Genomic DNA, 55229 nt, shown 5'->3' on the forward strand with positions numbered 1-55229 from the left:
CCGCTCGGCGATCGACTTCACCAGCGCCAGCCCCAGGCCCACGCCGCCGTTGCGCTCGCTGGCGCCGGGCAGGCGGTAGAAGGGCTCGAAGATGCGCTCGCGCAGGGCGGGCGGCACGCCCGGGCCCCGGTCGTTCACACGCACGGTGGCGTAGCCGTTGGCGCTGCCCAGCTCCACCGCGATCTCGCCGGCGCCGTAGCGGCGCGCGTTCTCCAGCAGGTTGCGGATGGCGCGGCGCAGCAGGCGCGACACGCCTGGCACGGTGAGAGTGGCGTTGTCGGTGCCGTCGGCCAGGTCGAGCTCGGCATTCACCTGCGAGCATTCCTCGGCTGCGAGCCCGGTCAGGTCGACCGGCTCGATGGTGCCCATGTCGGCCTCGCTGGCGTCGAGCCGGCTTGCCAGCAGGATCTCGTCGATGAGCTGGTCGAGCTCGCCGATGTTGCGCGAGATTTCCTCGCGCGCCGACTGGCTCGGGTGCTCGCCCATCAGCTCCAGGCCCATGCGGATGCGGGTGAGCGGCGAGCGCAGCTCGTGCGATGCGTTGGCCAGCAGCGACTTGTGCGAGCGCACCAGCTGCTCGATGCGTTCGGCCGACGCGTTGAATCGTTTGGATAGATCAGCCACTTCGTCCTGCCCTTCTTCTGTCACGCGCACCGAGAGATCGCCCTCGCCCCACCGCTGCACGCCGCGCTGCAGCGATTCCAGCCGCTGCGTGATGCGCCGCACGATCGGGTACACACCCAGCGCCACCGCCACGCCCACCAGCGCGATCATCCAGCCCAGCCCGAAGGGCGTGCGCCACGGCGCGAAACCGCCGGTGCCGGTGGGCCGCTCGCGCGGCGCCACGCGCAGCGTGATGGCCTTGCCGTCGCTGAGCGTCACGTCGAACTCCAGGCCCTGGCCCGGCACGCGCAGCGCGGTGCCCGCGCCTATCGGCTTGTCCTGTGCGTCCAGCACCACCACGTTGCGCGGCACCGGCGCCAGCCGTTCGCGCTCGGCCTCGGCGGCCTCGCGCACGATCCAGTTGGCCATCAGCGTGAGGATGACGACCCCGCCCACCACCGCGAGCCAGATGCGGACGTAGAGGTGGCGCGAATAGAGACTGCGCAGCATCGGCGGTCAGCCTAGTCTTGCTGCTTGGCGAAGACGTACCCGACGCCGCGCACCGTGAGGATTCGCTTCGGGTTCTTCGCATCGACCTCGATGGCGGCGCGGATGCGGCCCATGTGCACGTCGATGGAGCGGTCGAAGGCTTCGAGCTCGCGGCCGCGCACGGCCTCCATGATCTGGTCGCGCGTGAGCACGCGGCCCGCGCGCTCGGCCATCGCCGTCAGCAGGTCGAACTGGTAGGAGGTGAGGTCGGCCACCGCGCCGCCCACCGACACGGTGCGCGCGTTGCGGTCGATTTCCAGTGTGCCGAAGCGCATCACCGACGAGGCCTCGGCCTCGGTGGCGCTCTCGGCGCGGCGGCGCAGCACGGCGCGGATGCGCGCGAGCAGCTCGCGCGGCTCGAAGGGCTTGGGCAGGTAGTCGTCGGCGCCGATCTCCAGGCCGATGATGCGGTCCATCGGGTCGCCCTTGGCCGTGAGCATCAGCACCGACACCTTCGACAGCGGACCGGGCAGCGCGCGGATGCGGCGGCAGACTTCGAGGCCATCGGTGTCGGGCAGCATCAGGTCGAGGATCACCAGGTCGGGCGCGTGCTGCTGCAGCTGCTCGAGCCCGGCGGCGCCGTCGCCGGCATGGTTGAACGCGAAGCCCGACTGCGTCAGGTATTCGCCCACCATCTGCGCCAGGCGGGCGTCGTCTTCGATCATCAGGAGTTGGGGGGTGCTCATGCGCTTCATGGTCGTCCACCGGGAGCAAGAGGGCTTGAACGCTCCGTAAAGTTGGGTAAACCTCGGCAACCCCTGTCAACCGGCCATGCTGCGAAAAGCATAGCGCCGGTTGCAGTGGCCGTGGGCTCAGCCCCGTGCGAACGGCCGCAACTGCAGCCGCAGCGACAGGGTGGCGGAAAGCGGCAGGTCGACCGGCGAGCCCACGCCGCCGACATTGCCGTCATCCAGATGTGCCAGCGCTTCGAAGAGGCCCAGCGACTGGGCCATGGGGTTGATCTCGGCCAGCGACTTCGCGGCTTCGGAGCGCGGCGGCGTGGCTGCCACAGCCTTGCCGTCTTCGCTGACGAGCGACCAGTCGAGCGCCGCCACGGTGCGCTCGCCGGGTTCGCTTGCGATCACCAGCGCCACCGCAAGCAGGCCGCGGCTGTCGGTGACGGAAGTCAGCGCGCCGAGGGTGGGGGTGTCGTAGCCCACCAGCAGCACGGGCTCCTGGTCGCAGGCGGACTGCACGGCCGCCTCCAGCAGGCCCGAGCCGAAGCTGTGCTCGTAGGCCGAGACCGCGTTGCTTGCCGCCATGCAGCCGGTGCCGATGGTCCAGTAGCCCACGGCCGCGTTGTGCACCGAGTTGTGGAACTTGGTGGGCGACAGCCCTTTCGGGTCGCTCGCGAGCGTGCTGCACATGTAGTCGTTGATCGACAGGTCGCCGTGCGCCGACGTGAACACGCAGGGCACGTCAGCCGCGTTGCGGCCCGAGCCGGCAAGGGCGGCAGCGGCCACTTCGAGCGCCAGCGCCACGGTGTCGGGCGCGCGGCGGCGCTCGGCAGGGGCCAGCACCTGCGGCGAGGGCCGCTTGGCGGGCGGATCGGCCAGCGCGCCTTCGCCGCGGAAGGCGGCACGGGCGGCGTCCCAGCCGGGCAGCGTGGGAGTCCAGAAGGCGGGGCCTTCGATGTAGAGGGTGGGGGGCTTGGAAGCGGCCTGGTTCATGTCGTTCATGCCGCCTTGCCGAAAACGAGGGAGCAGTTGTTGCCGCCGAAGCCGAAGGAGTTGCTCAGCGCATAGCGCACTTCGCCGCGCGCGGGCTCCAGCCGGATCTGCGGGCCGAAGCCCTCGTCCAGCGTGTGCGTGTTGACCGTGCCCGGCATCAGGCCGCGCTCGATCGCCAGCAGGCTGATGACCGCCTCGACGATGCCCGCCGCGCCCAGCGTGTGGCCCATGAAGCCCTTGGTCGAACTGGCATGCGTGCGTGCCGGGAAGCGGCGCGCCACCAGCGCGCCCTCGACCTCGTCGTTCTTCTGGCTCGCGGTGCCGTGCATGTTGATGTAGTCGATCGCCTCGGGTGCGAGCCCGGCGCGCGCCAGCGCCTCGTCGAGCGCGCGCTCGGCGCCCAGGCCCTCGGGGTGGGGCGTCGACATGTGGTGCGCGTCACTGGCTTCGCCGTAGCCCAGCAGGTGCAGCGGCGCGGCATCGGCACCGGTCTGCACGCGCTCGACCAGCGCGAAACCCGCGGCCTCGCCCAGGCTGATGCCCTTGCGCGCGGCGTCGAAGGGCCGGCACGGCTCGCTCGATACAAGTTCGAGCGAGTTGAAGCCGAACAGCACGCTGCCGCACAGCGTGTCGGCCCCGCCGACCACGGCCGCGTCGGCCAGGCCCAGGCGAATGAGCCGCTCGGCCGAGGCGAACACCTTCGCGCTGGACGAGCAGGCGGTGGAAATCGTTTCGCTGGGTCCGCTGATGCCCAGCAGCTGCTGCGCGAACATGGCCAGCGAATGCGGTGTGTGCACCTCGGGGCGGCGCTGTCCGGGCGGGAACATGCCCTGCGCGTCGAGCTGCGTGTAGGCCAGCTCGGTCTCGCCGATGCTCGCGGTGGAGGTGCCCAGCACCAGCGCGATGCGCGATGCGCCGTATTTCTCGCGCGCCGCGGCAACGGCATCGATGAAGCCGTCGGCCTGCAGGCCCATCCAGGCCAGCCGGTTGTTGCGGCAGTCCCACTGCGCGAGCGATTCGGGGAGCCGGACCTCCTCGACGCCTTCGACGCGGCCGATCCAGGTGGGCAGCGGCGCGTCGCCGAAATCGTTGGCGCGCAGCCCGCTGCGCGACTGCGCGAGCGCGTCGGCCAGCGCTTCCTTGCCGACACCGACGGCGCTGGTGGCCGTGTAGGCACTTATCTGAAGAGGAGAAATTCGGGACGGCACGATCTTGTAGGTGTTGGGCTGTCGGTCAGGCGGACGATGGACGCCGGCAGGAAGCGAAGCGCGCGGCGGGAAAAGAAAATTGAAAGAAACGAATGTATACCGGCACAGCCTACCAGTTGCGCGGCCCGCGCACCGTCGGCCGTTTCCTATAAGGCCCAGGCCCTATTGACGGCCCTGTGGGCTTGTGGTCGCCGTCAGCCGCGAGGCCAGCGCCACCAGCAACAGCACCGGCGCGCCCAGCAGGGCGGTGCCGACGAAGAAGCTGCTGTAGCCGTAGGCGTCGACGAAGGCACCCGAGTAGCCGGCCAGGAACTTCGGCAGCAGCAGCATCAGCGAGCTGAAAAGGGCGTACTGCGTGGCCGAGTAGCTGATGTTGGTGAGGCTCGACAGGTAGGCGATGAACGCCGCCGAGGCGATGCCGCCGGCCAGGTTGTCGGCCGAGACCACCGCGATCAGCGCAGTCAGGTCGTGCCCGCGCGTGGCCAGCCAGGCGAAGAGCAGGTTGCTGGCGGCGCTGAGCACGGCGCCGAGCATCAGCACGCGCATCACGCCCAGGCGCATCGACAGCACGCCGCCGACGAAGGCGCCCGCCAGCGTCATGATCACGCCGTAGATCTTGCTGACCGAGGCCACCTGGTCCTTGGTGAAGCCCATGTCCACGTAGAACGGGTTGGCCATGATGCCCATCACCACGTCGCTGATGCGGTAGATGGCGATCAGCGAGAGGATCAGCACCGCCTGCCATTTGTAGCGGCGTATGAAATCGGCGAAGGGCTCGATCAGCACGTTGCGCAGCCATTCGGCGGCGGTCCGGGCCTTGGGCATGGCGCCCGGCACCGGCTCGGGCGAAAGCAGCACCGTGACCACGCCGATGGCCATCGATGCCGCCATGACCAGGTAGGCCGTCTTCCAGGCGCCGTTCTGATAGGCCGCCGCGCCCGTGGCCGCTGCAGCGGGCGCCACTTCGGCCCAGGCCGCGACCCACAGCACGCCGGCGCCGGCCCAGATCATCGCGAGCCGGTAGCCTGTCTGGTAGGCGGCGGCCAGCGCGGCCTGCTTGCGTGCCTCGGCCGATTCGATGCGGAAGGCGTCGAGCGCGATGTCCTGCGTGGCCGAGCCGAAGGCCACCAGCAGCGCGCACCACACCAGCGGTGTGAGCCCGTGGCGCGGATCGTTGACCGCCATGCCCGCCAGCCCGGCGATGACCATGCACTGCGCCAGCAGCAGCCAGCCGCGGCGGCGTCCCAGCAAGGTGGTGAGCGGCGGCAGCGGCAGCCGGTCGACCAGCGGCGCCCAGACCCACTTGAAGCCGTAGGCCAGCCCGACCCAGCTCAAATAGCCGATGGTGGTGCGGTCGATGCCCGCTTCGCGCAAGCGGAAGCTCAGCGTGCCCAGCACCAGCAGCAGCGGCAGCCCGGCCGAGAAGCCCAGCGCCAGCATGCGCAGGGTGGCGGGCTCCAGGTAGACCTTCAGCGCGTCGCGCCAGGGCGGTGAGGTGGGCGTGGGGGTTTCTGCGGGCGAGGCGGACATGTGCCCTGGATTGTCCATGAGCGACGGCCCGGGTTCCCGGGCTTCTTGTCTTCATTTGTTCCTATCATCCCGCTCCTATGTGCACACGATGCGATCGCCCCTTCACCGACTTTCCCGCCCCCTCCGCAGCTTCCGCGTGGCATCCGCGGCGAGCCTTCCTGCTCGCGGCGGCCGGCGCGGTTCTCGCGAAGCCGGCCCTGGCGCAGGTCGACGTGGGCAAGGCCTCGGTGGCCCGGAACATCGTGCCGGTCGAGCAGATCGAGACGGCCGGCGTGCAGCAGTACGGCCAGCTGCTCGAGCAGGCACGCGCCAAGGGGGCGCTCGCGGGCGAGAGCAATCCGCAGCTGCAGCGCCTGCGGGCCATCGCCAGGCGGCTCATTCCGTTCGCGATGCCGTGGAATTCGCGCGCCCGAGACTGGAAGTGGGAGGTCAACCTGATCGGCAGCAAGCAGATCAACGCGTTCTGCATGCCCGGCGGCAAGATCGCCTTCTTCACCGGCATCCTCGACCAGCTCAAGCTCACCGACGACGAGGTCGCGATGGTGATGGGCCACGAGATGGCCCACGCCCTGCGCGAGCATGCACGCGCCCGCCTGGCCAAGAGCGCGGGCACGGGCGCCGCGCTCTCCATCGGTGCGCAGCTGCTCGGCTGGGGGCAGGTAGGCGACCTGGCCGCGCGCGCCGGCACGCAGCTCATCACGCTCAAGTTCAGCCGCAGCGACGAGACAGAGGCCGATCTCGTCGGGCTCGAACTGGCGGCGCGGGCGGGCTATGACCCGAAGGCGTCGGTCTCGCTGTGGCAGAAGATGGCCACGGCGTCCAGGAATCAGGGCGGCCTGAGCTTCCTCTCGACGCACCCGAGCGGTCCGGACCGCATCTCGAAGCTCGAAGCGAACCTGCCGAAGGTCGAGAAGCTCTACCGCGACGCAAGGAAGAGCTGACTTGCATGACTCCCTCTCCCCCGTGGGGAGAGGGCGGGGGTGAGGGCTACGGCCTCTAGATAAGAGTCGCGCTTCATCTTCCGCACCTGCCCTCACCCCAACCCTCTCCCCCAGGGGAGAGGGAGCCAAGCCCGGGGGAGGGAGCCCAAAGCCCGAGGGGAGCGGGCCAATCCCCGCACGATTCCGATCTGCGCCACGGTGCGCTTGCGCTGGCATGCCGCTTGCATCTCAACTTGTACACATGTTTGGATGCCTGAAGATGGTGCACGAAGAAAACCCGAAAAGCGGAACGCCAGAAGCGGCCTGGATCGCCAGGTTCGCCTCGCCTGTGGCACACACGCACGCCGCCGTGGCGCTGGATTTCGCCTTGCCGCTCGCGGGCCTGCGCTTCGCTGTCAAGGACAACATCGACGTGGCCGGCGTGCCCACCACCGCCGCCTGCCCGGCCTTCGAGCGCCTGCCCGAGGTGCACGCGACCGTGGTGCAGCGCCTGCTCGAAGCCGGTGCATTGCTGGCCGGCAAGACCAATCTCGACCAGTTCGCCTGTGGCCTGAACGGCACCCGCTCTCCTTATGGCGAGGTGCCCAACGCTTTCGACGCGCGCTATGTATCGGGCGGCTCCAGTTCGGGCTCGGCCTGTGTGGTGGCCATCGGCGAGGCCGACTTCGCCCTGGGCACCGACACCGCCGGCTCCGGCCGCGTGCCGGCCGGGCTCAACAACATCGTCGGCCTGAAGCCTTCGCGCGGCCTGCTGAGCGCCTTCGGCGTGGTGCCCGCCGCGCAGAGCGCCGACTGCGTCTCCATCTTCGCGCGCACCGTCGCCACCGCGGTCGACGTGCTGCTCGCAGCCGCCGGCCACGACGCGCGCGATCCGTACTCCCGCGAGATCGACTTGCGCCGCGAGCCGCTGCCCGCGCGCTTCCGCTTCGGCGTGCCCGACCGGCTGAGCTTCTTCGGCGACGCCGCCGCCGAGCAGGCCTTCGGCGATGCGGTCGCGCGGCTGCTCGCCATGGGCGGCACGCCCGTCACCATCGCCTACGCGCCGCTCGCGGAAGCGGCCGCCATGCTCTACGAAAGCGCACTCGTCGCCGAGCGCTACGCCGCGGTGCGCGAGTTCTTCGACGCGCATGCCGACGACGTCGTCGAGCCCGTGCGCGGCATCCTCGCGAGCGGACAGGGCTACAGCGCGGCCGACGTGTTCGACGCACAGACCAGGCTGCGCGCCATCGCGCAGAAGGTCGAGCCGATGTGGCGCGACATCGACCTGCTGCTCGTGCCCACCGCGCCCACGCACTACACCCGCGAGCAGATGCGCGCCGATCCGGTCGCGCTCAACCGCAACCTCGGCGCCTACACCAACTTCGTCAACCTGCTCGACTACGCCGCGCTCTCGGTGCCCAGCAGCTTGCGCGCGGACGGCCTGCCTTTCGGCATCACGCTGATCGGCCCCTGCGGCAGCGATCTCGCACTCGCCGAACTGGGCCAGCGCTTCCACCACGCCACCGGCCTTGCGCAGGGCGCGACAGGCGAGCCTCTGCCGCCGCCGCGTGCGATTCCGGGGCTCGCGGCGGCGGGTGCCGGCACCTTGCCGATCGCCGTCGTCGGTGCGCATCTCTCGGGCATGCCGCTCAACAGCCAACTGACCGAGCGCGGCGCGACCCTGGTGAGCTCCACCACCACCTCGCCCGCCTACAGGCTGCACGCGCTGCCGGGCACCGTGCCGCCCAAGCCCGGGCTGCGTCGCGTGGCCGAAGGCGAGGAGGGCGCAGCCATCGCGCTCGAAGTGTGGGCCGTGCCGCTCGCGCAGGTCGGCAGCTTCCTCGCGCTGATCCCGCCACCGCTGGGCCTCGGCAGCGTGGAGCTGGCCGACGGCAGCTGGGTGAAGGGCTTCATCTGCGAAGGCCACGCGCTGGACGGCGCGCAGGACGTGAGCCATCACGGCGGCTGGCGCGCATACGTCGCGAGCCGCGCCACCCCGAGTTCCAACTGATCAGAGGAGTTCCGATGAGCATCCAACAACACCCTCCCGCCGCACGCCGGCGACGCCAGCTGCTGCAGGCCGGCGCCGCGGGCATGGCAGTGCTGGCCGCGCCCGCCATCGTGCGCGCGCAGGGCGCGGCTGCGAAGCTGCGCATCGGCTTCTGGCCGGTGGCTGCCGGCCTGCCGTTCTTCGCGGCGGTCGACAAGGGCTACTTCAAGGAGGCCGGCCTGGACGTGGAGCCGCTGAAGTTCGCCGGCGCGCAGCAGGTGATGGAAGGCATGCTCGCGGGCCGCTGCGACGGCAGCGCCAACGGCACGGGCTCCGCCAATCTCGCGATCGGCGAGATCGCGCAGCCCGGGCTGTTCAAGATCTTCTGCACCAACCCGAGCAACGCGAAGTACGTGCTCGACGAATTCATCGTCGCCAAGGACAGCCCCGTCAAGTCGGTGGCCGAGCTGGCCGGCAAGAAGGTCGCATCGGGCCCCGGCATCCAGAACGTCACGCTGTGCAAGACCATGCTGGAGCGCGCGGGCGCCAAGGGCGCGACCGTGAGCGAGCTGCCCATCGGCCAGCACGTGGCTGCGCTGGTCGCGGGCCAGGTCGACGCCTGCTACACGCTGGAGCCCACCGGCACCGTGGGCCGCATGAACGGCACCACGCGCGTCGTCGAGGCCGGCGTGGTGGCCAGGTACATCCTCGGCGACCCGATGGCGCCGTGGCACGGCGGCGCGGCCAGCCTCACCAGCGACTTCATCAGGAAGAACCCCGAGGTCGCGAAGAAGTACATAGCCGCCTACGCACGCGGCGTGGAGCTGGTGCGCAGCAAGCCCGACGAGGCACGCCAGTTCATGAAGGGCTACACCGCCATCGAAGGCAAGCTCACCGCCGAGGTGCCGCTCGCGTCGTACATGCTCTACAACGAGTTCAAGCCCAGCGACGTCGCGTACTTCCAGAAGTTCTACGACCTGTTCACCGAGAAAGGCATCTTCGAGAAGAAGGTCGCGGTGGACACGCTGCTCTACAAGGCCTGAAGACCATGGCCGAAGCAAGCTCGACCACGGCCGCGCCGTGGACCCCGCCGGCCAGCGCGGCCACCGCCGCGCCGAAGCTGCCGCTGCGCGACCGCCTGCTGCCCTTCATCGGACCGGTGGTGCTGTTCATCGTGTGGGACCTGGCGGTGCGGCTGGGCTTCATCAAGCCGATCCTGCTGCCCACGCCGGCCGACACCGTCGCGGCGCTCATCACAGGCCTGGCCGGCGGCCCGCTGCTCACCGACTTCGCCATGACCGTTTGGCGCACCGTGCAGGCCTTCGTCATCGCGGCGGCCATCGGCGTGCCGCTGGGGGTGCTGCTGGGCAGCAACGAGCGCGCCTACCGCAGCGTGGAGTTCCTGATCGACTTCTTCCGCTCCACGCCGTCGTCCGCGCTCATCCCGCTGTTTCTGCTGATCTTCGGCGTGAGCGACGTCAACAAGGTGGCCATCGCCGCCTTCGGCGCGCTGCTCATCGTGGTGTTCAACAGCGCCTACGGCGTGATGAACGCGCGCAAGCAGCGCGTGATGGCGGCGCGCGTCATGGGCGCATCGCGCTGGCAGATCTTCAAGGACGTGCTGGTGTGGGAAAGCCTGCAGCCCAGTTTCGTGGGCCTGCGTTCGGCGGTGTCGATGGCGCTGGTGATCGTCATCGTGGCCGAGATGTTCATCGGCTCCGACACGGGGCTCGGCCACCGGATCATCGACGCGCAGCAGGTGCTCAACGTGAAGAGCATGTACGCGGCGATTCTTTCGGCGGGTGCGCTGGGCTATGCGCTGAACGTCCTCTTCCTGGTCGCCGAACGCCGCATCGTGCACTGGAGCGGAAGATGAAAGTCACGCAGGACATCGTCGTCAACGGCCCGGTGTACGCCGACGTTCCGAAGCCGGTCTTCAAACCCGGCCCGGCAGGCACGCACATCACCATCCGAGGGCTCACCAAGTACTTCGCGGGCTGGCCGCTGTACGAGAACTTCGACCTCGACATCCCGAAGCACGCGATCGTCTCGGTGTTCGGCCCCAACGGCTGCGGCAAGTCCACGCTGATCAACATGATCGCGGGGCTGATCCCCGTCGACTCGGGCGAGATCCTGTTCGACGGCAAGCAGCGCAAGGACACCAAGATCGGCTACGTGTTCCAGAACTACCGCGAGGCGATGTTCCCGTGGATGCGGACCATCGACAACATCGCCTATCCGCTGAAGCTCGAAGGGCGCAGCAAGGCCGAGGTCGACCGGCGCATGGAAGAGCTGGTGGCCTCCTTCGACGTGAAGTTCGACCTCGCGCGCTACCCGTACGAACTCTCGGGCGGCCAGCAGCAGACGGCGTCGATCATGCGCGCGCTCGCGCCCAACCCGGAGGTGCTGTTTCTCGACGAGCCCTTCTCCGCGCTCGACTTCGAGATGACGCTCTTCATCCGCGAGAAGCTGCAGGAGGTGTTCATGCAGACCGGCACCACGATGCTGCTGGTGTCGCACGACCTCGAGGAGGCGGTGTACCTCGCCGACGAGGTGCTGCTCCTGACCAAGCGGCCCACACGGGTCGCGGAGATCCTGCGCTACGGCGATGCGCGCCCCCGCACGGTGGAGACGCTCAGCACCGGGAGTTTCGTCGCCATGAAGAAGCTCAGCCTCGACATCTTCCAGCGCGAAGTCCGCCGCTAGGCATCGACCCGAGGAACCGTCCATGACACCCACGCAGATCGAGAGCTACGTCGACGCCGCCGCGGCGGCGCTCGCGTTGCCCCTGTCGCCCGCGCACCGCCCCGGCGTGCTGCGTTACTTCGCGCTCGCGGCCGAGTTCGCCGCGCTGTTGGAGTCGGTACCGCTGGCCATGTCGGCCGAGCCGGCGGTGCATTTCGCTCCGGTGGCGCCCGAGGAGAAGGACGCATGAGCGCCGCGGACCTGCTCTTGCGCGACGCGACCGCCATGGCCGAAGCGGTGCGCGCGGGCGCCACGAGCGCCACCGCGCTGGTGCAGGCCAGCCTCGAGCGCGTGGAAGCCACCGACGGCCGGGTCAACGCGTTCACTGCAGTGCTGGGGGAACGTGCGTTGCGCCGCGCGGCGCAGGTCGATGCCTCGCTGGCTTCGGCGAACGGCGCGCGCACCCGCGAACTGCCGCTGCTCGGCGTGCCGTTCGCGGTGAAGAACCTGTTCGACATCGCCGGCCTGCCCACGCTCGCGGGCTCGAAGATCGAGCGCCAGACCGCGCCCGCGCGCGCCGACGCCGCGCTGGTGCGAAGGCTGGAGCGTGCGGGCGCCGTGCTGGTGGGCGCGCTCAACATGGACGAGTACGCCTACGGCTTCACCACCGAGAACAGCCATGAAGGCCCCACGCGCAACCCGCACGACCTCCGGCGCATCGCGGGCGGCTCGTCGGGCGGCTCGGGTGCCGCGGTGGCCGCGGGGCAGGTGCCGCTCGCGCTGGGCTCCGACACCAACGGATCGATCCGCGTGCCCGCGTCGCTGTGCGGCGTGTTCGGCCTCAAGCCCACGTTCGGGCGGCTGCCGCGCACCGGGAGCTTCCCGTTCGTATCCAGCCTGGACCACCTCGGCCCCTTCGCCCGTTCGGCGCGCGACCTGGCGCTGGTCTACGACGCGCTGCAGGGCCCAGAAGACGCTGGCCACCCGCACGACCCCGGCTGCGCGCAGCGGGCCGTCGAACCTGTGTCGGGCGTCCTGGCGCAGGGTGCGCGCGGCCTGCGCATCGGCGTGCTCGGCGGCTACTTCCACCAGCGCGCCGGCGCCCAGGCGCTGGCCGCCGTCGATCTGGTCGCCGATGCGCTGGGCTCGGGCGTCTCGCGGGCCAGTGTGGAACTGCCGCTGGTCGAGGCCGGGCGGGCCGCCGCCTTCCTCATCACCAACGCCGAAGGCGCCGCGCTGCACCTGGATGACCTGCGCCGCCGCGCGCAAGACTTCGAGCCGCTGTCGCGCGACCGCTTCCTGGCCGGAGCGCTGCTGCCGGCCGCCTGGGTGGCGCGCGCGCAGCGCGTGCGCCGTGTGTATGCCGAGGCGGTGGCGCGCCTGTTCGCGCGCTACGACATCCTGCTGGCCCCGGCCACGCCCAGCGCGGCCACGCCCGTCGGCGCGGAAAGCTTCGAGGTCAACGGCCAGGTGCTGCCGGTGCGGCCCAACATGGGCCTGCTGACCCAGCCCTTCTCGTGCATCGGCCTGCCGGTGTGCGCCGTGCCGGTTTGGGGCACGCACGCCAACCAGCCGAACCAGCCCGACCTGCCGGTCGGCGTGCAGGTGATCGCCGCGCCGTGGCGCGAAGACCTCGTGCTGCGCGTGGCCGCGGCACTCGAAGCCGCGGGCGTGGCGCATGCGCCGGTCGCCGCACTCAGTTCGGAGGAAACACCCGCATGAACGCAAGCGACATCAACCTGCCCGACGTGCTGTCCGAAGTGCAGGCCGCCTTCGCCCGCTACGAGGACGCGCTGGTGAACAACAAGGTCGAGGTGCTCGACGAGCTGTTCTGGAACAGCCCGACCACGCTGCGCTATGGCGCCACCGAAAACCTCTACGGCTACGACGAGATCCGGGCCTTTCGCGCATCGCGCCCTTCACAGGGCCTTGCGCGCGAACTGCTCGTGACCGTCATCACCACCTACGGGCGCGACTTCGCCACCGCGAACTGCGAGTTCCGCCGCGAAGGCGCCGAGCGAAGCGGCCGCCAGAGCCAGACCTGGATGCGCACGCCCGAGGGCTGGCGCGTGGTCTCGGCGCACGTCAGCCTGCTCGGCTGAGCGCCCAGGCACTTCTTTTTCCTTCAGTCCTTCAACCTGTTTTCCAGCAACGGAGTACGTCATGACCAGCCAATTCAATCGCCGCGATTCCCTCAAGACCCTGGCCGCGCTCGGCGCGGCGGGCGGCCTCGGAAGCTGGAGCGCGCTTGCCGCCGCCCAGGCCAAGCCCAAGCCGCTCACCGTCGGCGTGATCTACGTCGGCGCGCGCGACGACTACGGCTACAACCAGGCGCACGCCATGGCCGCCGCCGAGATCAAGAAGCTGCCCGGCGTGAAGGTGGTGGAGGAAGAGAACGTGCCCGAGACGGCGGCCGTGCAGAAGACCATGACCGGCATGATCTCGCAGGACGGCGCGGGCCTGCTCTTTCCCACCTCGTTCGGCTACTTCGATCCGCACATCCTCGCGGTCGCGCCCAAGAACCCCGACGTGCGCTTCTCGCACTGCGGCGGCCTCTGGACCGAGGGCAAGCACCCCAAGAACGTCGGCAGCTTCTTCGGCTACATCGACGAGTGCCAGTACCTCAACGGCGTGATCGCCGCGCACATGACGAAGAGCAACAAGATCGCCTTCGTCGCCGCCAAGCCCATTCCGCAGGTGCTGCGCAACATCAACGCCTTCACGCTCGGCGCGCGCTCGGTCAAGCCGAACATCACCTGCAGCGTGATCTTCACGGGCGACTGGTCGATGGCGGTGAAGGAGGCCGAAGCCACCAACAGCCTCGCCGACCAGGGCTGCGACGTGTTCACCATGCACGTGGACGGCCCCAAGGTGGTGGTCGAGACGGCCGCCAAGCGCGGCAAGATGGTCTGCGGCTACCACGCCAGCCAGGCCAAACTCGCGCCCAATGCGTACCTCACCGGCGCCGAGTGGAACTGGCTCACCGCCTACAAGACCGCCATCGAGGCCGCGCAGGCCGGCAAGCCGCACCCCAACTTCCTGCGCGGTGGCCTGAAGGAAGGCTACGTGAAGATGTCGGCCTACGGCCCCATGGTGCCGGACGCCGCGAAGAAGCACGCCGACGAGATCAAGGCGAAGATGATCGCGGGCAGCTTCGACATCTTCAAGGACGGCATCAAGGACAACAAGGGCGCCGTGGTGGTGCCGGCGGGCAAGGTCCTGAAGCAGACCGACCTGGAGCTCGAGAAGATGAACTACCTCGTCGAAGGCGTCGTGGGCTCGGTCTGACCCGCACTGCATGACCGACATGCGCAGCGCGCTCTTCAAGGAACTGGCCCTGCCGGTGTTCGCCATCGCGGCGGCGCTGCTGCTGTTCGGGCTGGTGGTGGCCTTCGCCGGTATCGACGCGGTGGAGGTGTGGGCCACGCTGTTCAAGGGCGCGTTCGGCGACTGGTTCTCGTGGCAGAACACGCTGCAGCGCGCGGCGCCGCTGATGCTCACCGCGCTGTGCGTGGCACTGCCCGCGCGCGCGGGTCTCATCGTGATCGGCGGCGAGGGCGCGCTGGTGCTGGGCGGGTTGGCCTGCGCGGCGCTGGCGCATGCGGTGCCGCTGCCGGGCAACGTCGTCGGCACCGTGGCCGTGTGCATTGCCGGTGCGCTCGCGGGCGCGTTGTGGATCGTGCTCGCGGGCTGGCTGCGCCAGTATCGAGGCATCAACGAGACCATCAGCAGCCTGCTGCTGGCCTACATCGCCATCGGCATCTTCAAGCACCTGGTCGAAGGGCCGCTGCGCGATCCGGCCAGCCTCAACAAGCCCTCGACCTACGCGCTGGGTGACGGGCTGCTGATCGGCGGCATCGGCGGTTCCGACGTGCACTGGGGGCTGGTGGTCGGCATCGTGGCCTGCCTCGGGCTCGGCTGGTGGCTGCGCGCCACGGCCTCGGGTTTCTCGGTGCGGGTGGTGGGCGGCAATCCGCGCACCGCGCAGCTCGTCGGCTTGCCAGCCACGCGGCTCATTCTTTCGGCCTGCGGGCTCGGTGGCGCATGCGCGGGGCTCGCGGGCGCCATCGAGGTGGCGGCGGTGCACACCAACGCGAACGCATCGCTGATCGCGGGCTACGGCTACGCGGGCATCCTGGTGTCGTTCATCGCGCGGCACAACCCGGTGGCCATCGTGCCGGTGGCGATCCTGTTCGGCGGCTTCGGCGCGGCGGGCAGCCTGCTGCAACGGCGGCTGGGCCTGCCCGATGCATCGGTGCTGGTGCTGCAGGGCATCGCCTTCGTGCTGATCCTCGCGAGCGAAGGCCTGCGCACGGTCGACTGGAAGAAGTTCGGCGACCGCATGCTTCCGGAAGCAAGGAGCTACACATGACGGCCGACCAATGGATCGCGCTGGTCGCCGGCATCGTCGGCGGCGCATTGCGCGTGGGCGCGCCCTTTCTTTTCGTGAGCCTGGGCGAGTGCCTGACCGAGAAGTCGGGCCGCATCAACCTCGGCCTCGAAGGCGTGCTGGTGCTGTCGGCCATGGCGGCCTTCGGCGGTGCCTACCTCACCGACTCGGCCTGGCTGGGCGTGCTGATCGGGGCGGCGGCCGGCGCCGCGCTCGCGCTGCTGCACGGGTTGCTGTGCTCGCTCGACCGCGTGAACGACGTGGCGACCGGCATCGCGCTGATGCTGCTGGGCACGGGGCTCGCGTTCTACCTGGGCAAGCCGCTGATCCAGCCGCAGGCGCCGCAGATCCCGGCGATCCCGCTGGGCTTCTGGAGCGACAACCCTGTCGTGCGCTCGGCCCTGCAGCTCAACGCGCTGGTGCCCGTCGGCGTGGCGCTCGCGGTGCTGCTGTGGTGGGGCTTCGCGCGCACGCGCGCCGGGCTGCTGGTGCGCATGGCGGGCGACTCGGCGCAGGCCACGCGCGCGCTCGGCTATTCGGTCTCGGGGCTGCGCATCGCGGCCACCACGGCGGGCGGCTTCATCGCCGGGCTGGGCGGCGCGTCGCTCACGCTCTTCTATCCGGGCAGCTGGAACGAAGGCATCTCCAGCGGCCAGGGCCTGATCGCGGTGGCGCTGGTGATCTTCGCGCGCTGGAGCCCGCTGCGCTGCGTGGGCGCGGCGCTGCTCTTCGGCGGCGCTGGCGCCATCGGCCCGGCGCTGCAGTCCATCGGCATCGGCTGGGGCTACCACCTCTTCAACACCGTGCCTTACGTGCTCACGCTGGTGATCCTGGTGTTCACCTGCAGGCCGGGAAGCGCCGCCGCAGGCAGCCCCGGCGAACTCTCATCGACAAGGAACTGAACGCCATGACGACAACGACAACAAAGACCGTCGCCGCCGAGCCCTACGTCTGGCCCTACAACGCGAACATGCGCCCCGACAACACGGCGCTCGTCGTCATCGACATGCAGACCGACTTCTGCGGCAAGGGCGGCTACGTGGACGTGATGGGCTACGACCTCTCCCTGGTGCAGGCGCCCATCCAGCCGATCGCGCGCACGCTGGCGGCGCTGCGGCCGCTGGGCTATCACATCATCCACACGCGCGAGGGCCACCGGCCCGATCTCGGCGACCTGCCGGCCAACAAGCGCTGGCGCTCGCGGCAGATCGGCGCGAACGGCGTGGGCATCGGCGACGACGGGCCGTGCGGGCGCATCCTGGTGCGCGGCGAGCCGGGCTGGGAAATCATTCCCGAGCTGGCGCCGCTGCCGGGCGAGGTGATCATCGACAAGCCCGGCAAGGGCTCGTTCTACGCGACCGACCTCGAACTGATTTTGCGTACGCGCGGCATCGAGAACATCATCCTCGCGGGCATCACCACCGACGTGTGCGTGCACACCACGATGCGCGACGCCAACGACCGCGGCTTCGAATGCCTGCTGCTGTCTGACTGCACGGCGGCCACCGACTACGGCAACCACCTCGCCGCGCTGAAGATGATCACCATGCAGGGCGGCGTGTTCGGCGCGCACGCCACCTCGCAGGCGCTGCTGGCGGCGCTCGGCTGACCGCCATGGGCGCCGCGTCTTCTTCCTCTCACGCCATCGGCGGCCTGCCGGCGGGCAGCGGCGCGCTCGCGCTCGACACCTACGAGCTCACCAAGCGCTTCGGCGACTTCACCGCGATGGACCGCGTGACGATGCGCGTCGAGCCCGGCACGGTGCATGCGCTGCTCGGCGAGAACGGCGCGGGCAAGAGCACGCTGGTGAAATGCGTGGCGGGTTTCCAGCGCGCGGAGGAGGGCAGCATCCTCATCGACGGGCGCGAGCAGGACATCGCTAACCCCATCGTGGCGCGCGCGCTGGGCATCGGCATGGTCTACCAGCACTTCACGCTTGCGCCGGGCATGACGGTGGCCGAGAACCTGCTGCTGGCCGGTGGAAAGACGCCCGCCATCATCGACTGGAAGCGCAAGCGCGCGGAGCTGGAGGCCTTCCTGGCGACCACGCCGTTCAGCCTCGACCTCGACGCGCGGCCTGCCGAACTTGCGGCGGGCGAGAAGCAGAAGCTCGAACTGCTCAAGCAGCTCTACCTGAAGCCGCGCCTGCTGATCCTCGACGAGCCGACCTCGGTGCTCACGCCGCAGGAGGCCGACGAGGTGCTGGGCCACGTGCGCGAGTTCGCGCGCAGCGGGCTGTGCACGGTGCTGATCATCACGCACAAGTTCCGCGAGGTGATGGCGTACGCCGACAGCGTGACGGTGCTCAGGCGCGGCAAGGCGGTGCACCATTGCCGCGTGGCCGACACCAGCCCGGCGCAACTGGCGCAGGCCATGATGGGGGGCGAACAGGTGGCTGCCTCGCCTGCGGCGCAGGCTTGCGTTGCAAGAACGCCCGTGCCCGCCGGCGCGCCGGTCGCGCTGGAGGTCCAAGGACTGAAGGCGCAGGGCGATCGCGGCACGCTGGCGCTGCACGAGCTGAGCCTGTCGGTGCGTGGGGGGGAGATCCTCGGCGTGGCCGGCGTCTCGGGCAACGGGCAGTGCGAGCTGGTCGAAGCGCTGGTGGGGCAGCGCCCGCGCCTTGCGGGCAAGGTCACGGTGATGGGGCAACCTTACGCGGCACGCCGCGCCGAGAACCACGAGCTCAAGGTGCGCAGCCTGCCGGAGGAGCCGTTGCGCAATGCATGCGTCGGCGACCTGAGCGTCGCGGAGAACATGGCGCTGCGCGACTTCGACCAGCCGCCGCTGTCGCGAGCCGGCGTGCTGAGCTTTCCGTACTGGCGCAGCAGGGCGCGCGAGTGGATCGCCGAATACGGCGTGAAGACCCGGGGCGAGGGCGCGCCGATCCGCAGCCTCTCGGGTGGCAATGTGCAGCGTGCGGTGCTGGCGCGCGAACTGGCGGGCGACATCAATGTGCTGATCGCGGCGAATCCGGTGTTCGGGCTGGACTTTGCCGCGGTCGCGGAGATCCATTCGCGCATCGTGCAGGTGCGGGAGAAGGGCGGGGCTGTGCTGCTCATCAGCGAGGACCTCGACGAGTTGCTCGAGCTGGCGGACCGCATCGTCGTGATGAGCGAGGGGCGGATCGTGTTCGAGACATCGGCTGCTGGAGCGCAGCGGCATGTGATCGGGGCGCATATGGGCGGTGGGCATCACGAAGGTGCGGCCTAGCCGCTGGCCCGATCCGGAACATTCTTGAGAACCAGCATGCACATCGACAAAGCCAACCCCTTTCCCTATGAGTTCCACGTTTCACGCACGGCGCTCGTGCTGATCGACATGCAGCGCGACTTCATCGAGCCCGGTGGTTTCGGCGAAACGCTTGGCAACGACGTGTCCCTGCTCGAAGCCATCGTTCCCGCGACGAAGGCCGTGCTGCACGCATGGCGGCAGGCGGGCGGGCTTGTCGTGCACACGCGCGAGGCCCACAAGGCCGATCTTTCCGATTGCCCGCCGGCCAAGCGCAATCGCGGCAACCCCACGCTGCGCATCGGCGACGAAGGGCCGATGGGCCGCATCCTCGTGGCGGGGGAGCCGGGCAACCAGATCGTCGAGGCGCTCGCACCCGTCGACGGCGAGATCGTGATCGACAAGCCGGGCAAGGGCGCGTTCTACGCCACCGGCCTGCACGAGCTGCTGCAGGCGCGCGGCATCACGCATCTGCTGTTCGGCGGCGTCACCACCGAGGTCTGCGTGCAGACCAGTATGCGCGAAGCCAACGACCGGGGCTACGACTGCCTGCTGCTGGAGGACTGCACCGAGAGCTACTTTCCCGCGTTCAAGGCGGCCACGCTCGACATGGTGCGCGCGCAGGGCGGCATCGTCGGCTGGACGGCGCCGGGCACGGCGTTGCTTTCCGCGCTGAAGAGCCTTCGATGAAGCCGGCGCCTGCGACTAACATTCCAGCCGTGTCCACAGCCCGATCCAGCCCAGAAACTCCCGTTGCCGCTCCCGACGCGGCGGTCTTCCGCACACGGGCCGACGAGGTCTACGCGCAGCTCAAGCGCGACGTGGCCGATTTCATCCTGGTGCCGGGCGACCGCTTCACCGAGAGCGAGATCAGCGACCGGCTCGGCGTGTCGCGCACGCCGGTGCGGCAGGCGCTGTTCAGGCTGCAGCAGGAGGGGTTCGTCGAGGTTCTGTTTCGCAGCGGATGGCGCGTGCTGCCCTTCGACTTCGACCAGTTCGAGCAGCTCTACGACCTGCGCATGGTGCTGGAGACCACCGCCGTGCACCGCCTGTGCGAGACCGACCGCCACATCGACCGCCGCCTGCTGGAGATGCTGGCCGACATCTGGCTGGTGCCCGCGGCGCAGCGCAGCACCGACATGGCGCAGGTCGCGCAGTGGGACGAAGCCTTCCACTGCTCGCTGGTGGCCGCCGCCGGCAATGCCGAGATGGCGCGCGTGCACGGCGACGTGACCGATCGCATCCGCATCATCCGTCGCCTCGACTTCACCAAGCAGCCGCGCATCGACGCCACCTACGACGAGCACGCCAAGATATTGAAGGCGGTGCGCGCGAACCGCGGCGACCAGGCCGCGATGCTGCTGCGCGCGCACATCGAGACCAGCCAGGCAGAGGTGCGCAAGATCACGCTGCACCAGGTGCATCTGGCGCGGCATGCGGGGAAGGTGGCGCCGCGCTGAGCCGGGTCTGGCTCAATCCGCGGTGATATTGCCGCGCTTCACCACCGTGGCCCAGCGGTCCGCATCCTTCTTCAGCAGCGTGCCGAACTCCGCCGGCGTCGAGCTCGCCGGCACCATGCCCTGCGACTCGAACGACTTCGCCACGTCGGGCTGCTTCAGCACCGCCGCGATCTCCTTGTTCAGCCGCGCCACCACGTCCGCGGGCGTGCCCTTGGGCGCGAGCACGCCGTACCACATGTCGACGTTGTCGGCGGTCACGCCGGCCTCGGCGAGGGTGGGCACGTCGGGCAACTGCGGCAGGCGCTTGCCGCTGCCGGTGGCGATGGCCTTGAGCTTGCCGGCCTGGATGTGCTGCAGCGCCACGTGCACCGGCAGGAACATGTAGTCGATGCGCCCGCCCAGCAGGTCGGTCACCGCCCCGGCCGTGCCCTTGTACGGCACGTGCAGCAGATCGGTGCCGGTGCCTTGCATGAGCAGCGCCATCGACAGGTGGTGCGGCGTGCCCACGCCCGGGGTGGCGTAGGTCAGCTTGCCGGGCTCGGCCTTGGCCGCGCTCACCATCTGCTGTACCGACGACACCTTCTGCACGTTCGGGTTGGTCACCAGCAGCAGCGTGCCCCACGAGGTGAGCGACACGGGCGTGAAGTCGGCCACCGGGTCGTAGCTCAGCGAGCGATACAGGCTGCGGTTCATCACCAGCGTGTTGACCTGCACCAGCAGCGTGTAGCCGTCGGGCTTGGCGCGCGCCACGCGCTCGCTGCCGATGTTGCCGCTGGCGCCGGCCACGTTCTCCACGATCACCGGCTGGCCCAGCTTCGCGGGCAGGCGTGCCGAGAGCTGGCGGGCGATCAGATCGATGCCGGTGCCGGGGGTGTAGGGCACCACCAGAGTGATGGCCTGGTCGGGCCAGGCGAATGCGGTGGTAGCGGTGCCTGCCATGACGAGCAGGGCGGCGAGGGTCTTCTTGATCAGCGATCGCATGGTCTTTTCAGTCTCCGTGTTCTTCCGGGGTTGCCTGTCGGGTTCAAAGGTAGGAAGCGCGCGCCTTCAGGGCGGCAGGGTCGTAGCCCGCCACGCGCTTGTAGTTGTCCGAGATGGCCTGCAGCTCGGCAACGGGCACGACCTGCTCGATGCTCTCGAAGCGCTTTCCGCCCGAGCGCTCGAACACTTCGCGCAGGATGGCGTCGGGCGGATTGCTGCGGTTGGTCAGCACCACGTCGGTGGTGGCCCTGACGCGCACGCGGTCGTAGTCTTCGAGCGCGGCCGCTCCGACGCCCATCTTCTTCAGAGCACCCGCGAGGTAGCGCGCATCGATGATGGCCTGCCCCGCGCCGTTGGAGCCGCGCGGAACCATCGGGTGCGCGGCGTCGCCCAGCAGCGTGAGGCGGCCGTGCGTCCAGCGCGGCAGCGGGTCCTGGTCGACCATCGGATATTCGAGGATGGTGTCGGAGGCGAGGATCAGCGCGGGCACGTCGAGCCAGTCGAAATGCCAGTCGGCGAAGGCCGGCAGGAAGTCTTCGAGCCGGCCCGCGCGGCTCCAGTCGCGCATGGCGGGCTGCGGCGCGTGGATCTCGGCGACCCAGTTCACCAGCTGGCGGCCCTCGGCGTCGATGTTGTCGCGGATCGGGTAGATCACCATCTTGCCGACCGACAGCCAGCCCGCGCGCACCATGCTGCCGCCGGAGAGGAAAGGCTTCCAGCGCGCGGTGCCCCGCCACATGTTGATGCCCGAGTAGCGCGGCGCGCCTTCGTCCGGATAGAGCTGCTTGCGCAGCGCCGAGTGGATGCCGTCGCAGCCCACGGCGACTGCGCCGCGCACAGGCGGCGCATCGGCGAAATGCACGGTGACGCCGTCCGCGTCCTGCTCCACGTGCGTGCAGCGGCGGCCGCACACCACGCTGTCGGGGCCGAGGCGCTTGAGCGTCTCTTCGTACAGCACCGTCTGCAGGTCGCCGCGGTGGATGGAGAACTGGGGCCAGTCGTAGCCCGCATGCCGGCCCGCCGCCTCGCGGAACACCAGCTGGCCGTGCTCGGTGAAGAACACGGCCTCCTTCGTGCGCACGCCCACCTTGTCGAGGGCCTCCAGCAGCCCGAGTTCGGTGAGTTCGCGCACCGCGTGCGGAAGCAGGTTGATGCCCACGCCCAGCGGCTTGAGTTCGGGCACGGCTTCGTACACGCGACAGGGAATGCCAGCCTGGTGCAGGCTCAGCGCGAGGGTGAGGCCGCCGATGCCGGCGCCCAGGATGATGACTTCGTTGCTCATGATGATCGGTCGTTGCGACGCGTTGCTTTGTCTCGGCCCGCATTAGGAACGCAGACGGATCATTTGGGAAATTTAGATGTGATATGGATTTATCATGAATTCATATGAATCTATCGACCCGCCAGCTGCGCGCTTTCCTCCAGGTGGCGCGCGTGGGCAACTTCACCCGCGCAGCAGAGCAGGCGCACATCACGCAGGCCGGGCTCAGCATCCTGATCCGCGAGATGGAAAAGCAGCTGGGCTGCCGGCTCTTCGACCGCACCACGCGCGTGGTGAGCCTCACGCCCGCGGGCCGGCGCCTGCTGCCGGTGGTCGAGCGCATGGTGACCGACCTCGACGACGTGGCCGCCGAGCTGGGCGCCGAGGGCGACGCGGCACGCCAGACGCTGCGCATCGCGGCCACGCCGCTGGTGTCGTCGAACCTTCTGCCGCAGGTGTTCGCCAGCTTCCGCGCCGCGCATCCGCAGGTGAGCCTGCGCCTCTTCGACGCCGACCTGCGCGACGTGGAGGCGATGGTGGCCGCCGGCGAGGCCGATGTGGGCCTGGGCTTCTTCTTCAAGGCCGCGCCGGGGCTGTCGCGCGAGCCGGTGGGGCGCTTTCACCTGATGCGCGTGGAGGCCGGAGAGCCGCAGGCCACAGGCACCGCGCCCTGGTCGGCATTGCGCGGCGCCGAGCTCGTCGGCCTGCCGCCGGGCAACCCGATCCAGAAGGTGATCGACCAGCATCTCGCCGCCATCGGCCGCGCCGATGCGCAGCGCACCGCATTCAACTTCTTCGGCACGCTGATCTCGATGGTGGAGGCCGGCTTCGGCACCGCCGTGATGCCGACCTTCGCGCTCGCCGCCTGCCGCCGCCACCGCGTGCGCACCGACGTGCTGACCAAGCCGAAGGTGGGGCTCGACTTCTACCGCATCACCAAGCGCGGGGCGTACGAGACGGAGGCCATGCAGGCCTTCGTCGCCACGCTGGAGAAGGCGCTGCCGGAGCTGTCGCGCTGAAGCTCAGACCATCGCGTTGTCGGCGCCGGGAATCTCGTGTGCCTTGATCTGGCGCCGCGTGAGCTTGTAGAGCGTGGACGACAGGAAGCCGTCCTGGTGACAGGTCTTCGTCACGTTCCGGACGTATTCGCTTTCGGGGGCGACGGCCTGCGCGCCCATGATCCATCGCACGCTTTCGCGGTAGTCGTAGAGCTTCTTGTCGTCGCTGTCAGCCAGCAGCACCGACATCGTGGCCATGGCGGTGGCATCGCCTTGCTGTGCGTGTTCGCGTACCAGCTCGAGGTATTCATGGCGCGCGGGAACGTCCTCCAGCGCGCCGATGAACATCAGCATGCTTTCGAGGCCCTCGGAGTGCCCCAGTTCGTGTGCCTGGCGAGCGGCTTCCACGGCCTGCCGCAGGAGACGTGAACGCTCGGCCGGTTCCTGGGTGGCCTGGCCGAGGTTGTAGCTGGCGTAACCCAGCTTGTATGCACCCATGTTGCCGCCGCCTTCGGCCGTCTGGCCGTAATAGCGAATGGCCTTGCCCAGGTCGGGCGCGACGTGCACGCCTTCCTCGTGGAACAGGCCGAGCAGGTAGTCGCAGGAATCGCCGCCCGCGGCCAGGCCCATGGTCGCCAGTTCGAATGCATCCGCTTCGCGATTGCCCCTGCGGAACGCGTAGGACACCTTGTTCCATGCGAGCGAGCCGGGGGCGTGCCGGCGCGCGGCCTCGAGCCAGGCTTCTGCGGCCGCCGCGTTCGGAACAAAGCCCAGCAGGCCCTTCAGGCTGCAGTACCCGTGGAGGATCATCGCGGCAGTGCATTCCCCGGCATTGGCGCTGCGCACGATGGCCTGGCCCAGCCACGACGGATCCTGCGGCTCGAGCTGGAACGACAAGAACACAGCCCGGACCATCGCGTCGTCGTCTTCGATGGGCCAGTGCGCCTCCGCTTCCTTGAGGAAGGCGAGAGCCTGCGGCTGATCACCGCGTCCGTAGTGGGCGCTGGAAATCCAGTACAGGGTCTCCCAGCGGTGATAGGGGTACAGGGCCTCTTCGGCGCGCTTGCGGGTGGCTTCGATCCACTGGCGAACGTCTTCGGGATCGTCGTCCTCGTCCACCTCGTTCCCCAGATGGTCGTCGCGCCAGATCTCATGGCGCAGCCGGTCTTTCTCGACCTCGTCCAGGTGCGCGCAAGTAGGCGAAGCGATGAAGGCCCGCACCCGGTCGTGGCTGCCGCCCCAGCGCGGCTGCATGAACCAGATGCATTGGCGCAGGAAGAAGAACAGGCGCGGATGCAGATGGATCGTGGCGTGCATCCAGTACTGCCTGCCGCTCAGCAGCTTCTTGCCTTGCATCGGTGGTGGCAGGGACTCGGGTACGGTCTGAGGACAGGCAATGCGTTCGTCGGCGCGGATGCCGGAGCGCGCGAGCATGGCCAGCAATTCGTCGCGCGCGTCGGCAGGCATGCCTTCGAGCGCCAGGTCGTGCGCCAGCTCGCCGGCCGGGCCGCGGCCGCTGCGCACCAGTTCCGACAGCCATGCGGGCTCCTCGAAGGCGGCCACGCTCTGCATCAGCAGGGCGGGCGCGCTCCACAGCGTGGGGCTTCGCTCCAGCGCCCGAATGGCGCAGACCGCCGCGTGCGTGCAGCAGGCGTGGGCGCAGGTCCATCCCAGCTCGGTCACCGTGTTCGACCAGCCGGAGCCCCGGTACTCGTAGGCCCAGTGGAACCAGTAGTGCGCCTCGCACAGCCATGCGTGCGCCGACTCCGGTCGGGCCGCCTGCCAGGCGCGCAGAAGCGCCAGTCCTTCGGAGCCCGAATCGATGCAGTCCTTCAGGTCGGCGGGCAGTGCGGCGTGGTACCGCTCTTCGCTGGTGCGATCGTGAAAGCTCGCGGCGAGCGCCTCATCGAAGAGCTGGTCGAGCGTGTCGTAGTCGCCTGCGCGCAGCAGCGCACTGGCGTCGCAGACTTTCCACGGCGAAGGAATCGGAGCGATCGTGGTCATGGCGTGAGTTGCAAAAAAGGAAACGGAGACGCCAGCACTCGTCAGGCGGGCCGAGGCTGGGGGTCGAAGATGCGATAGCGCTTCCAGGGCAGTGCGAGCCAGCTGCCTTCGGCGTTGCGAAGGTGTTCGTGCACTTCCATCATGGCGCGTGTCGAGGCGGGGCCGTCCTGGTTGCTCATGCGCAGCCAGTGCTCGCGCGCCCGGGCGTAGGCCAGGCCGAAGTCTTCCCAGCTCTCGAAGCTGTCCTGCGCGCGCTGCGCGTTGAGAAAGAGCACCAGCCAGGCGCGTGCCTCCGGCACCCAGCCGAGGTGGGCGATGCAACGCACCAGGAAGGCCGTGCGCGCGCAGTCGAACGCCAGCGCGTCGCGTACGCGGCCTTGTGCCGCGAGCTGTTCGTAGAAGCCGTCGTGCGAGCGCCCCAGGCCCCCGACCCAGCCGTCGAGCGCTTCCTGCATGCGTGCGCCGATGGCCGGAGCGGGGAGGTCGGCGGCGATGTTCATTTCGCGCAGCACCTGGCGCCCGAGCTGCTCGCGCCTGTCCGCGGGAAGGTCGAGCGCCAGCGTGTCGCCGTTGCATGGAAGGCCGTTGCGAATCGACAGAATGTCACAGAGCGCAAGAGCCCAGCGGCGGCGATTGGGCGGCGCGGCTTCGGCCCTGGCGCGGAGGGCTCGCAGCGCGGGATCGTCCCTGGCGGGCAAGGCCGTGTTGCTGCCGTCCTGACCGTCGCCTTCGCGCACCACGCCCCACAAGACGGCAGCCGTGCGCAGCGCGATGAAGAGCACCACCAGGCCGGCGAGCCACGCGAGCGCCGTCAGCATGCGGCGCCTTTGCGGACGAGATCGAGCGGAATGCCCTCGATCTCGCAGGCCCCCGCGGGCATCTCCCGCAGTGCGGCCGGCAGCGCGTCGTGCGGCAGCGTGAGGCGCGCGGCTGCAGCCACTCCCGGGTCGATCTGCCGAAGCCGCGCCAGTTCGCCTGGCGCAATGCGCAGCAACAGCCATTGCAGCACGGCCGGCGGTTGCTCGAAGTGCTCGGCCAGGTGGAAGTTGGCGCTCATCACGCTGAGCAGATAGTTGGCGTCGCCCACCTCGGTGACGAACTTCCATCGGCCGGCGGATGTGTCTTGCGCGGTCGCCTCGGGTTCGAACACCAGGCCCATGCCTTCGCAGTCGGGATGCCGTTCGCCCCGTGGCGCGACGGTGCGCAGGAACTGCAGCACGTCGTCCGCGTACTTGCGGATCGGGTGGCGGTTCTGCTTGCCCTTGATCTGGTCCACGCGCAGGCCGTCCGGATGCACGGCGAGGCTGATGGTCACGTGCGGCATGTTGCCCGCGCTGCGCAGCGTGAACAGGCGCAGCCGGCCGTCCTGCGCCGCCTGCGCGTACTGCTCTCCGTAGCCGCCGCTGAGCTTCTTGAGGCTCGCGAACTGGCCCAGGCAGTGCTGCATGTGGTAGGACTCGTACGCCATTTCCTCGCGCAGCGCGGCGTGCCGGCCGTCGAATTCGAAGATCACGCCGTTGGGCGTGCGCAGTACTTCGCGCAGGGCCAGGCCGCTGCTGGGGACCCAGCCCTTGCTGCGGCGCGACTGCATGCGCTGGTGCTCCTGCTCCCACATCGTCAGCGCCATGAAGCAGTTGATGCGTTGCAGCTTCTGTTCGAGCCGCGTGCCACGCCGCGAACGCAGGAACTCGACCAGCACGCGCTCGCGTTCGATCAGCAGGAGATGCTCGGGGTCGAGATACCAGCAGTCCTTGCCGGCCCCGGCAGCGGAAGGCCGCAGGAGCCTGGCCAGCCACTCCGGCACCGGATCGCCGGTGCCGGTCACGGCCTGATAGTCGGCAATCGATCGCAGCGGCACCACATGCTCGAAGCTGCCGATCGCCCAGCGGAAGAAATGGTTGCGCAGCCACGCCTGCATGTCGGGCTCGTCGCCCCGTTCGGTGCTGCGCCGGGTGATCGCTGCCTTGACCTCGGGCGCGTTGACCACGTCGCGTGGCAGATAGGCGTTGGCTGGCGAAGGATTGGTGGCGGGTGCTGGCAGCGGCATCGGACCCGGATGATGACCTACAGCTTGAAGTCGTAGTCCACCGTGATCGGCGCATGGTCCGAAAACTTCACGGTTTTGTAGATTTGCTCGGTGCGCGCCAGCGCCGCGATCTTCGGCGTGGCCAAGTGGTAGTCCAGCCGCCATCCCACGTTGTTCGCATAGGCCTGCCCGCGGTTGCTCCACCATGTGTAGGCCTCGGCCGTGGTGTCGGGCTTGAGCATGCGGTAGACGTCCACCAGGCCCGCGCCCTCGGCGCCGGCATCGAGCAGCTTCGTCATCCAGGCGCGCTCCTCGGGCAGGAAGCCGCTGTTCTTCTGGTTGCCGCGCCAGTTCTTCAGGTCGATCTCCTTATGGGCGATGTTGATGTCGCCGCACAGCACGAACTCGCGCTCCTTCTTCAGGGCCACCAGGTGCGGGAAGAAGCCCTTGAGGAAACGGAACTTGGCTTCCTGGCGCTCCTCGCCCGAGCTGCCGCTCGGGAAGTAGCAGCTGATCACGGAGAACTTGCGTTTGGGCGTGTCGAAGCGCAGTTCGAGGTAGCGGCCCTCGGCGTCGAATTCGGCGTCGCCCCAGCCCACCACGACCTGGCTCGGAGCGTGCTTGGTGTAGACCGCGGTGCCGGCGTATCCCTTCTTCTCGGCGAAGTGGAAATGGCCCTTGAGGCCGGCCATTTCCTCGAACCGGCCCTCGATGTCGCTGGCCTGGACGCGGATCTCCTGCATGCAAATACAATCCGGCGCAAGTTCGGCCACCCAGTCGGCCACGCCTTTGGTTGCGGCCGAACGCAGGCCATTGAGATTGAGACTGGTCAGTTTGAACACAAGGAATTTCCGATGGCTGTAGATGGTGAGAAAAGCAAAAGCAGCGCGATCGCCCAGGATTTCGTCCAGTTCGCCCTGGACGCCGGCGTACTGCGCTTCGGGGAGTTCAAGACCAAGGCCGGTCGGATGAGCCCCTACTTCTTCAACTCGGGGCTCTTCGACGACGGCGGCAAGATCGCCCGGCTCGCCGGATTCTATGCAGACCGCCTGATCGAGAGCGGCCTCGAGTTCGACATGATCTTCGGCCCCGCCTACAAGGGCATTCCGCTGGGCGCCACGGTGGCGGCCGAGCTTGCCCGCCGGGGCCGCAACTATCCCTTTGCCTACAACCGCAAGGAAGCCAAGGCGCATGGCGAAGGCGGCAACCTCGTGGGCGCGCCGCTCAAAGGACGCGTGCTGATCGTCGACGACGTGATGTCCGCCGGCACCGCGGTGCGCGAATCCATCGCCGCCATCGAGGCTGCGGGCGCCACGCCGCATGCCGTGGCCATCGCGCTCGACCGGCAGGAGAAGGCCACCGAGAACGGCGTCGACGTGGACCACAGCGCCGTGCAGTACGTGCGCAGCCAGCTCGGCCTGTCGGTGATCGCCATCGCCACGCTGGACGACCTGCTGAGTTATCTCTCCGGCGACGCCGCGGCCGACCTGGGTGCTCACCGCGAGCGCGTGCTGGCCTACCGCGCGCGCTACGGCGCCAGCTGAAGACGCAGGGCCGCCGAATGCACCATCCTCATCCCGCACGCGACGCTCACGGTTCACCGGCCCGCCTGCTGGCGGCGGCATCATTTCTTCTAATGGCTTCCTCGTTTTGCGGCGCGCTGCAGGCGCAACCGCAGAAAGTGGAAGGCGCCTCTCCCGGCATCTACACCTGCACCGACGCCCGTGGCCGCACCTTGACGGCCGACCGGCCCATCGCCGAGTGCAGCGACCGCGAGCAGCGGGAGCTCAATCCGAGCGGCTCGACCCGCCGCAAGCTGGAACCCACCTACACCGCGCGCGAACTGCAGGAGCGCGAAGACCGCGCCCGCGAGGCCGCCATCGTGGCGGCGCGCCAGACCGACGAGCGGCGCCGCGAGCGGGCGCTGCTGGTGCGCTACCCCAACAGCGCCACGCACGACCGTGAACGCGCCGAGGCGCTGTCGCAGATCGATGCCGTGTCGGAGGCGGCGAAGAAACGCATCTCCGAGCTCAGTGAAGACCGCAAGAAGATCGACGAGGAGATGGAGTTCTACAAGCAGGACCCCACAAAGGCCCCGGCCGCGCTGCGCCGCAGGATCGACGAGAACACGAAGAGCGTGGCGGTGCAGAACCGCTTCATCGCGGAGCAGGAAGACGAGAAGAAGCGGGTGAATGCGCGCTTCGACGAGGAGCGCATTCGCTTGAAGGCGCTGTGGACTCCGCAGAACGGCGGAAATCCCAGGTAACCCGCCAGGCTGCGCGCACTTCGTGTCGCTTCGCCAACCCCCTGCGGGGGACAACACCTGCGGCCCGGCAAAGCCGGTTCCGCGGTGTTCCCCGAAAAGACTTAGCTGAGCTTGGCCTTCAGCAACTCGGTGACCTGCGCCGGGTTGGCCTTGCCGCCGCTGGCCTTCATGACCTGACCCACGAGGGCGTTGAGGGCCTTTTCCTTGCCGCCGCGGTATTCCTCGACGTTCTTCGCGTTCTTCGCGATCACCTCGTCGAGGATCTTGTCGAGGGCGCCGGCGTCGTTCATCGGCTTGAGGTCTTTCGCCTCGATGATCGCGTCGACGTCGCTGCCTTCGCCGGTCCACAGGGCCTCGAACACCTGGCGCGCAGCGTTGTTGGGCAAGGTGCCGTCGGCGATGCGCTTGACCAGCTGCGCGAGTTGCTGCGCCTTCACCGGCGCGGCCTCGATGCCGATCTCGGCGGCGTTCAGGCGGCGTGCCATCTCGCCGGTGATCCAGTTGCTCGCGAGCTTGGGCGTGGCGCCCGCCTTCACGGCTTCGTCGAAATAGCCGGCGAGCGCGGCGCTCTGCGTGAGCTGCGCTGCGTCGTATTCCGAAAGGCCATGGTCGCGCACATAGCGCTCGGCCATTGCGCGCGGCAGCTCGGGCATCTCGGCCTTCACGCGCTCGATCCAGTCGGCGGCGATGACCAGCGGGGGCAGGTCGGGGTCGGGGAAGTAGCGGTAGTCGGCCGAGTCTTCCTTGGCGCGCATGGCGCGCGTCTCGCCGGTGTCGGGGTCGAAGAGCACCGTGGCCTGCTCGATGGCGCGGCCGTCCTCGATTTCGTCGATCTGCCAGCGGATCTCGTAGTCGATCGCCTGCTGCATGAACTTGAAGCTGTTCAGGTTCTTGATCTCGCGGCGCGTGCCGAGCTTCTCGCCGGGGCGGCGCACCGACACGTTGGCGTCGCAGCGGAAGCTGCCTTCCTGCATGTTGCCGTCGCAGATGCCGATCCAGGTGACGATCTTGTGCAGTTCCTTCGCATAGGCCACGGCCTCGGCGGTCGAGCGCATGTCGGGCTCGGTCACGATCTCCAGCAGCGGCGTGCCGGCGCGGTTCAGGTCGATGCCGCTCTGGCCGATGAAGTCCTCGTGAAGCGACTTGCCGGCGTCTTCCTCGAGGTGGGCGCGCACCAGGCGCACCGTCTTCTGCTCTTCGCCGACGAAGAACGTCACAGCGCCGCCCTGCACCACGGGAATCTCGAACTGGCTGATCTGGTAGCCCTTGGGCAGGTCGGGATAGAAGTAGTTCTTGCGCGCGAACACGCTGCGCGGCGCGATGTGCGAGCCCAGCGCCAGGCCGAGCTTGATGGCGCGTTCGACGGCGCCTTTGTTCATCACGGGCAGCGTGCCGGGCAGCGCCAGGTCGACCGCGCAAGCCTGCGTGTTGGGCTCGGCGCCGAAGGCTGTGGAGGCGCGGCTGAAGATCTTGCTCGCGGTGGAGAGCTGCGCGTGCGTCTCGAAGCCGATGATGACTTCATAGCCGCGCACCAGCGGGCCGGTCGGGCGGCCCTGTTGTTGTGCTTCGAAGGTGTTCACTGTCTCGTTCATTTCAGAAGCCCTCCGGCGTGCGGGCGTGCCAGTCGGTGGCCTGCTGGAAGCGGTGGGCCGCGTTCAGCAGCTTCGCTTCGCCGAAGTAGTTGCCGATCAGCTGCAGGCCCACGGGCATGCCGCCGTCGAAGCCCGCGGGCACGCTCATGCCGGGCAGGCCGGCCAGCGATGCGGGCAGCGTGAAGATGTCGGCGAGGTAGTCGGCCACGGGGTCGTCGCCGTGCTCGCCGATCTTCCAGGCGGTGGTGGGCGCGGCGGGGCCGGCGATCACGTCGCACTGCTTGAAGGCCTGCTGGAAGTCGTCGGCGATCATGCGGCGCACTTTTTGCGCCTGCAGGTAGTAGGCGTCGTAGTAGCCGTGCGAGAGCACGTAGGTGCCGATCATGATGCGGCGCTTCACTTCGTCGCCGAAGCCTTCGGCGCGGGTGCGTTCGTACATCTGCGTGAGCGCGCTCTTCCTGCTCGCGGGGTCGATGAAGTCCTTGGCGCGGTGGCCGAACTTCACGCCGTCGAAGCGGCTCAGGTTGCTCGAGGCCTCGGCCGCGGCAAGGATGTAGTACACGGGAATCGACAGCTCGGTGCGCGGCAGCGTGACCTCGACGCGCTTCGCGCCGAGCTTCTCGTACTGCGCGAGCGCCGCGTCGATGGCCGCGCGCACGCCGGGCGCCACACCCTCGCCGAAGAACTCCTTCGGCACGCCGATGCGCAGGCCTTCGAGCGAGTCGTTCAGCGAGCGGCCGAAGTTCTCGGCGGGCTTGTCGAGCGAGGTGGAGTCGCGGTCGAGGTCGGGGCCGCAGAAGGCCGACAGCAGCAGGGCGCAGTCTTCGGCCGAGCGGGCCATCGGGCCGGCCTGGTCGAGGCTCGATGCGAAGGCCACCATGCCGTAGCGCGAGGAGCGGCCGTAGGTGGGCTTGATGCCGGTGATGCCGCAGAAGGAGGCGGGCTGGCGGATCGAGCCGCCGGTGTCGGTGCCGGTGGCCGCGGGGGCCAGCCGTGCAGCCACCGCAGCCGCGCTGGCGCCGGAGGAGCCGCCCGGAATGCGCTCGGTGTTCCAGGGGTTGCGCACCGGCACGGCCTTGTCGTGGCCCACGGCGGGCACGGCGACGTTCTCGTTGGCCGAGCCCATGGCGAACTCGTCGCAGCTCAGCTTGCCCAGCGTGACCGCGCCGGCCTCGGCCAGGCGGCGAACCACGGTGGCGTCGAAGGGCGAGCGGTAGCCCGCGAGCATCTTCGAGCCGGCGGTGGTGGCGAAGTCGGTGGTGACGAAGATGTCCTTGTGCGCAATGGGCACGCCGGCCAGCGCCGGGGCGTCGCCCTTGGCGATGAGCGCGTCGGCGGCGCGCGCCTGGGCCAGCGTGACTTCCTCGTTCACGTCGACGAAGGTGCCCAGCGACTGGTGCGCCTTCATGCGGCCTAGGAAGGCCTGCGAGGCCTCGACGGCCGAAACCTTGCGTTCGGCCAGCGCCTTCGCCAGTTCGACAACGCTCAATTGGTGCAATTCACCGCTGCTGCTCATCATTCGATTACCTTGGGCACGAGGAAAAGGCCGGCTTCGACGGCCGGGGCGCTCTTCTGGTTGGCTTCGCGGTTATTGGGTTCGCTCACCACGTCGTCGCGCAGGCGCAGCGTGATGTCTTCGAGGGCGGCCACCGGATGGGCCAGCGGTTCGACGCCGGTGGTGTCGACGGAACGCATACGTTCGACTAAGTCGAAAAAGCCGTTGATCTGGCTGAGCATGCGCTCGCTTTCATCGGGAGCCAGCTGCAGCCTCGCCAGCGAGGCGATGCGCGCAATATCGGAAGCGGAGAGAGACATAGGTCGGAACGGCCCAAAAAAGCGGAGGTATTCGCACGCGGGAGCCGGTGCTAATACGGGAATCAGAGGGGATTCGGGTATTATCCCGCCTTTGCCGCAACCCCCGCGAACGCGCCGGCTTTTGCGCCAAAAACGATCAATTCACCCCGTCAAACGACCCAAAAAATAGAGCGACGACCTGCCGATGCGCAGGCCGTGCTCAGAGGATTCCGCACATGTTTGGAGCTTTCCGTCGGTACTTCTCCACCGACCTTGCGATCGACCTCGGCACCGCCAACACCCTGATATTCGCCCGCAACAAGGGCATCGTGCTCGATGAGCCCTCGGTCGTCGCCATCCGCCACGAAGGCGGTCCGCATGGCAAGAAGGTGATCCAGGCCGTCGGCCGCGAAGCCAAGGCGATGCTGGGCAAGGTGCCCGGCAACATCGAGGCGATCCGCCCGATGAAGGACGGCGTGATCGCCGACTTCGTGATCACCGAGCAGATGATCAAGCAGTTCATCAAGATGGTGCACCCGCGCACGCTGCTCACGCCGAGCCCGCGCATCATCATCTGCGTGCCCTGCGGCTCCACCCAGGTCGAGCGCCGCGCCATCAAGGACGCGGCCGAGGCGGCAGGCGCCACCTCCGTCTACCTGATCGAAGAGCCCATGGCCGCGGCCATCGGCGCCGGCCTGCCCGTCAGCGAAGCCTCGGGCTCGATGGTGGTGGACATCGGCGGCGGCACCACCGAGGTGGGCGTGATCTCGCTGGGCGGCATGGTCTACAAGGGCTCGGTCCGCGTGGGCGGCGACCGCTTCGACGAAGCCATCATCAACTACATCCGCCGCAACTACGGCATGCTGATCGGCGAGCCGACGGCCGAAGTCATCAAGAAGAACATCGGCTCGGCCTTCCCGGGCTCCGAAGTCAAGGAAATGGAAGTCAAGGGCCGCAACCTTTCCGAAGGCGTGCCGCGCAGCTTCACCATCAGCAGCAACGAAGTGCTGGAAGCCCTGACCGATCCGCTGAACAACATCGTCTCGGCCGTGAAGAACGCGCTGGAGCAGACGCCGCCCGAGCTGGGCGCCGACATCGCCGAGCGCGGCATGATGCTGACCGGCGGCGGCGCGCTGCTGCGCGACCTCGACCGCCTGCTGGCCGAGGAAACCGGCCTGCCGGTGCTGGTGGCCGAAGATCCGCTGACCTGCGTGGTGCGAGGCTGCGGCATCGCTCTCGAGCGCATGGACCGCCTGGGCAGCATCTTCACGAGCGAGTAAGGGGCGAAAGCCATCATCGGCCGGCCTCTGCTTGCGCAGGCCGGCTTTTTGTTATTTGATTCCGCACCACCGCCGAGTCTGAATTCATGCCCCTGGGCACGCTCGATCGCACAGCGCCACCCCTGTTCAACCAGGGCCAGTCGGCACTCAGCAAGCTGATCTTCTTCGGCGCGCTCTCCCTGTTCCTCATGGTGGCCGATGCGCGCTTCCACATCGTGCAGCCGATCCGGGCCGCCGTCGGGGCCGTGCTCTATCCGGTGCAGTGGGTGGCGCTGAAGCCGGTGCAGGCGGTGCTCGGCGGCGGGCGCTATTTCGAAGACCTGCAGACCGCACAGCGCAACGAGGAAGACGCCCGCAAGGCGCTGATGGCGCAGGCCGAGCGCGCGGCCCAGGCCGACACGCTGGCGCAGGACAACGCCCGCCTGCGCGAACTGCTCGAACTGCGCCAGACCACCACCACGCCGGGCCGCGCCGCCGAGGTGCTCTACGACGCTGCAGACCCCTACACCCGCAAGATCGTCATCGACCAGGGCATGGCCCAGGGCGTGCAGCCTGGCTCGCCGGTGATCGACGCGCGCGGCGTGCTCGGGCAGGTCACGCAGGTGCTGCCCTTCACGAGCGAGGTCACGCTGGTGATCGACCGCGACCTTTCCATTCCCGTGCAGAACACCCGCACCGGCGTGCGCAGCGTGGCCTTCGGCGACGCTTCGGCGCACGGCGGCGGGCTGGAGCTGCGCTTCATGGCCGCCAACGCCGACCTGCAGGAGGGCGACCTGCTTTCCACCAGCGGCGTCGACGGCATCTACCCCGCCGGCCTGCCGGTGGCGAAGATCGAGCGCATCGAGCGGCGTGCCGACTCCGCCTTCGCCCGCATCTACTGCCTGCCGCTGGCCCACGTCACGGCCGCGCGCTACGTGCTGGTGCTCGAACCCACCGGCACGCCCGCGGCGCCGCCGCCCCCGGCACCCGCAGCCACCCAGCGCAAGCGCCCCGAGGGCAAGCCCGGCGCCGGCAAGAACGAGAAGAAACCGGGAGCGCGCCCATGATCAAGCGTCCAGGCCAGCAGCAGCTCCTGCTGCCCGTCAGCCCGGTCTTCATGTGGAGCAGCCTCGTGGTGGCGCTGCTCATCAACATGATCCCGATCGGCCGCGCCGTCTGGATGCCCGACCTGCTGGCGCTCGTCATCGTTTTCTGGGGCGTACACCAGCCCGCGCGCGTGGGTATCGGCGCGGCCTTCGTGTTCGGCCTGTGCATGGACGTGCACCAGTCGTCGATGCTGGGGCAGCACGCGCTCTCCTACACCACGCTGGGCTTCTTCGCGATCACCATCCACCGGCGGCTGTTGTGGTATCCGGTGGCCTCGCAGGCGCTGCAGGTGCTGCCGCTCTTTGCGCTCTCGCAGCTGATCGAGGTGGTCACGCGGATGATCGGCGGCGGCGTGTTCCCGGGCTGGACGGTGCTGGCTTCGCCGGCCATCGAGGCGGCGCTGTGGCCGCTGGCGACCGCGCTGTTGCTGGCCCCCCAGCGCAGAACGCCGGAACCGGACGAGAACCGCCCCCTCTAAGCCCAGCCCCTCCCGCATTTGCCTTCGCACCTGCGCGCGCCTAAGCTCCCATCGCCATGACCGAAATCCGCAACGTCGCCGCCGATCTTGCGCGCTTCAAGCGCCGCGTGATCGTCATCGGCCTGGCGGTGCTCTTCGCGTTCGGGCTGCTGTGCGCGCGGCTGGTCTACCTGCAGGTCACGCGCCACGAAGACCTGGCCGAGCAGGCCGAGAGCAACCGCACGGCGGTGGTGCCGGTGGTGCCGAACCGGGGGCTCATCCTCGACCGCAACGGCATCGTGCTGGCCTCCAACTACTCGGCCTACACGCTGGAGATCACGCCCTCGAAGGTGGGCGACGTGGAGGAGACCATCGACAGCCTCACGCAGGTGCTGGAAGTCTCGCCGCGCGACCGCCGCCGCTTCAAGCGCCTGCGCGAAGACTCGCGCAGCTTCGACTCCATTCCCATCCGCACCCGCCTGAGCGACGAGGAAGTCGCCCGCTTCGCCGCCCAGCGCTACCGCTTCCCGGGCGTGGAGATCAAGGCGCGCCTCTTCCGCAACTATCCGCAGGGCGAGTTGGCCTCGCACGTGCTCGGCTACATCGGCCGCATCAACCAGCGCGAGAAGACCGCGATGGAGGACTGGGACGAGGAAGACCAGGCCAACTACAAGGGCACCGACTACATCGGCAAGCTGGGCATCGAGCAGAGCTACGAGAAGACGCTGCACGGCCAGACCGGCGTGGAGCAGATGGAGACCTCCGCCGGCGGCCGCGCTGTGCGCCGGCTGGCCAGCCACCCGGCCACGCCGGGCAACACGGTGATGCTGTCGCTCGACATCAAGCTGCAGAAGCTGGTGGAGGACATGTACGGCGAGCGCCGCGGTGCGCTGGTGGCTATCGACCCGAAGACCGGCGAGATCCTCGCCTTCGTGAGCAAGCCCACCTTCGACCCCAACCTCTTCGTCGAGGGCATCGACAACGAGAGCTGGGCGGCGCTCACCGAATCCATCGACAAGCCGCTCTTGAACCGCGCCCTGCGCGGCACCTACCCGCCGGGCTCCACCTACAAGCCCTTCATGGCGCTGGCGGCGCTGCAGACCGGCAAGCGCGGCCCCAGCGTGGTGGTGAACGACCCCGGCTACTTCAACTTCGGCGGCCACCGCTTCGGCAGCCCCGAGGGCAACCTCGGCGGCGTCGACATGCGCCGATCGATCCAGCTGTCGAGCAATATCTACTACTACTCGCTGGCCAACGAGATGGGCGTGGACATGATCCACGACTTCATGAAGCCGCTGGGCTTCGGCCAGATCACCGGCATCGACCTCGGCGGCGAGGTGCGCGGCGTGCTGCCCAGCACCGAGTGGAAGCGCAACACCTACAAGCGCCCCGAGCAGAAGAAGTGGTATGCGGGCGAGACCATCTCGCTGGGCATCGGCCAGGGCTACAACAACTTCACCATGCTGCAGCTGGCGCAGGCCACCGCCACCATCGCCAACGGCGGCCTCAAGCACAAGCCTCACCTCGCGCTGGCCACGCGCGACACCGTCAGCGGCAACGTGGTGCCACTGCCGCAGCCCGCGGCGGAGAACCTTGGCTTCGCAGCCGCCAACATCGCGGTGATCCGCGAGGGCCTGACCAGCGTGGTCACCAGCGGCACCGCGCGCGGCGTGTTCGCGGGCGCCAGCTACCAGGCGGCCGGCAAGACGGGTACGGCGCAGGCGGTGTCGATGGGCCAGAACACCAAGTACAACGCGCGCGCGCTCGAGGAGCACCAGCGCGACCACGCCCTCTTCATGGCCTACGCGCCGGTGAACGACCCGAAGATCGCCGTGGCGGTGATCGTCGAGAACGCCGGTTGGGGCGCAGGCGCTGCCGCCCCCATCGCTCGCCGGGTCTTCGACTACTGGCTCGCGGACCAGTACCCGAGCGAAGCCGACATGGCCGCCATCAAGATCGGCAAGGCGACCGCGCCGATCGGCAAGCCGCGCGTGGCGAGCGAAGTGGCCTGGCCGGCCGCTTCGGCCACGCCCGCCACCGCGCCCTGATTCCGGCATTGCTCCCTCTCCCCTTGGGGAGAGGGTTGGGGTGAGGGCATCGGCGGCGGATTCGATGCGGCGCTTCATTGGAGGCACCTTGCCCTCACCCTGGCCCTCTCCCCGAGGGGAGAGGGAAGAAGACTCTCAGACCACCGTTCCGCTGACCTCGCCCAGCCCGATCCGCACCGCGCCGGCGCGCTCGCAATACCCGCGGATCACCAGCGTGTCGCCGTCTTCCAGGAACGTCCGCTTCTCGCCGTTGGGCAGCGTGATCGGCTGCTTGCCGCCCTGCGTCAGCTCGATCAGCGAGCCGGCTTCGTCGGGCTTCGGGCCCGAGAGGGTGCCCGAGCCCAGCATGTCGCCCGGCTGCAGGTTGCAGCCGTTGACCGTGTGGTGCGCGACGAGCTGCGCTGCCGTCCAGTAGGCCGCCTCGGTGGTGTTGCCGCGCGTCAGGCGCACGGGCGCCACGCCCTCGGCGCGCATCTTCGCGGTCTGCAGCAGCACTTCGAGCGTGATGTCGAGCGCGCCGCTCTCACAGTTGGAGGCCGAGTCGAGGTACGGCAGCGGCTGCGGGTCGCCGGCGGGGCGCTCGAACTTCGATCGGAAGGGCGCCAGCGCTTCCATCGTCACGAGCCAGGGCGACAGCGTGCTGGCGAAGTTCTTCGACAGGAAGGGGCCCAGCGGCTGGTATTCCCAGGCCTGCAGGTCGCGCGCCGACCAGTCGTTGAGCAGCGTCACGCCGAACAGGTGCTCCTCGGCGTCGGCGATGGCGATGGGTTCGCCCTGCGCGTTGCCGCGGCCGATGAAGAAGCCCAGCTCCAGCTCGTAGTCCAGCCGCTTCGACGGCCCGAATGTCGGCTCGGCCGCGTCGGGCGCCTTGGTCTGGCCCTGCGGGCGCTTGAAGACCTGGCCGCTCACGCCGATGGACGAGGCGCGGCCGTGGTAGCCGATGGGCACCCACTTGTAGTTGGGCATCAGCGGCTGGTCGGGGCGGAACAGCTTGCCGATGGTGGTGGCGTGGTGAATGCCCGTGTAGAAGTCGGTGTAGTCGCCGATGCGGCAGGGCACGGTCATCTCGGCCTGGGCCTGCGGCAGCAGCGCCTTCGACCAGGCGGCCTGCTTGTCGCTGCCTTCGGCCAGGCCGGCCGAGATGGCGGCGCGCAGCGCCTGGCGTTCCTTCGTGCCGGCGTTCATCAGCCCGTTCATGTCGTCGGTGTCGACCAGGCCCGTGGCGCGCAGGTCCAGCACCTGGTCGCCGATGGCGACGCCGATGCGGAAGGCCTCGCTGCTGCCGGCGGTGCGGAAGCGGCCGAAGGGCAGGTTCTGGATCGGGAAGTCGGTGCCGGCCTCGTTGGCCGATGCGACCCAGCTGCGCAGCTTCGGGTCATGGGTGGCGTTCAGTGCGGTCATGGATGTCTTTCTGTACTTGATCTGTCTGTGTTCAGTCTGCGGTCATTCCGGCCTTCTTCGCCACATCGCCCAGGCGCTGGTATTCGGTCTCGGTCAGCGTGGTGAGCTCCTGCGGCGTGGAGCCGCGCGGCGAGAAGCCGGCTTGCGCCAGCTTGGCCTTCACATCGGGCATCGCGAGCGCTTCCACGAAGGCCTCGTTCAGCGCCTTCACCACCGGCGCCGGCAGCTTCGCCGGTCCGTACACGCCGAACCACGGCTCCAGCGCGTAGCCCTTCAGGCCCGCCTCGGCCATGGTCGGCACATCGGGCAGCGAGGGCGAGCGCGCCGGGCCGGCCACCGCCAGCGCGCGCAGCTTGCCGGCCTGGATGTGCGGCAGCGAGGCCGGCAGGTTGTCGAACATCACGCCGATGTTGTTGCCCAGCATGTCGGTGATGGCCGGGCCGCTGCCCTTGTAGGCGACGTGGACGAGCTCGGTGCCGGTCATCTGCGCGAACATCACGCCCGCCAGGTTCATCGAGGTGCCGGCGCCCGCGGTGGCGTAGGGCAGGCCGGGGTTCTTCTTCGCGGCGGCGATCAGCTCGGGCACCGACTTCACGGCCGAGGCCGCCGGCACTTCGAGCACGATGGTCGAGGTGCCAAGCAGGCTGATGGCGGTGAAGTCCTTGCGCGGATCGAAGGCCATCGACTTGTAGATGTGCGGGTTCAACGCATTGGTGGAGATCGCGCCGAAGCCGATGGTGTAGCCGTCGGGCGCGGCCTTGGCCACCGCGTCCATGCCGATGTTGCCGCCAGCGCCGCCGCGGTTGTCGATCAGCACCGGCTGGCCCAGCTTCTCCGACACCTTCTGGCCCACTGTGCGCGCCACCAGGTCGGTGGTGCCGCCCGGCGTGTAGGGCACGATGAAGCGGATGGGCTTGGAGGGGTAGTCGGCCGCTTGGGCGAGGAAAGGCACGGCGAGCAGAGCCACGGCCATCGCGCGGCGTGTGAGAGTGAACACGGTCTTCATGCCTTGAACTGGTCTTTCAAGCCTGCCCAGCAGTCGGCGTAGTCGGTATCGAGCGCCGGACTCTTCAGCGCGAAGTTCGTCGGAATGAAGCGATAGCGGCTCTCGAACATGAAGGCCAGCGTGTTGTCCAGCTTGTGCGGCTTGAGGTCGGCGTGGGTGGCCTTGTCGAAGGCTTCCTCGTCGGGGCCGTGCGGCACCATGCAGTTGTGCAGGCTCGCGCCGCCGGGCTTGAAGCCGCCGGGCTTGGCGTCGTACTCGCCCAGCACCAGGCCCATGAACTCGCTCATCAGGTTGCGGTGGAACCACGGCGGACGGAAGGTGTTCTCCATCACCATCCAGCGCGGCGGGAAGATCACGAAGTCGCAGTTGGCCGTGCCGGGCGTGTCGCTGGGCGAGGTCAGCACGGTGAAGATCGACGGATCGGGATGGTCGAAGCTGATCGAGCCGATCACCATGAAGTGCGCCGTGTCGTACTTCACCGGCGACAGGTTGCCGTGCCAGGCCACCACGTTGAAGGGCGACTGCTTCATCGGCGCCTGCCAGAAGCGGCCGCCGAACTTCTTGACGATCTCGTAGCCGCCTTCTTCCGTCTCGAAGGCCGCCACCGGTGCCTGGAAGTCGCGCGCGTTGGCCAGGCCGTTCGAGCCGATCGGGCCCAGCTCCGGCAGGCGGAAGTGCGCGCCGTAGTTCTCGCAGACGTAGCCGCGCGAGAGGCCGTCGGGCAAGGCGACCTTGAAGGCCATGCCGCGCGGCAGCACCGCGATCTCGCCGGGCTTCACGTCGAGCACGCCCAGCTCGGTCGTGATGACGAGGCGGCCCTGCTGCGGCACCACCAGCATCTCGCCGTCGGCGTTGACGAAGGCGCGGCGCTCCATCGAGCGGCCCGCGAGGTACATCAGCGAGCCGATGCCGACCTGCGACTCGGCATCGCCGTTGGCCGCGATGGTGCGCATGCCGTCGATGAAGTCGGCCTTGGCCGCCGCTTCGTCCAGCGGCTGCGGATGCCAGCGCAGCGGCTCGGGCGGCAGCGCGACCTCGCGGTCGGCGCCGGTGGTCCACAGCGGCTGCGCATAGGGCTGGTAGCGGCCCGACACCACCGAGGGCTGGCGGCGATACAGCCAGGTGCGGCGGTTCTCGTGGCGCGGTGCGGTGAAGGCGGTGCCGGAGAGCAGCTCGGTGTAGAGGTCGAGAGGTCCGCGCTGCGGATTGTTGCGGCCCTGCGGCAGCGCGCCGGGCACGGCCTCGGAGGCGTATTCGTTGCCGAAGCCGCTCTGGTAGCGGCGCTCGGTGGAAGAGGTTGCGGCGGTCATGTGGTCCTCATGGATTGACTTGAATGGGGGTGGAAGGCGGGGTCGGGACGCGGGGGACGCGAAAGTTTCGCGAAGAGCGCGAAAGAGACAAGGAAAGAAATTTTGAAATTCTTTTCTGCGTCCTTCGCGAAACCTTCGCGTCCTCTGCGTTCGGCTGTCCGCATCCGAGTGCCTACTTCGCAGCCGCGAGCGCTTCGCGCAGCACGGCGAGCGAGCCGATGTGGTTGGCCAGCACCAGCACGAGGCGCGCGTTGTACGCGTTGCTCTCGTCGGTGCTCAGGCCCTGGTGCGCGTCGATCAGCGCTTCATAGAAATCGTCGGGCGCCTCGAGGTGCGCTTCGGTGATCAGCTTGGGGGTGGATGCGGTCATGGGTTCGTTCCCTCAGTGTTTGCCGAGCGCACGATCGACGGCGTTGCGCACCTGCGCCGCCGACGGGGCGCGCCAGCGCGCGCACACGTGCTGGTCGGGGCGCAGCAGGTACACGGTGCCGGGGCGGGCGTCGTAGCGCTGCGCGGCGAGCTCGCTGCCGCGGGCGCCGTCGTCCATGCGCACCACGTGCAGCGGCCGGTCGCAGGCCCTCAGCGCGGCCAGGCTGCGCTCGGCCGCCTCGCCCTGGCCGAATACCAGCGCGGTGAACTGCGCGACATGGCATTCGCGCAGCAGCCAGCCGGTGCTGCCGTCGGCATGCACCACGGGCGCGTCGGCCGCGGCGGCGCCGGGCACCATCGCGCCCGTAAAGGCGTCGGCGTCGGGCGTGTTCAGCGGCGAGTCGCGCAGCACCGAGGGCACCGACAGCCGGCCGCTGTTGACCAGCGTGCGCGCGAAGGCGTGGCGCTTCGTCAGCTCCAGCACCGCGTCGCGGAAGAGGCGGCTCACCTCGCTCTTGGGCGTGATGAAGTCGGTGGCGCGGGTGGAGTTGCGGATGTTCTCGTCGGCGGCGTACTCGCGCTCGCTGGCGTAGCTGTCGAGCAGCGCATCGGGCGCGTTGCCCTGCACCACGGCGGCGAGCTTCCAGGCGAGGTTGTCGGCGTCCTGCACGCCCGAGTTGGCACCGCGCGCGCCGAAGGGCGACACGCCGTGGGCCGAGTCGCCCGCGAACAGCACGCGGCCGTGGCGGAAGCGCTCCATGCGCTGGCAGGCGAAGGTGTAGACGCTGGCCCAGCCGATGCGGAACTGCACGCCCTCGAAGCCGATGCTGTCGAGCAGCGCGCGCACGCGCGGCGTGATGCTCTCGGGCTTGCGCTCTTCCACCGGGTCGGCGTCCCAGCCGAGCTGGAAGTCCACGCGCCACATGCCGTCGGCCTGCTTGTGCAGCAGCACGCTCTGGCCGGGGTGGAACGAGGGGTCGAACCAGAAGCGGCGCTCGGTCGGCAGGTCGGCGTCCATCGTGATGTCGGCGATCAGGAAGCGGTCGCGGAACACGCGGCCCTTGGCCTCCAGGCCCAGCATCTGGCGCGTGCTGGAGCGCGAGCCGTCGCAGGCGGCCACGTAGTCGGCCTGCAGCCGGTAGCTGCCCTCGGGCGTTTCCACCGTCAGCACCGCGCCGTCGTCGCTTTGCTCGATGCCGGTGACCTTGTTGTTCCAGCGCAGGTCGACCAGCGGCAGCGCCGCCGCGCGCTCGACGAGGTAGCCCTCGACGTAGTACTGCTGCAGGTTGATGAAGGCCGGGCGCTCGTGGCCGGGTTCGGGCAGCAGGTCGAAGCGGTAGACCTGCTCGTCGTGGAAGAACACCTTGCCCACGTTCCACGACACGCCCTTGTCGACCATGCGGTCGCCGCAGCCCAGGCGGTCGAATACTTCCAGCGTGCGCTTGGCGAAGCAGATCGCGCGGGAGCCGCTCGAGAGGGTGTTGTCGTTGTCGAGCAGCACCACGGGCACCTGCCGCAGCGCGAGGTCGATGGCCAGCGTCAGCCCGACCGGGCCGGCGCCGATCACCACCACCGGGTGGCGCGCCGGGGCGGCCGCGTCCTGGTCGGCGTGGCGTTTGTAGTCGAAGCGCAGGCTCTGGTAGTCGATCACGTCTTGTCTCCGTGTCTTTGTCTTGGTCTTTCTCCTTCCCCTTCCGGGGGAGGGTTGGGGTGGGGGTAAGCGGCCATCGATGCAGCGCGGCGTTCAAGGCCGTCAGCCCCCACCCCAACCCGCCCCCGGAAGGGGAGGGAGCAATGCGGGATCAGCCTTCGAGGGCCTTCCACATCTCGACATCGCGCTCGGCCGTCCAGATGCGCGGGTCGGCATGGCCCGAGGCCTCGTCGTAGGCGCGGCTCACGTCGAAGGGCATGCAGTGGTCGAAGATCACCCACTGGCTGTACTTGGGCTTGAGCTTCTCGTAGGTCTCCTTGTAGACCGCGTTCAGGTCGCGCCCGGCCTTCACGCCTGCCTGCACGCTGGCGTACACGTCGGAGATGAAGTCGCGCGTGCCGGTGAGGCCCTCGGCCACCGCCTCGGGGGTGGTCAGCGCGGCGCCGCGGCCGGGCACCAGGGCCACGGGCTTGAGGGCGGCGATGTTGTCCAGCGTCTGCGGCCAGTCCTTGAAGTAGGCGTCGCCCGCGTACGGCGTGGCGCCGAACTCGACCAGGTCGCCCGACAGCAGCGTGCGCTCCTGCGGCAGCCAGACGACGGTGTCGCCCTTGGTGTGGCCGCGCCCGAGCTGGATCAGCTGCACCTCGAGCTTGCCCAGCCACAGGGTCATCTTGCCGGTGAAGGTCATGGTGGGCCAGGTCAGGCCCGGCGGCACGGTCTCGACGTTCTGGAACAGGCGCGGGAAGCGGCCGATCTCGCTGGCCTTGTCCTGCTCGCCGCGCTCGACGATCAGGTCGCGCGTGTCCTGGCTGGCCAGGATGTGCTCGGCACCGTAGCCGGCCGCGCCCAGCACGCGCACTGCGTGGTAGTGGGTGAGCACCACGTACTTGATGGGCTTGTCGGTCACCTCGCGGATGCGGCGCACCACGTCGGCCGCCATGGCGGGGGTGGCCTGGGTGTCGGCCACCAGCACGCAGTCGTCGCCGATCACGATGCCGGTGTTGGGATCGCCCTCGGCGGTGTAGGCCCAGGCATGTTCCGAGATCTGGCTGAAGGTGACCTTCTTCTCTTCCATGTCGGCCTGGCTGGCGAATTTCTTGGCTTGGCTCATCGGGGTGTCTCCGTCGGTGGGGTGGAATTTGAAATTCGTCTAAGTCGAACGAATTTGCAGTTAACGAATGACTGCAGTGTAAGCCGGCGATCAGTTAATGTCTAATCCCTTCTTCATGAACGAACGACCAGAAGGCGAGGCCGGCCATGGCAGCCAGTGACAGCGACCGCGCCCAGCGCGGCATCCAGAGCATCGAAGTCGGCGGCCAGCTGCTGCGCGCGCTGGTGCATCACGGCCGCCCCATGGCGCTGAAGGACCTGGCGCGCGAGGCCGACATGACGGCGGCCAAGGCGCACCCGTACATGGTCAGCTTCGGGCGGCTGGGCCTCATCGAGCAGGACCGCGCCAGCGGCCACTATCTGCTCGGCCCGCTCGCCTTGCAACTGGGCCTCATCAGCCTGCAGCAGGCCGACCCGGTGCACATCGCCACGCCGCTGATCGGCCAGCTCGCGCAGCAGATCGGCCACACCGTGGCGCTGGCCGTGTGGGGCGCGCGCGGCGCGACCATCGTGCGCACGGCCGAGTCGCCCTCGCCGGTGCACGTGAACATGCGGCACGGCACGGTGTTCTCGCTGACCAACACGGCCTCGGGGCGGGTGTTCGCGGCTTATCTCGACGAGGACGCGGTGCGCAGCCTGCTCGAGGAAGAACGCCAGCGCCAGAAGCAGCGCAAGGGCGGCGAGCCCACGCCCCCGGCCGGCATGCCGCCGGTGCAGCCGCTGCCCTCCTGGGGCGACTTCGAGCGCCAGCTGAAAGAAGTGCGCGACCACGGCCTCAGCCGTTCCGATGGCGAGGTCATCGAGGGCGTGAGCGCCATGGCCGCGCCCGTCTTCGACCACACTGGCGCCATCGTGCTGGCCGTCACCGCCATCGGCCCGGCCGGCATTTTCGACACCGCGTGGGACGGCGAGATTTCCCGTGCGCTCAAGGCCTGCGCCGATACCGTGTCGCAGCGCCTGGGCGCCGCAGCCGCCGCGCCAGCTCCCCCCAGAACAGAGAGATGACGACGCCAGTCACACCGGATATTTCTTCTTCCTTTTCCTCCCCTGTTCACGCGGCCACCGAACTGCTGGCCAACGCCCGCCGCATCGTCGTTTTCTCGGGCGCGGGCCTGTCGCGCGCCTCCGGCATTCCCACCTACCGCGATGCCGACGGCCTCTGGAAGAGCCAGAACGCCCTGCAGTTCTCCCACGCCGAAGACCTGGCGCGCGACCCGTCGGGCTTCACGAAGTTCTGGGGGCAGCGCCAATCGGTGATCGAGTCGGCCCAGCCCAACCCGGGCCACACCGCGCTCGCGCTGCTGCAGCGGCTGCGCCCCGCCACGCGGCTGGTGACGCAGAACGTCGACGGCCTGCTCACGCTGGCCGGCGGGCAGGACGTGCTGGAGCTGCACGGCTCGCTGCGCCGCTGGCGCTGCGACCGCTGCGGCAACCGAAGCGGCCCCTGGCCTTTCCACCGCTGCCTGCGCTGCGGCTCGCACGCGCGGCCCGACGTGGTGATGTTCGGCGAGATGCTGAATGCCGGCGTGCTGCTCGACGCGCAAGTGGCGGCTCAGGAGTGCGACCTGTTCATGGTCGTGGGCAGCACCACCATCGTTTATCCGGCGGCCGAGCTGCCGCAGACCGCCCTCGCGAACGGCGCGCGGCTCATCACGCTGAACCTGGAGCCGCTGCCGCACCTGGACGACGCGGCGGCCGTGGTGCTGCGCGGTCTTTCCGAAGACCTGCTGCCGCAGTTGCTGGCGGGTGTGCCGGGCTCCAGAAGCTGAGGGCGCTCAGCCCTTCCGGCCCCCCAGCAGCACCAGCGCCCCGCCCACCACGATCACGGCCACGCCGGCCCACACGGGCAGGTTGACCGTTTCCTTCTCCTTCACCGAGAACTCCAGCGGCCCGAGCTTGGCCTGGTGGGTTTCCTTGGTGAAGCTGAAGCTGCCCAGGGCCAGCACGGCGATGCCGGCCACGATCAGCAGGATGCCGACGATGCGTGTTGCGTTCATGAGGCGAGGCTCCTTCCTTTCCGTGTGGTGCCGCAGATTACTGCCGCGGCTGTTGCTGCTGCAACTGGTCCACCCACTGCACGACCTCGGCCACGGCCGCGTCGCTGGCCGCGATCAGCGCCTTCACGCCGCCGGGCGCGTCCGCGCTGGGCGCGGGGCGGCGCACGGTGAACAGGCGCTGGCCCAGCACCCGGTCGCCGCCGGTCGTGGTGCGGACCAGCGTGGCGCGCAGGCGCACCAGGCCCACGCTGGCGCTCGCCGACTCGAAGTAGTGGCTGAACTCGTCCAGCGAGATGCGCAGCGTGTCCGGCGCCTCGCCACGGCCGCGCGAGATGGTGGCCGCCTCTTCGGGGCCGAGCACCATGCGGCGCTCCGAGAGCGTGTCGCGCAGCCGCTGGCGCAGCAGCTGCGAGGGCGGCAGGCTCCAGCGCGACTGGCCGTAGGGCCGCAGCTCGTTGGCGTCGGCGTAGCCCAGGCGGTAGAGGATCTGCGTGCCTTCAAGGCGGGTGTTGCTCTCGAACTCGGCCAGCGAGAGCGTCGGGAGGCTGGCCGGCGCGGCGGCCGGGGCCGGCATCGCCGGGCCGGGGCCGAAGTCGTAGAGCGTGGCGCGCGCGGGCTTGTCGGGCAGCGCGCCGCAGCCCGCGGCCAGCAGCAGGGCGCAGCCGAGCGCGAGGGCGGCGGGGGTCTTGCGAATGGCGTTCATGGTCGGTGATCCTCCCTCGGTCGGGAATCAGGGCCGTGTCGCGGCCGGCGCCTGGAAGCCCGGCTCGCCCGGGCCCGCGGCCGCGCCGCCGTTGCCGAACAGCAGCGATTGCGGGTTGTCGTTGATGCTGTCCGCCGCGCGGCCCAGCCGGCGCACCGCGTGCGAGGTGTCGTCGGCCACGCGGTTCACGCGCGGCAGCGTGGCGGCGTTGAACGAATCGACCGCCTGCGCCAGCGCCTTGGTGCCGTCGCTCAGCCGCTCGACCGGACCGTCGGGCGCGTTCAGGCGGCCCACGGTGGTGTTGAAGTTGTTGGCCACGCGCGAGACGTCGCCGGCGGCCTTCTTCACGGAGGCCATGGTGTCGGGCAGCTTCGTCAGCGCCGGATTCAGGCCGGTCTTCACGGTGTTGTCGAGCGTCTTGAGCAGCGTGTTGGCGCTGGCCGAAGCGGCCGCGATGTTCTCCAGCGCGTCGGCCGCGCGCTTCTGGTTGGGGTCGCTCAGCAGCTGGTTGGCGCGTTTGGTCACTTCCTCGACCTGGTTGATGATGGCCTCGCCGCGGTCCTGCAGCTGCGCCAGCATCGAGGGCTTGAGCGGGATGCGCGGCGGGTCGTCGTTGTTGGGCTTGAGCGCGACGGTCGATTCGCCCTTGTCGTCCAGCGCGATGAAGGCCAGGCCGGTCACGCCCTGGTAGCTCAGCGTGGCGAAGCTGGAGGTGGTGAGCGGCACGCGCTCGTCGACCGTGATGCGCACCCGCACGTTGCCCTTGACCTTGGGGTCGAAGTCGATCGACGCCACCTTGCCCACCGCGATGCCGCGGTAGCGCACCATGGCCTGCGGCTGCAGGCCGCTGACCGCGTCGCGCGTGGAGAGCTCGTAGATGTTGCGCACGGTGTTGTCGCGCGTGAACCAGACCACCAGCGCGACGAGCGCGGCGATCAGTCCGAGCACGAAGGCGCCGGCGGCGAGTGCGTGGGCCTTGTTTTCCATGGTGGCTACCTACCTTTCAGCGGCCCGCTCGGGGGCCGGCTTGTCATGCAGCGCTTCGAGGGCGCGCTGGCCGCGCCCGCCGAGAAAGTATTCGTGGATGAAGGGATGCGGATACGCGATGACCTCGCGCGCCGCGCCGGTGACGATCACCTTCTGGTCGGCCAGCACCGCGATGCGGGTGCTCAGGTCGAACAGCGTGTCCAGGTCGTGCGTGACCATCACCACCGTGAGGCCCAGTTCGCGGTGCAGCCCGCGCAGCAGGTCGCAGAAGCTGTCGGACGCCTCGGGGTCGAGGCCCGCCGTGGGTTCGTCCAGCAAGAGCAGCGGCGGGTCCATGATGAGCGCGCGCGCCAGCGCCACGCGCTTGATCATGCCGCCCGACAGATCGGCCGGGCTCTTGTTGGCATGCTGCGGGCCCAGGCCCACCATCTGCAGCTTCACCAGCGCCGCGTGGCGGATGAGCTCGTCGGGCAGCAGCTTCAGCTCGCGCAGCGGAAAGGCGATGTTCTCCAACACGCTGAAGGCCGAGAACAGCGCGCCGTGCTGGAACAGCATGCCCACGTTGGCCGCGCCCGAGGCGCTGAGCTCGCCGGGCTCCTGGCCCAGCACCTCCACGTGGCCGCGCGTGGGCTTCTCCAGCCCGAGAATCTGGCGCAGCAGCACCGTCTTGCCCGTGCCCGAGCCGCCGACCAGCGAGAGCACCTCGCCGCGGTCGATGTGCAGCTGCAGGTCGCGGTGCACCACCTGCTCGCCGTCGGCGCTCTGGAACACGGTCCACAGCCCGCGGATGTCCACCACGGTGGCGTCGGTGTCGGGGCGCACGGGCATGCTCATGGTTTCACGCCCTCATGCCCGGAAGCCGATACCTTTGAAGAGCACGGCGAAGAGGGCGTCGACCAGGATCACCGCAGTGATCGACGTGACCACCGACGAGGTCGTGCCGCGCCCGAGGCTCTCGGTGTTCGGCTTCACCTTCATGCCGAAGTGGCAGCCGATCAGCGCGATCAGGATGCCGAATACCGCCGACTTGGCCATGGCCAGCCACAGGTTCGAGATCGGCACCGCGCGCGGCAGGGCCGAGAGGAAATAGGCCGGCGAAATGTCGAGGGCAGCGTCGGCCGCGAGCATGCCGCCCGCGAGCGCGGCCATCGAAGTCCAAAGGCTGATCAGCGGCATTGCGATGGCCAGCGCCAGCACGCGAGGCATCACCAGGCGAAAGCCGTGCGGGATGCCCATCACGCGCATCGCGTCGAGCTCCTCGGTCACGCGCATCACGCCGATCTGCGCCGTGATGGCCGAGCCCGAGCGGCCGGCGATCAGCACGGCGGCCAGCACCGGCCCCAGTTCGCGGATCAGCGAGAGCCCGAGGATGTTCACCACGAAGGTCTCGGCGCCGTACTGGCGCAGCTGCTGCGAGATCAGGTAGGCCAGCACCACGCCGATCAGCAGGCCGACCAGCGCCGTGATGTGCAGCGCCGTCGCGCCGAACTGATACAGGTGCCCGGAGAAATCGCGCCACGGTCCGCGGTGCGGCGCGCGTGCCAGCCGGCACAGGTCGAGCGCGAGCTGGCCGATCAGCGCGGTGAAGTCGCGCACCACGTACATCACGCGCGGCCCGTTGTGCGAGAACGCGCGGATGCGGTCGTTCAGCGTGGGCGAGGGCTCGTCGGGCGTCGCGACGGTGTACTGCGCCACCTGGTCGAGCACGGCCTTGTGCTGCGGCGACAACTCGATGGTGGCGGGCCACTCATGGCGCCAGTGCTCCCACAGCAGCTGCGCGCCGATGTGGTCGAGTTGCTCGATGGGCCGCAGGTCCCAGGCACGGTCGTCGGCCGGCGGGGCCGCCTTCAGGCTCTGGTCCAGCGCCTGCCATGCCGGCTTGGACGACATCGCCAGCGTGGTCCAGCGGCCGCTGGCCACCGTCCATTGGCGGCCCTCCTGCTCACGTTGCCCGACGCGGGGCCACGCGCTGTCGGCGGCGGAGGCGTCGGCAGGCGATGGAGCGGGAGACATGGCTGGATGAGAAATAAGTGAGGCGGGTGAGGGGGAAAGTTAACAAAACCCGTGCCGGGTGCGCGCATCGTAACCGCGTGCATCCGCGGTCAAGGTGCGCCAGACCCTTCGTTCGCGTAGGGCACCACGCCGTTTCTTCATGATTTCCTCAGGGCGCGAAGCCATCGGAGAGCGCCTCGCGCAGCCAGCCCACGAAGGCCGTCACCGCCTGCGGCACGTGCGTGGCGTAGGGGCGTATTGCATACAGGCGCTCGCCAAAGGCGCCCACCGAGCGCCATTGCGGCAGCACCTGCTGCAGCTTGCCCGACTGCAGCGCCGCCTGCGCGCTGAAGTCGGGCACCAGCGCGATGCCCAGGCCGCTCAGGGCCGCGTCGCGCAGCGCCTCGCTGTTGTTGGCGACCAGCGGCCCCGACACCGGCACCGTGATGCGAGGCGCCGAAGACTTGGTCTCGAAGTGCCAGGTCGGCGTTTCCTGGGCGCGGGGGTAGTGCAGGCAGTCGTGGCCGGCCAGCGCCTGGGGCTCGCGCGGCGTGCCGCGGCGGCGCAGGTAGGCGCGGCTGGCCACCAGCACCGAACGGGTTTCGCACAGCGTCCAGGCCACGTGCGTGTCGGGCGGCGCGGCCGTATGGCGGATCGCGAGGTCGAAGCCCTCCATCGCGAGCGAGCTGAGCCGGTCCGACAGGTCGAGTTCGATGCGCACCTCGGGTTGCGCGCGCAGGAACTCGGCCAGCCTGGGCACCAGCTGCTGGCGCGCGAAAGCCACCGGCGCCGTCACCCGCACCAGCCCGCGCGGCACGCCCGCGAGGTCGCGCACGCCGGCGAAGCTGTGGGCGATCTGCTCGAAGGGGCCGCGCATGTCTTCCACCAGCCGCTGGCCGGCCTCGGTGAGCCGCACGCTGCGCGTGGTGCGCTGCACCAACGGCGCGCCGGCCGCGCGTTCGAGCTCGGCGATGCGCTGGCTCATGGCCGCCTTGCTCACGCCCAGGCGCAGCGCGGCGGCGGTGAAGCTGCCCTGCTGCGCCAGCACCGTGAGCCAGTGCAGGTGCGTCCAGAGCGACTCGATATTTTGGGGTTTCATGCCTGCATTGTTCGCCAATGCGAACAATAAGTTCAAGCATCGTGACTAGGCGGGGAACAACGCGCTGCCTAAACTGGCCGCACTCCTCCTCCCGACACCGCCTCCATCAGGGTTCTCCCCATGCCTACTTCCATCGACCACTTCATCGCCGGCAAGCCCGCCGCCAACACCTCCGGCCGCACGCAGGACGTGACCAACCCCGCCACCGGCGCCGTCACCGGCAAGGTCGGCCTGGCCAATGCGGACCAGGTCTCGGCCGCCGTCGCAGCCGCGCAGGCCGCCTTCCCGGCCTGGGCCGACACGCCGCCGATCCGCCGCGCGCGCGTGATGTTCAAGTTCCTGCAGCTGCTCAACGAGCACAAGGACGAGCTGGCCCACATGATCACCGCCGAGCACGGCAAGGTCTTCACCGACGCGCAGGGCGAAGTCAGCCGCGGCATCGACATCGTCGAGTTCGCCTGCGGCATCCCGCAGCTGCTCAAGGGCGACTACACCGACCAGGTCAGCACCGGCATCGACAACTGGACGCTGCGCCAGCCCCTGGGCGTGGTCGCCGGCATCACGCCCTTCAACTTCCCGGTGATGGTGCCGATGTGGATGTTCCCGGTGGCCATCGCCGCGGGCAACACCTTCATCCTCAAGCCCAGCCCGACCGACCCGACGCCCTCGCTGCGCATCGCCGAGCTGCTGAAGGAAGCCGGCCTGCCCGACGGCGTGTTCAACGTGGTGCAGGGCGACAAGGCCGCGGTCGACGCGCTGCTGGAGCACCCCGACGTCAAGGCCATCAGCTTCGTCGGCTCCACGCCCATCGCCAACTACATCTACGAGACCGGCGCCCGCCACGGCAAGCGCGTGCAGGCCCTGGGTGGCGCGAAGAACCACATGGTGGTGATGCCCGATGCCGACATCGACCAGACCGTGGACGCGCTGATCGGCGCCGGCTACGGCTCGGCCGGCGAGCGCTGCATGGCCATCAGCGTGGCGGTGCTGGTGGGCGACGTGGCCGACAAGATCATTCCCAAGCTCATCGAGCGCACGAAGACGCTGCAGGTGTTGAACGGCGAAAACCTCGCGGCCGAGATGGGCCCGATCGTGACCCGTGCCGCGCACGAGCGCATCACCGGCTACATCGACCTGGGGGAGAAGGAAGGCGCGAAGCTGCTGGTGGACGGCCGCAAGTTCGACGGCAATACCGCCGGCGAAGGCTGCGGCGACGGTTTCTGGATGGGCGGCACGCTCTTCGACAACGTCACGCCCGAGATGCGCATCTACAAGGAAGAGATCTTCGGCCCCGTGCTGAGCTGCGTGCGCGTGGCCAACTTCAAGGACGCGATCGACCTGGTCAACGCGCACGAGTTCGGCAACGGCGTGAGCTGCTTCACCCGCGACGGCAACGTGGCGCGCGAATTCAGCCGCCGCATCCAGGTGGGCATGGTCGGCATCAACGTGCCGATCCCGGTGCCGATGGCCTGGCACGGCTTCGGTGGCTGGAAGCGATCGCTGTTCGGCGACATGCACGCCTACGGCGAAGAGGGCGTGCGCTTCTACACGAAGCAGAAGTCGGTGATGCAGCGCTGGCCGGAGAGCATCGGCAAGGGTGCCGAGTTCGTCATGCCCACGGCAAAGTAGGCCCACCCCCGACTCTCGCGCACTTCGTGTCGCTCGCATCCCCCCTCGAGGGGGCGCTCCCGGCGGCCCGGCGGAGCCGGTTCCGCGGGAGCACTGGTACTGACAGATACTGGCATCGGCGTGGTGCGGCGCCCTGACCAAACAAGAACGAAGCAGAAGGAGACAACCAATTGAGCGAGACCACCTTCGACTATGTCGTCATCGGCGCCGGCACCGCCGGCTCGCTCATGGCGAACCGCCTGAGCGCCGACAGGAACCGGCGCGTGCTGCTCATCGAGGCGGGCCGCAAGGACGACTACCACTGGATCCACATTCCGGTCGGCTACCTGTACTGCATCGGCAACCCCCGCACCGACTGGCTCTACAGCACCGAGCCCGACGCGGGCCTCAACGGCCGGGTGCTGCGCTATCCGCGCGGCAAGACGCTGGGCGGCTGCTCCAGCATCAACGGCATGATCTACATGCGCGGCCAGTCGCGCGACTACGAGCACTGGGCCGACCTCACCGGCGACGAGGGCTGGCGCTGGCAGAACGTGCTGCCGGCCTTCAAAAAGCACGAAGACCACTACCTGGGCGCCGACGAGATGCACGGCGCGGGCGGCGAGTGGCGCGTCGAGAAGCAGCGGCTGCGCTGGGACATCCTCGACGCATTCGCCGAAGCGGCGGTGCAGGCCGGCGTGCCGCACTCCACCGACTTCAACCGGGGCAACAACGAGGGCGTGGGCTACTTCCAGGTCAACCAGAAGAACGGCTGGCGCTGGAACACCGCCAAGGCCTTCCTGCGTCCGACTTGCTACGGCAGGCCCAACTTCGAGCTCTGGACCGGCGGGCAGGTCTCGCGCCTGCTCTTCGAGACGCAGCCCGACGGCACGCGCCGCTGCACCGGCGCCGAGGTGTGGAACGGCACCGAGAAGGTCACGGTGCGCGCCACGCGCGAAGTGGTGCTGAGCGCCGGCGCCATCGGCTCGCCGCAGATCCTGCAGCTCTCGGGCGTGGGGCCCTCCGAACTGCTGAGGCAGCACGGCATCGACGTGGTGGTCGACGCGCCCGGCGTCGGCGCCAACCTGCAGGACCACCTGCAGATCCGCGCGGTCTACAAGATTTCCGGCGCGCCCACGCTCAACGTGATGGCCTCGTCGATGATCGGCAAGGCGAAGATCGGCCTCGAATACGTGCTCAAGCGCAGCGGCCCGATGAGCATGGCGCCCTCGCAGCTTGGCGCCTTCACGCGCAGCTCGCCAGACCGCGAATGGCCCAACCTGCAGTACCACGTGCAGCCGCTGTCGCTCGATGCCTTCGGCGATCCGCTGCACAGCTTCCCGGCCTTCACCGCGAGCGTGTGCAACCTCAACCCGACGAGCCGGGGCTCGGTGCGCATCCGCAGCAACTGCTTCGAGGACGCGCCGGCCATCGCGCCCAACTACCTGAGCACCGACGAGGACCGCAAGGTGGCGGCCGAGTCGCTGCGCGTCACGCGCCGCATCGCGCAGCAGCCCGCGCTCGCCAAGTACAAGCCCGAGGAATGGAAGCCCGGCGTGCAATACCAGACCGACGAGGACCTGGCGCGCCTGGCAGGCGACATCGCCACCACCATCTTCCATCCGGTGGGCACCACCAGGATGGGGGCGGACAACGACCCCGCGGCGGTACTCGATTCGCGCCTGCGCGTGCGCGGCGTGCAGGGCCTGCGCGTGGTGGATGCGGGCGCGATGCCCACCATCACCAGCGGCAACACCAATAGCCCGACGCTCATGATGGCCGAGAAGGCCGCGGGCTGGATCGTCGAGGACAACCGCTGATCGGCTTCAGCGGCGCGGGGCGGCAGTGCGGCGCTTGGGCGGCTCATTGCCCGCCATGCGCGCCTTCGCGCCTTCCAGCATGAGGTCGACGCCGATCTCGAACAGCGCGTCGGGCCCGGCCCGGCGGTAGTTGGCGAAAGCCTCGGCCAG

The 55229-nt window shown here is 69.0% G+C and carries 53 protein-coding genes (2 of these 53 only partly in view); 26 read left to right on the top strand and 27 right to left on the bottom strand.

Annotation, left to right across the window (positions count from 1 at the left end; all coding sequences use genetic code 11):
- The 5 genes from ABL838_RS01730 to ABL838_RS01750 form a co-directional block, all read right to left on the bottom strand.
- A protein-coding gene (locus ABL838_RS01730) for an ATP-binding protein (protein ID WP_126022423.1) crosses the window boundary here: on the bottom strand, positions 1-1113 show its 5' portion. The gene continues 87 nt to the left of window position 1, outside the view; 1113 of the gene's 1200 nt are visible here — the first part of the coding sequence; its start codon is at positions 1111-1113; the stop codon falls past the left edge of the window.
- 11 nt (positions 1114-1124) lie between these two features.
- Positions 1125-1847, bottom strand: coding sequence for a response regulator (locus ABL838_RS01735; RefSeq protein WP_126022422.1), 723 nt, complete (start codon positions 1845-1847; stop codon positions 1125-1127).
- A gap of 117 nt (positions 1848-1964) precedes the next feature.
- Positions 1965-2831: a beta-ketoacyl synthase chain length factor gene (locus tag ABL838_RS01740; RefSeq protein WP_418123834.1), complete on the bottom strand. Its 867-nt coding sequence runs from the start codon at positions 2829-2831 to the stop codon at positions 1965-1967.
- On the bottom strand, positions 2828-4030 hold the full coding sequence (locus ABL838_RS01745; RefSeq protein WP_418118771.1) for a beta-ketoacyl-[acyl-carrier-protein] synthase family protein: 1203 nt from the start codon (positions 4028-4030) through the stop codon (positions 2828-2830). The genes ABL838_RS01740 and ABL838_RS01745 overlap by 4 nt, the downstream gene beginning before the upstream one ends.
- Positions 4031-4192: 162 nt before the next feature.
- Complete coding sequence (locus tag ABL838_RS01750) at positions 4193-5578, bottom strand: AmpG family muropeptide MFS transporter (protein ID WP_126022420.1); 1386 nt, start codon at positions 5576-5578, stop codon at positions 4193-4195.
- Between the two features lie 59 nt (positions 5579-5637).
- Here ABL838_RS01750 and ABL838_RS01755 point away from each other — a divergent pair, with 59 nt between their 5' ends.
- From ABL838_RS01755 to ABL838_RS01825, 15 genes are all read left to right on the top strand, one after another.
- Positions 5638-6501, top strand: a complete 864-nt coding sequence (locus ABL838_RS01755; RefSeq protein WP_418123836.1) for a M48 family metallopeptidase — start codon at positions 5638-5640, stop codon at positions 6499-6501.
- A gap of 259 nt (positions 6502-6760) precedes the next feature.
- Complete coding sequence (gene atzF / locus ABL838_RS01760; protein WP_418123837.1) at positions 6761-8491, top strand: allophanate hydrolase; 1731 nt, start codon at positions 6761-6763, stop codon at positions 8489-8491.
- A 14-nt stretch (positions 8492-8505) separates the two neighbouring features.
- Positions 8506-9513 (top strand): ABC transporter substrate-binding protein, encoded by a 1008-nt coding sequence (locus ABL838_RS01765; protein ID WP_418123838.1) that lies wholly within the window; start codon positions 8506-8508, stop codon positions 9511-9513.
- Positions 9514-9518: 5 nt separating this feature from the next.
- Complete coding sequence (locus ABL838_RS01770) at positions 9519-10346, top strand: ABC transporter permease (RefSeq protein ID WP_418123839.1); 828 nt, start codon at positions 9519-9521, stop codon at positions 10344-10346.
- A complete protein-coding gene (locus ABL838_RS01775; RefSeq protein ID WP_418123841.1) occupies positions 10343-11176 on the top strand; it encodes an ABC transporter ATP-binding protein in 834 nt (277 codons plus the stop codon). The genes ABL838_RS01770 and ABL838_RS01775 overlap by 4 nt, the downstream gene beginning before the upstream one ends.
- Before the next feature lie 22 nt (positions 11177-11198).
- Positions 11199-11405, top strand: a complete 207-nt coding sequence (locus ABL838_RS01780; RefSeq protein ID WP_418123843.1) for an AtzG-like protein — start codon at positions 11199-11201, stop codon at positions 11403-11405.
- Positions 11402-12877, top strand: coding sequence for an AtzE family amidohydrolase (locus tag ABL838_RS01785; RefSeq protein WP_418123845.1), 1476 nt, complete (start codon positions 11402-11404; stop codon positions 12875-12877). Before ABL838_RS01780 ends, ABL838_RS01785 begins: the two co-directional genes overlap by 4 nt.
- On the top strand, positions 12874-13257 hold the full coding sequence (gene hpxZ, locus ABL838_RS01790; RefSeq protein WP_369659997.1) for an oxalurate catabolism protein HpxZ: 384 nt from the start codon (positions 12874-12876) through the stop codon (positions 13255-13257). The genes ABL838_RS01785 and hpxZ overlap by 4 nt, the downstream gene beginning before the upstream one ends.
- 61 nt (positions 13258-13318) lie before the next feature.
- Positions 13319-14443: a BMP family ABC transporter substrate-binding protein gene (locus ABL838_RS01795; protein ID WP_418123847.1), complete on the top strand. Its 1125-nt coding sequence runs from the start codon at positions 13319-13321 to the stop codon at positions 14441-14443.
- 19 nt (positions 14444-14462) lie between these two features.
- Complete coding sequence (locus ABL838_RS01800; protein WP_184640591.1) at positions 14463-15527, top strand: ABC transporter permease; 1065 nt, start codon at positions 14463-14465, stop codon at positions 15525-15527.
- Positions 15524-16447, top strand: a complete 924-nt coding sequence (locus tag ABL838_RS01805) for an ABC transporter permease (protein ID WP_418123849.1) — start codon at positions 15524-15526, stop codon at positions 16445-16447. The genes ABL838_RS01800 and ABL838_RS01805 overlap by 4 nt, the downstream gene beginning before the upstream one ends.
- A 5-nt stretch (positions 16448-16452) precedes the next feature.
- Complete coding sequence (locus tag ABL838_RS01810) at positions 16453-17154, top strand: cysteine hydrolase family protein (protein ID WP_418123851.1); 702 nt, start codon at positions 16453-16455, stop codon at positions 17152-17154.
- A gap of 5 nt (positions 17155-17159) precedes the next feature.
- Complete coding sequence (locus ABL838_RS01815) at positions 17160-18755, top strand: ABC transporter ATP-binding protein (RefSeq protein ID WP_418123853.1); 1596 nt, start codon at positions 17160-17162, stop codon at positions 18753-18755.
- Between the two features lie 36 nt (positions 18756-18791).
- Positions 18792-19463 (top strand): cysteine hydrolase family protein, encoded by a 672-nt coding sequence (locus ABL838_RS01820; protein WP_418123855.1) that lies wholly within the window; start codon positions 18792-18794, stop codon positions 19461-19463.
- A complete protein-coding gene (locus ABL838_RS01825; RefSeq protein ID WP_418123857.1) occupies positions 19460-20233 on the top strand; it encodes a GntR family transcriptional regulator in 774 nt (257 codons plus the stop codon). The genes ABL838_RS01820 and ABL838_RS01825 overlap by 4 nt, the downstream gene beginning before the upstream one ends.
- 12 nt (positions 20234-20245) lie before the next feature.
- Here the strand turns inward: ABL838_RS01825 and ABL838_RS01830 are convergent, their stop codons facing one another.
- Complete coding sequence (locus ABL838_RS01830) at positions 20246-21214, bottom strand: Bug family tripartite tricarboxylate transporter substrate binding protein (protein WP_418123858.1); 969 nt, start codon at positions 21212-21214, stop codon at positions 20246-20248.
- A 43-nt stretch (positions 21215-21257) separates the two neighbouring features.
- Complete coding sequence (locus tag ABL838_RS01835) at positions 21258-22496, bottom strand: flavin-dependent oxidoreductase (protein WP_418123859.1); 1239 nt, start codon at positions 22494-22496, stop codon at positions 21258-21260.
- A 104-nt stretch (positions 22497-22600) separates the two neighbouring features.
- On the opposite strand from ABL838_RS01835, the gene ABL838_RS01840 reads away from it, so the two are divergent.
- Positions 22601-23494, top strand: coding sequence for a LysR family transcriptional regulator (locus ABL838_RS01840; RefSeq protein ID WP_184640342.1), 894 nt, complete (start codon positions 22601-22603; stop codon positions 23492-23494).
- 3 nt (positions 23495-23497) lie between these two features.
- Here ABL838_RS01840 and ABL838_RS01845 read toward each other — a convergent pair whose 3' ends face one another.
- The 4 genes from ABL838_RS01845 to ABL838_RS01860 are packed head-to-tail and all read right to left on the bottom strand — an operon-like array spanning position 23498 to position 28345.
- Positions 23498-25477, bottom strand: coding sequence for a DUF4034 domain-containing protein (locus tag ABL838_RS01845; protein ID WP_418123860.1), 1980 nt, complete (start codon positions 25475-25477; stop codon positions 23498-23500).
- Positions 25478-25518: 41 nt separating this feature from the next.
- Positions 25519-26295 (bottom strand): DUF1266 domain-containing protein, encoded by a 777-nt coding sequence (locus ABL838_RS01850; protein ID WP_184640338.1) that lies wholly within the window; start codon positions 26293-26295, stop codon positions 25519-25521.
- Complete coding sequence (locus tag ABL838_RS01855; RefSeq protein ID WP_418123862.1) at positions 26289-27524, bottom strand: hypothetical protein; 1236 nt, start codon at positions 27522-27524, stop codon at positions 26289-26291. The genes ABL838_RS01850 and ABL838_RS01855 overlap by 7 nt, the downstream gene beginning before the upstream one ends.
- Before the next feature lie 17 nt (positions 27525-27541).
- Positions 27542-28345 carry an exodeoxyribonuclease III gene (locus ABL838_RS01860; protein WP_126022399.1) on the bottom strand — a complete coding sequence of 268 codons (804 nt, stop codon included), beginning with the start codon at positions 28343-28345 and terminating at the stop codon, positions 27542-27544.
- Positions 28346-28357: 12 nt separating this feature from the next.
- On the opposite strand from ABL838_RS01860, the gene pyrE reads away from it, so the two are divergent.
- Both pyrE and ABL838_RS01870 read left to right on the top strand, forming a co-directional pair.
- Positions 28358-29047 carry an orotate phosphoribosyltransferase gene (pyrE, locus tag ABL838_RS01865; RefSeq protein WP_418123864.1) on the top strand — a complete coding sequence of 230 codons (690 nt, stop codon included), beginning with the start codon at positions 28358-28360 and terminating at the stop codon, positions 29045-29047.
- Positions 29048-29139: 92 nt separating this feature from the next.
- The gene (locus tag ABL838_RS01870) at positions 29140-29769 is read left to right on the top strand and encodes a DUF4124 domain-containing protein (RefSeq protein WP_260319358.1); all 630 of its coding nucleotides are present in this window, start codon (positions 29140-29142) and stop codon (positions 29767-29769) included.
- 101 nt (positions 29770-29870) lie between these two features.
- Here the strand turns inward: ABL838_RS01870 and gatB are convergent, their stop codons facing one another.
- Genes gatB through gatC form a run of 3 tightly spaced genes read right to left on the bottom strand, consistent with a single transcriptional unit; the run spans position 29871 to position 33176 of the window.
- The gene (gene gatB, locus ABL838_RS01875; protein WP_418123866.1) at positions 29871-31361 is read right to left on the bottom strand and encodes an Asp-tRNA(Asn)/Glu-tRNA(Gln) amidotransferase subunit GatB; all 1491 of its coding nucleotides are present in this window, start codon (positions 31359-31361) and stop codon (positions 29871-29873) included.
- A gap of 1 nt (position 31362) precedes the next feature.
- Positions 31363-32877, bottom strand: a complete 1515-nt coding sequence (gatA, locus tag ABL838_RS01880) for an Asp-tRNA(Asn)/Glu-tRNA(Gln) amidotransferase subunit GatA (RefSeq protein ID WP_418125824.1) — start codon at positions 32875-32877, stop codon at positions 31363-31365.
- Positions 32877-33176, bottom strand: a complete 300-nt coding sequence (gatC, locus tag ABL838_RS01885) for an Asp-tRNA(Asn)/Glu-tRNA(Gln) amidotransferase subunit GatC (RefSeq protein ID WP_126022394.1) — start codon at positions 33174-33176, stop codon at positions 32877-32879. The genes gatA and gatC overlap by 1 nt, the downstream gene beginning before the upstream one ends.
- Positions 33177-33391: 215 nt before the next feature.
- Between gatC and ABL838_RS01890 the strand changes: the two genes are divergently transcribed.
- The 4 genes from ABL838_RS01890 (at position 33392) to mrdA (ending at position 38026) form a co-directional block, all read left to right on the top strand.
- A complete protein-coding gene (locus ABL838_RS01890; RefSeq protein WP_007833435.1) occupies positions 33392-34435 on the top strand; it encodes a rod shape-determining protein in 1044 nt (347 codons plus the stop codon).
- A gap of 86 nt (positions 34436-34521) precedes the next feature.
- Positions 34522-35481 carry a rod shape-determining protein MreC gene (gene mreC / locus ABL838_RS01895; protein ID WP_418123868.1) on the top strand — a complete coding sequence of 320 codons (960 nt, stop codon included), beginning with the start codon at positions 34522-34524 and terminating at the stop codon, positions 35479-35481.
- A complete protein-coding gene (gene mreD / locus ABL838_RS01900; protein WP_019655414.1) occupies positions 35478-35999 on the top strand; it encodes a rod shape-determining protein MreD in 522 nt (173 codons plus the stop codon). Before mreC ends, mreD begins: the two co-directional genes overlap by 4 nt.
- Before the next feature lie 56 nt (positions 36000-36055).
- A complete protein-coding gene (mrdA, locus tag ABL838_RS01905) occupies positions 36056-38026 on the top strand; it encodes a penicillin-binding protein 2 (RefSeq protein WP_126022392.1) in 1971 nt (656 codons plus the stop codon).
- A 135-nt stretch (positions 38027-38161) separates the two neighbouring features.
- Here mrdA and fahA read toward each other — a convergent pair whose 3' ends face one another.
- The 6 genes from fahA to ABL838_RS01935 form a co-directional block, all read right to left on the bottom strand.
- Positions 38162-39427: a fumarylacetoacetase gene (gene fahA, locus ABL838_RS01910; RefSeq protein ID WP_418123870.1), complete on the bottom strand. Its 1266-nt coding sequence runs from the start codon at positions 39425-39427 to the stop codon at positions 38162-38164.
- A 31-nt stretch (positions 39428-39458) separates the two neighbouring features.
- Positions 39459-40433 carry a Bug family tripartite tricarboxylate transporter substrate binding protein gene (locus ABL838_RS01915; RefSeq protein WP_418123872.1) on the bottom strand — a complete coding sequence of 325 codons (975 nt, stop codon included), beginning with the start codon at positions 40431-40433 and terminating at the stop codon, positions 39459-39461.
- On the bottom strand, positions 40430-41743 hold the full coding sequence (gene hmgA, locus ABL838_RS01920; protein WP_184640315.1) for a homogentisate 1,2-dioxygenase: 1314 nt from the start codon (positions 41741-41743) through the stop codon (positions 40430-40432). Before hmgA ends, ABL838_RS01915 begins: the two co-directional genes overlap by 4 nt.
- Positions 41744-41915: 172 nt before the next feature.
- A complete protein-coding gene (locus ABL838_RS01925; protein WP_126022388.1) occupies positions 41916-42113 on the bottom strand; it encodes a DUF2783 domain-containing protein in 198 nt (65 codons plus the stop codon).
- A 12-nt stretch (positions 42114-42125) separates the two neighbouring features.
- Positions 42126-43763 carry an FAD-dependent oxidoreductase gene (locus tag ABL838_RS01930; RefSeq protein ID WP_418123874.1) on the bottom strand — a complete coding sequence of 546 codons (1638 nt, stop codon included), beginning with the start codon at positions 43761-43763 and terminating at the stop codon, positions 42126-42128.
- Positions 43764-43914: 151 nt separating this feature from the next.
- Positions 43915-44874 carry an MBL fold metallo-hydrolase gene (locus ABL838_RS01935; RefSeq protein ID WP_184640311.1) on the bottom strand — a complete coding sequence of 320 codons (960 nt, stop codon included), beginning with the start codon at positions 44872-44874 and terminating at the stop codon, positions 43915-43917.
- A 146-nt stretch (positions 44875-45020) separates the two neighbouring features.
- Here ABL838_RS01935 and ABL838_RS01940 point away from each other — a divergent pair, with 146 nt between their 5' ends.
- Both ABL838_RS01940 and ABL838_RS01945 read left to right on the top strand, forming a co-directional pair.
- A complete protein-coding gene (locus tag ABL838_RS01940) occupies positions 45021-45878 on the top strand; it encodes an IclR family transcriptional regulator (protein WP_418123877.1) in 858 nt (285 codons plus the stop codon).
- The gene (locus ABL838_RS01945; protein ID WP_418123879.1) at positions 45875-46642 is read left to right on the top strand and encodes an SIR2 family NAD-dependent protein deacylase; all 768 of its coding nucleotides are present in this window, start codon (positions 45875-45877) and stop codon (positions 46640-46642) included. The genes ABL838_RS01940 and ABL838_RS01945 overlap by 4 nt, the downstream gene beginning before the upstream one ends.
- Before the next feature lie 6 nt (positions 46643-46648).
- Here ABL838_RS01945 and ABL838_RS01950 read toward each other — a convergent pair whose 3' ends face one another.
- The 6 genes from ABL838_RS01950 to ABL838_RS01975 form a co-directional block, all read right to left on the bottom strand.
- Positions 46649-46870, bottom strand: coding sequence for a hypothetical protein (locus ABL838_RS01950; RefSeq protein ID WP_295977544.1), 222 nt, complete (start codon positions 46868-46870; stop codon positions 46649-46651).
- Between the two features lie 37 nt (positions 46871-46907).
- A complete protein-coding gene (locus ABL838_RS01955) occupies positions 46908-47573 on the bottom strand; it encodes an ABC-type transport auxiliary lipoprotein family protein (RefSeq protein ID WP_418123881.1) in 666 nt (221 codons plus the stop codon).
- A 27-nt stretch (positions 47574-47600) separates the two neighbouring features.
- On the bottom strand, positions 47601-48560 hold the full coding sequence (locus tag ABL838_RS01960; RefSeq protein ID WP_126022381.1) for an MlaD family protein: 960 nt from the start codon (positions 48558-48560) through the stop codon (positions 47601-47603).
- A gap of 9 nt (positions 48561-48569) precedes the next feature.
- Positions 48570-49394 carry an ABC transporter ATP-binding protein gene (locus ABL838_RS01965; RefSeq protein ID WP_369659975.1) on the bottom strand — a complete coding sequence of 275 codons (825 nt, stop codon included), beginning with the start codon at positions 49392-49394 and terminating at the stop codon, positions 48570-48572.
- A 12-nt stretch (positions 49395-49406) separates the two neighbouring features.
- Complete coding sequence (locus ABL838_RS01970) at positions 49407-50573, bottom strand: MlaE family ABC transporter permease (RefSeq protein WP_184640303.1); 1167 nt, start codon at positions 50571-50573, stop codon at positions 49407-49409.
- A gap of 148 nt (positions 50574-50721) precedes the next feature.
- Positions 50722-51651 carry a LysR family transcriptional regulator gene (locus ABL838_RS01975; protein ID WP_126022378.1) on the bottom strand — a complete coding sequence of 310 codons (930 nt, stop codon included), beginning with the start codon at positions 51649-51651 and terminating at the stop codon, positions 50722-50724.
- Between the two features lie 120 nt (positions 51652-51771).
- Here ABL838_RS01975 and ABL838_RS01980 point away from each other — a divergent pair, with 120 nt between their 5' ends.
- Together ABL838_RS01980 and ABL838_RS01985 are read left to right on the top strand one after the other, a co-directional pair.
- Positions 51772-53280 (top strand): CoA-acylating methylmalonate-semialdehyde dehydrogenase, encoded by a 1509-nt coding sequence (locus tag ABL838_RS01980; protein WP_418123882.1) that lies wholly within the window; start codon positions 51772-51774, stop codon positions 53278-53280.
- Between the two features lie 170 nt (positions 53281-53450).
- A complete protein-coding gene (locus tag ABL838_RS01985; RefSeq protein WP_418123883.1) occupies positions 53451-55079 on the top strand; it encodes a GMC family oxidoreductase in 1629 nt (542 codons plus the stop codon).
- 6 nt (positions 55080-55085) lie between these two features.
- On the opposite strand, the gene tetR is transcribed toward ABL838_RS01985, so the two are convergent.
- Positions 55086-55229, bottom strand: partial view of a tetracycline resistance transcriptional repressor TetR gene (gene tetR / locus ABL838_RS01990; RefSeq protein WP_418123884.1) — the 3' end only. It continues 510 nt past the right edge of the window; only the last 144 of its 654 coding nucleotides appear in the window; its start codon lies beyond the right edge, outside the window — the gene reads right to left on this strand; it ends in the stop codon at positions 55086-55088.

It is taken from the genome of Variovorax sp. 160MFSha2.1 (assembly GCF_048305075.1).
GTDB lineage: Bacteria > Pseudomonadota > Gammaproteobacteria > Burkholderiales > Burkholderiaceae_C > Variovorax > Variovorax guangxiensis.

What these genes read in the sequence shown, in the direction of transcription:
- atzF (WP_418123837.1), top strand. Translation starts at nt 6,761, where the DNA reads ATGGTGCACGAAGAAAACCCGAAAAGCGGAACGCCAGAAGCGGCCTGG.
- ABL838_RS01935 (WP_184640311.1), bottom strand. Translation starts at nt 44,874, where the DNA reads ATGAGCCAAGCCAAGAAATTCGCCAGCCAGGCCGACATGGAAGAGAAG.
- ABL838_RS01740 (WP_418123834.1), bottom strand. Translation starts at nt 2,831, where the DNA reads ATGAACGACATGAACCAGGCCGCTTCCAAGCCCCCCACCCTCTACATC.
- gatA (WP_418125824.1), bottom strand. Translation starts at nt 32,877, where the DNA reads ATGAGCAGCAGCGGTGAATTGCACCAATTGAGCGTTGTCGAACTGGCG.
- mreC (WP_418123868.1), top strand. Translation starts at nt 34,522, where the DNA reads ATGCCCCTGGGCACGCTCGATCGCACAGCGCCACCCCTGTTCAACCAG.
- gatC (WP_126022394.1), bottom strand. Translation starts at nt 33,176, where the DNA reads ATGTCTCTCTCCGCTTCCGATATTGCGCGCATCGCCTCGCTGGCGAGG.
- ABL838_RS01765 (WP_418123838.1), top strand. Translation starts at nt 8,506, where the DNA reads ATGAGCATCCAACAACACCCTCCCGCCGCACGCCGGCGACGCCAGCTG.
- ABL838_RS01940 (WP_418123877.1), top strand. Translation starts at nt 45,021, where the DNA reads ATGGCAGCCAGTGACAGCGACCGCGCCCAGCGCGGCATCCAGAGCATC.
- ABL838_RS01825 (WP_418123857.1), top strand. Translation starts at nt 19,460, where the DNA reads ATGAAGCCGGCGCCTGCGACTAACATTCCAGCCGTGTCCACAGCCCGA.
- ABL838_RS01735 (WP_126022422.1), bottom strand. Translation starts at nt 1,847, where the DNA reads ATGAAGCGCATGAGCACCCCCCAACTCCTGATGATCGAAGACGACGCC.
- ABL838_RS01980 (WP_418123882.1), top strand. Translation starts at nt 51,772, where the DNA reads ATGCCTACTTCCATCGACCACTTCATCGCCGGCAAGCCCGCCGCCAAC.
- gatB (WP_418123866.1), bottom strand. Translation starts at nt 31,361, where the DNA reads ATGAACGAGACAGTGAACACCTTCGAAGCACAACAACAGGGCCGCCCG.
- pyrE (WP_418123864.1), top strand. Translation starts at nt 28,358, where the DNA reads ATGGCTGTAGATGGTGAGAAAAGCAAAAGCAGCGCGATCGCCCAGGAT.
- hpxZ (WP_369659997.1), top strand. Translation starts at nt 12,874, where the DNA reads ATGAACGCAAGCGACATCAACCTGCCCGACGTGCTGTCCGAAGTGCAG.
- ABL838_RS01975 (WP_126022378.1), bottom strand. Translation starts at nt 51,651, where the DNA reads ATGAAACCCCAAAATATCGAGTCGCTCTGGACGCACCTGCACTGGCTC.
- ABL838_RS01970 (WP_184640303.1), bottom strand. Translation starts at nt 50,573, where the DNA reads ATGTCTCCCGCTCCATCGCCTGCCGACGCCTCCGCCGCCGACAGCGCG.
- ABL838_RS01955 (WP_418123881.1), bottom strand. Translation starts at nt 47,573, where the DNA reads ATGAACGCCATTCGCAAGACCCCCGCCGCCCTCGCGCTCGGCTGCGCC.
- ABL838_RS01965 (WP_369659975.1), bottom strand. Translation starts at nt 49,394, where the DNA reads ATGAGCATGCCCGTGCGCCCCGACACCGACGCCACCGTGGTGGACATC.
- ABL838_RS01785 (WP_418123845.1), top strand. Translation starts at nt 11,402, where the DNA reads ATGAGCGCCGCGGACCTGCTCTTGCGCGACGCGACCGCCATGGCCGAA.
- mrdA (WP_126022392.1), top strand. Translation starts at nt 36,056, where the DNA reads ATGACCGAAATCCGCAACGTCGCCGCCGATCTTGCGCGCTTCAAGCGC.
- ABL838_RS01820 (WP_418123855.1), top strand. Translation starts at nt 18,792, where the DNA reads ATGCACATCGACAAAGCCAACCCCTTTCCCTATGAGTTCCACGTTTCA.
- ABL838_RS01855 (WP_418123862.1), bottom strand. Translation starts at nt 27,524, where the DNA reads ATGCCGCTGCCAGCACCCGCCACCAATCCTTCGCCAGCCAACGCCTAT.
- ABL838_RS01830 (WP_418123858.1), bottom strand. Translation starts at nt 21,214, where the DNA reads ATGCGATCGCTGATCAAGAAGACCCTCGCCGCCCTGCTCGTCATGGCA.
- ABL838_RS01810 (WP_418123851.1), top strand. Translation starts at nt 16,453, where the DNA reads ATGACGACAACGACAACAAAGACCGTCGCCGCCGAGCCCTACGTCTGG.
- ABL838_RS01960 (WP_126022381.1), bottom strand. Translation starts at nt 48,560, where the DNA reads ATGGAAAACAAGGCCCACGCACTCGCCGCCGGCGCCTTCGTGCTCGGA.
- ABL838_RS01950 (WP_295977544.1), bottom strand. Translation starts at nt 46,870, where the DNA reads ATGAACGCAACACGCATCGTCGGCATCCTGCTGATCGTGGCCGGCATC.
- ABL838_RS01775 (WP_418123841.1), top strand. Translation starts at nt 10,343, where the DNA reads ATGAAAGTCACGCAGGACATCGTCGTCAACGGCCCGGTGTACGCCGAC.
- ABL838_RS01835 (WP_418123859.1), bottom strand. Translation starts at nt 22,496, where the DNA reads ATGAGCAACGAAGTCATCATCCTGGGCGCCGGCATCGGCGGCCTCACC.
- ABL838_RS01870 (WP_260319358.1), top strand. Translation starts at nt 29,140, where the DNA reads ATGGCTTCCTCGTTTTGCGGCGCGCTGCAGGCGCAACCGCAGAAAGTG.
- ABL838_RS01840 (WP_184640342.1), top strand. Translation starts at nt 22,601, where the DNA reads ATGAATCTATCGACCCGCCAGCTGCGCGCTTTCCTCCAGGTGGCGCGC.
- ABL838_RS01915 (WP_418123872.1), bottom strand. Translation starts at nt 40,433, where the DNA reads ATGAAGACCGTGTTCACTCTCACACGCCGCGCGATGGCCGTGGCTCTG.
- ABL838_RS01805 (WP_418123849.1), top strand. Translation starts at nt 15,524, where the DNA reads ATGACGGCCGACCAATGGATCGCGCTGGTCGCCGGCATCGTCGGCGGC.
- mreD (WP_019655414.1), top strand. Translation starts at nt 35,478, where the DNA reads ATGATCAAGCGTCCAGGCCAGCAGCAGCTCCTGCTGCCCGTCAGCCCG.
- ABL838_RS01780 (WP_418123843.1), top strand. Translation starts at nt 11,199, where the DNA reads ATGACACCCACGCAGATCGAGAGCTACGTCGACGCCGCCGCGGCGGCG.
- ABL838_RS01925 (WP_126022388.1), bottom strand. Translation starts at nt 42,113, where the DNA reads ATGACCGCATCCACCCCCAAGCTGATCACCGAAGCGCACCTCGAGGCG.
- ABL838_RS01750 (WP_126022420.1), bottom strand. Translation starts at nt 5,578, where the DNA reads ATGGACAATCCAGGGCACATGTCCGCCTCGCCCGCAGAAACCCCCACG.
- ABL838_RS01755 (WP_418123836.1), top strand. Translation starts at nt 5,638, where the DNA reads ATGTGCACACGATGCGATCGCCCCTTCACCGACTTTCCCGCCCCCTCC.
- ABL838_RS01845 (WP_418123860.1), bottom strand. Translation starts at nt 25,477, where the DNA reads ATGACCACGATCGCTCCGATTCCTTCGCCGTGGAAAGTCTGCGACGCC.
- fahA (WP_418123870.1), bottom strand. Translation starts at nt 39,427, where the DNA reads ATGACCGCACTGAACGCCACCCATGACCCGAAGCTGCGCAGCTGGGTC.
- hmgA (WP_184640315.1), bottom strand. Translation starts at nt 41,743, where the DNA reads ATGACCGCCGCAACCTCTTCCACCGAGCGCCGCTACCAGAGCGGCTTC.
- ABL838_RS01795 (WP_418123847.1), top strand. Translation starts at nt 13,319, where the DNA reads ATGACCAGCCAATTCAATCGCCGCGATTCCCTCAAGACCCTGGCCGCG.
- ABL838_RS01815 (WP_418123853.1), top strand. Translation starts at nt 17,160, where the DNA reads ATGGGCGCCGCGTCTTCTTCCTCTCACGCCATCGGCGGCCTGCCGGCG.
- ABL838_RS01945 (WP_418123879.1), top strand. Translation starts at nt 45,875, where the DNA reads ATGACGACGCCAGTCACACCGGATATTTCTTCTTCCTTTTCCTCCCCT.
- ABL838_RS01770 (WP_418123839.1), top strand. Translation starts at nt 9,519, where the DNA reads ATGGCCGAAGCAAGCTCGACCACGGCCGCGCCGTGGACCCCGCCGGCC.
- ABL838_RS01890 (WP_007833435.1), top strand. Translation starts at nt 33,392, where the DNA reads ATGTTTGGAGCTTTCCGTCGGTACTTCTCCACCGACCTTGCGATCGAC.
- ABL838_RS01800 (WP_184640591.1), top strand. Translation starts at nt 14,463, where the DNA reads ATGCGCAGCGCGCTCTTCAAGGAACTGGCCCTGCCGGTGTTCGCCATC.
- ABL838_RS01850 (WP_184640338.1), bottom strand. Translation starts at nt 26,295, where the DNA reads ATGCTGACGGCGCTCGCGTGGCTCGCCGGCCTGGTGGTGCTCTTCATC.